We start from the raw sequence: 50,507 nt of genomic DNA on the forward strand, positions 1-50,507 counted from the left end.
CCGCGGCCTGCCACCAATAGCCTTTCGGCTTCGCCAGCAGCTCATCGCTCAGCTCGCGGCCCATCAGCCGGAGAATGATGGTCTGCAGCACATCCTCGGCATCATCCGCGTTACCCGTGATCCTGAAGGCTGCGTTGTAAAAGGCTCCGTTCCGTCCTCCAGGCCGAGTACTTCCTCGCTAATGCCCTCGGCAAGAAGTGAACAATCGTCTCCCGCGCCCTGTAGGCGCCGGCTCTGGGGTCAGCTCCGAATCGCCAGAGGAATGGAGGATCCGTCTGCGCGGCGCCACGTCGTTCGGAATTCCGAATCGTAGGTCCATAATTTCAGTTTCCGATTCCGTGTGGACAGCGCCGCCAGATATCCATCGGTCCAGTCCGGCTCGTGTTCGCTGTACTTGACAAGCCAGCCAAAGACCTCGCTCCAAAACGAATGCGGGTCCTCCACAACTGCAGGCTGCATGTTCAACCGCCCGATCGCCTGCTGCAGCCGCATCCGTTGAGACGGCCCCGGCAAATGGAAGGCTGCCTCGGTCAGGACCGGCTCGCAAATAATCAGAGGAAATCTGGCGAGGCTTTTCAGGTGCCTAATCGCCGTTGGATTTAGCGCATCACGAGGATCGCAAAGCGCCACTAGTGGGCCGGTATCGATCAGAATCATTTCCGCTTACGGTGAAGATTGCGCAGGATCCCTCGTCTGGCCTCATTCCGGTTGTGGACATTGTAGTCTCTCGCAGGCAAGCCGGGCGGGTCGGGGTATTCTTTGTGGATCTCCCGTATTATCGCCTCCGCATCAGCCTGCCGCGGCGACTCGATCAACTTCTCATAGCGCTCGTCGATGGCCTCGCGGACTAAATCCGACAGGGTTATCCCCTGCGAACGAAGCCGCTGGGCTTTTTTGAGCCGTTTGTCGTCAAGACGGACATTCACGAGCCGGACATTCATCATGTAAATATACCACGTCTTTACAGGCGTCTCTATTTCTCAAGACAAAAGCAATTCCAGATTCTCGCGGCTCCGGCTGGCCGGAACACCACAAGACAGGTGTTCATTTGGCCCCGCCACTGCGCGTAACGTTCTACAATTCGAGTAATTCCGTTAAGATATAATCCGGAAACCATCAAAAACATGCTGGCACAAATTCTCATATCCATTCTCCTGGCGTCCATGCCCGTGACCGTACAGAGCGAGCAGGCAGCAGCAAATCCGCCGCTCATTCCCGCGCCTCAGACCAGACTGGAAATGTTTGCGGCCCAGAGCGGAGCCCTGCTCGCCAGTGAAAGCTATTCGCTGGCGCGTATCTCCGGCGGGGACGCGTGCAGTGTCCGTCTGCAGGTCGTCATCATGTATCAGGTCGGACGGGAAGCGGAAAAGCTCGAAGGCCTCCGTCTCGACATGTCCGGTGTGCCCCACCCGGTGACCAGCTACATCGACTTCGACGAGTTGGGAACTCTATCTCAGTCGATCAATGCGATGCTGGACATCAACCAGAAAGGCACTTCGTTTACGAATCCATCGTCGAAGGAACTATTTTTCTCTTCGCGGGGCGGGCTCAAGATTTCGATGGTTCAGACAGACACGGAAAAAGAAATGACCATCACACACACTTATTCCGGAAGCTCCTGCACGATCAAACGCGATACATCGGTCGTCGAATTGAAAGGCGCGCTCGACAAGGTTCTGCAGGATCTGCGATAACGTTAGTGCAGAGGAAAACATGAGGACCACCACGAAATTTCGCATTGTTATGTGGGCAAGCGCCGGCTTTCTCGTCGCCGCCGGATGGGGAGTGTATTTCGCAGCCGCAGACAAGGCCCTGCCCATCGACCCGAACTTGTACACGCTCGCGAGCGTCACGCAGCCGATTGTCTGGCTCTTTCATCGGCCGCTCGGTCTCTCAGCGGTCACGGTTGCAAATGCCGCTACCTACGCCTTGGCCGGCCTGATTGTGGAAGCGGTTCGCAAACAACTGCATCACAGAAGCTGATTCTTATGCAGTGGACGAGTTGCCCGGCTAGCGTAGCAACTCGAAGTCGATAAACCCGCGCTCGGGATTCACCGACTCCAGACGCACACGAACCCGGTGGCCGATGTCCAGGTGTTTTGCTTCGCCGATCAGCTTGCCTTCGACGGGAGGATGCAAAAGGCGGACCCACATTCCGCTGGCATTGATACCCGAAACGAGGGCGTCGAACTCCTGACCCAGTCGTGGACGCAGCATGGCCGCGGCGGCGCATTTTTTAACCTGGCGTTCGACCTTGTTGGCATCGTTTTCTTTTTCGGTGCAGCGCGTAGCCAGATCGCGCAGTTCGTCTCCCGAATAAGGCGAATTTTTGCCGGCGAAGGCGGCTTTGAGCAGACGCTGGGTCAGAAGATCGGAGTAGCGGCGGTTGGGAGCCGTCGAGTGCGAATAGTTCTCGACGGCCAGCCCGAAATGGCCGGGCGCATCGCCGCCGGGCATCTTCACCATGTATTCGCCGCGGCCTAGCAGCTTAATGACCGAAAGCGAGAGCTCCGGAAAATGCGCCGGATTCGAGTGTTGCTGTTGCTTAAGGAATTCCTCGAGGCTTCGGGCCTCCGGTTCGGGCGAAAGATTGCCGCCCAAGGCTGCGGCGAGCGCGCGGATGCGGTCCCATCGCTCAGGAATTTTGACCACCCGCCGGATGCTCGGCAGACCGCGCTGCTCGAGGAAGGCCGCGGTCGTCTGGTTGGCCGCGATCATGAAATCTTCGATCAGCAGCGTCGCCCGGTTGTGCTGTTTCGACGCCAGGTCCACTACCGTGCCTTCCGGCGACATGACCGGCTGCAGTTCTATCGTCTGGAACGTCAGCGCGCCGGCTTCGTGACGCCGCTGGCGCAGGCATGCGGCTGCCCGGTCCTGCAACCTCAGCTGGTTCTGCAGATCGCGGTTGCGCTCCACCTTCTCGGGGGTCTTTCCATCGGCCTGCTGATCCAGCCATGCCGCAACGGAGTTGTACGCCAACTGCGCCTTGTTCTCTACCACGGCAGCATAGAGCGAAGGCTCCGTGATCTGCCCGTCGCGGGACACCAGCATCTCGGCCACGATTGCCAGCCGCTTCTCTCCCTCGTTGAGAGAGCTGAGATCGGTCGAAAGCTGCTCGGGCAGCATCGGGAACGTGCGGACACCTGTATAGATGGATGTCGTGTTATGAGCGGCCGCCAAGTCGATCGGAGAATGCGCGGGAACAAACCAGTCCACCTCCGCGATGCCGACATAGATACGGATGCCGCCGGATTCTTCCACGGCGTATTCGATCTGATCGAGGTCTCGCGAATCATCGTTGTCGATGGAGGACCATAACCATGAGGTAAGATCGCGCGCCTTGACGGTTCGGAAGTCCGGCTCGGCTTCCTTTTTCAGTTCAGCCTGGGCTTCCGGAGGAAAATCGACGAGAAAACCGCGGTCAAGCATGGCCCTGCGGGCGATCGCACGGAGATCGGGATGACGGACAGACATCGTAAGGATATTAACATCATTGCCAAAACCGTGCTGTTGTGCGACGGTAAGCATTATGTTTCGACGAATTATCCTGGGTTGTCTTGTTCTGATGATGGCCGGCACTGTGTCCGGATACGCGCGGACACAGCAAACCGCGAAGGTCGTCAAACCGAAAAAGGTGAAGCCGGCAAAGATCAAGAAACCGAAGACGCCGAAAGCTGCGAAGGCGGCAAAAAAACTGACGCCAAATCAGAAGGCCATCCAGAAAGCCAACACAAAGAATATCAAGGCACAGCAAAAGGCGTTCAAGAAGCAGATTCAGCAGCAGAATAAAGCCGTCAAACAGGCGAAGAGCAAGTAGGGAAGAAACTTATTGCACGATTGCATCATCTGAAGTTTTTGCAGTTCTAAATTTGAAATGCAGAAACCTCTAATGATGCAATGGTGCAATAAATTTTTTAGTCTTTGGGATTTGTAGCAAACACCGTCAATTCCGGCGTAAACCCACGGTCGTCCATCTCCAGGGCGGCTTTGATCATGTGCGCGATGTCTTCGCCGCGGAGCTTCGTCGGGTTCTCCTTTTGAGTCAAGCCCGCTGCGGCGCCGAAGTTTGTCAGCACTTCGCTCGGATTCGCGAGAAAAACCCGGATGTTGAATTGCCGGAGTTCGCCGCGCCAGCACTCCGTCATGCCGCGAAGCGCAAACTTGCTGGCGTAATAGGCGGTGCCGTTCGGAGCGCCGCGCAGGCTGGCCGTTGAACAGATGTTCACGATATTTCCGGTATTGCGCTGGATAAAGTGTTTCGCTGCTTCGCGGCCCATCAGCATAGCGCCGGTGACGTTGGTGGCGAAGACAGCCTCGAAGCTGGATTTATCCATATCGACGAGCTTCTTGAAAACGCCGAAACCAGCATTGTTGATCAGGATATCGAGGTGATCGAACGCCTGCAGCACTTCGCGCATTGTCCGCTGGACGTCGGCTTCATTCGAGACGTCGGCGCGGATCGGAACGGCGTTCAACACTTCCGCCGCCTTGTAGAGTTTCTTTTCGTCGCGGCCGGTAATGGCGACCTGCGTCCCGGCCTCAATCAGAGTCTTCGCGATGGAAAATCCGATGCCGCTGCTTCCACCTGTCACAAGCGCCGTTGCGTTTTGTAGTTTCATGCTTCCTTCCCGATTTCCTGGTCAAGCCGTTTCAGTTTAGGACGTTCACCCATGGCGATGAGTACATCGCCTGATTGTATCTGCAGATCCGCCGCCGGATTGAATCGCATTACGCCATCTTTGTGCCGTACGGCCAGAACGATGACGCCATATTCGTTCCCGAGACGCAACTCTTCCAGTGTGCGCGACACCAGACTGCTCGACGCTCCGATCGGAAGTTGCTCGATTTCCAGATCCAGATCCGAGGGCTGCCGGAATGCCGAAGCGATATCCATAAAGCTCGTGACGTGCGGCCGGAGCAGCGACTGCGCGAGGCGGTGCCCGATAAAAGAGTACGGCGTAAATACAGTGGTTGCGCCCGCGCGGCGAAGCTTCTCTTCCGCCTGGTCGTCGCTGGCGCGCGCGGCAATCAGCAATTTAGGATTGAGAACTTTCGCGGAAAGCGCGACGTAGACGTTCTCCGCGTCGCTGGCGATGGCCGCGACGAGGCCTTTCGCCGTCTCCACGTGCGCCTGGCGCAGGACTTCGTCCTTCGTGGCGTCGCCGACAAGCGTGATCACGCCTTTGTCGGTCGCCCAGCGCGCGCGTTCAACCCGATTGTCGATCAGAACGACCGTCGATTCGCTGCGCAGCAATTCCTGAATCACGCTGCGGCCGACGCGGCCGGCGCCACAAACGATGTAATGTCCCGAAGTATCTCTAAGCATGCGGTCCCTCCGCCTGCGCCCGAAGTAGTCCGTCATTTCGAGCCGCAGCAAAGTGTCGCCAAGAATTGCGATGCAGACGAAAACGGTCGTAACGCCGATCAACATGAGAAAAGAAATAAAGACACGGCCGTGGAAGCTGAGCGGATGAACCTCGCCTCCGATGGTGGTCAGCGTGAGAAGCGTCATGTAAAAGCTGTCGAAGGCAGGCCAGCCCTCGATCAGCATGAATCCGGCGGTGCCGATCAGGATGACGCCGCCAAACAGCGCGGCAATGAGGAGAAGACGTTTCATAAAGCGCCAATCCCGCATATCACGCGGCTGGATTTCCGGAATTGGCGCTATGTGCCGTTATGCCAGATCCTCAGGCCGGATCGGCAGCTTGCGAATGCGTTTGCCTGTCGCGGCGAAGATGGCGTTCGTGACGGCGGGAGCGATGGCCGGCGTGCTGGCTTCGCCGATGCCGCCGGGCGGATTGGTGCTCGGCACGATGTAGGTCTCGATCACCGGCATTTCGTCGATCCGGAGCGGTTCGTAGTTGTTGAAGTTCGTCTGCTGAACACGGCCGCGATCAATCGTGATTTCACCGCGAAGCGCCGCGCTCAAACCATACACGATGCCGCTTTCGATCTGCTGGACGACAATCGCCGGGTTGACGACATGGCCGCAATCCACGGCGCAAACCACGCGGTGAACGCGCAGTTTTCCCTTGTCGATCGAAACCTCCGCAACCTGCGCGTTGAAGCTGCCGAGGTTATCCACGACCGAAATCCCGCGATGCCTTCCGGCCGGCAACGGCTTGCCCCAGCCTGCCTTCTCCGCCGCCAGGTTCAGCACCCCGAGCAGCCGGGGCGCCTTCGTCAACAGCTTGCGCCGGAACTCGAGAGGATCCTGTTTCGCCGCTACCGCAAGCTCGTCCATGAAGCTCTCGGTGAAGAAAGTATTATGCGAATAACCGACGGATCGCCAGTAGCTGACCGGTATTCCGACTTCCGGGGGATGGTAGTCGACGAGGATATTCGGAATGTCGTACTGGATTTCCGCGATGCCTTCGACTCCGGTTCGATCCACTCCGTTCCGCAGTCCCGCAAACGAGGGACAGACGACGCGGACGTTCCAAACCAGAGGCTTACCATTCGCGTCAAGCACGGATGCGAACTTCGTGTAAGAGGCCGGACGGTAAGTGTCATGTTGGATGTCATCCTCGCGCGTCCATTGCAGCTTCACTGGAACGCCGGCAGCCTTCGATATTTCCACTGCTTCGCCGATGAAATCCGCTCCGCCGCGCCGTCCGAATCCGCCGCCGAGATAGACCGTGTGGATCTGGACTTTCTCGGGCGCAAGACCGGAAACAGCAGCCGCAGTCTGCCGCGCCACGCTCTGGATCTGCATGCCGCTCCAGACATCGCATCCATCGGGCCGCACATGCGCGACCGCATTCAACGGCTCCATCGGCGCATGCGAAAGATACGGCACTTCATAGACGGCCTCGATCGCATGGGTGGCGCCGGACATCACCGACGACACATCGCCTTCCTGGCGCGCAACCGCGCCGCGCTTCTCACCGAGATCCGCGAAGGTTTTACGAATCGTGGCGCTGGTGCTGTTGGCCAGCGGGCCTTCATCCCACTCGATGACGAGCGCCTTGCGGCCTTCCATCGCAGACCATGTATTGTCCGCAAGCACGGCGACGCCGTTCGATATCTGCACAACCTGTTTCACGCCGGGAACGGTTTTCGCCTTAGCCGCGTCGAAACTCTTCGGCTTGCCGCCGAACACCGGACAGCGCTGAAGCGACGCGTACAACATGCCGGGCACTCTGAGATCGATCCCGAACGTGGTTTTTCCGCTGACCTTTCCGGGCGTATCCAGCCGCTTCTGGGATTTGCCGACGAGTTTGAATTGCGTCGGATCTTTCAACGCCACATTCTGCTGCGGCACCGGCAGCTTCGACGCTGCTTCGGCCAGGCTGCCGTAGCTGAGGCGAGCTTTGGTATTGAGATTCAGAACCGTGTTGTTCTCGGCGCGGCATTGCGACTTTGGAACATTCCACTTCTGGGCGGCCGCCTGTACCAGCATCTCGCACGCGGTGGCCCCGGCCTTCCGCAGCGGTTCCCAGGAGGTGCGGATGCTCATGCTTCCGAAAACACCTTGCATCGGACCGAATGCGACGGGATCGACACCGGGGAACTCGGTCCGGATCTTCTTCCAGTCGCATTCGAGTTCTTCGGCGAGCAGCATCGAAAGCGACGTCACGGTTCCCTGTCCCATCTCGGCTTTGTGGATAAAGAGTGTGACACTGTCGTCTGTTCCGATTTGAATGTATGCGTTCAACTTCCCGACGGCGCCCTGGGCTTCCAGTTTGCTTTCCGGAAGATAGAAACCGATCACCAGTCCGCCCGCCGCAGCGGCGCTTGTCTTGAGGAACGATCGCCGGTTGAGTTTCTGGATGGTCGTGCTCATTTGCCACCTCCAGTGGAGCCGGCCTTGGGCTGCGCGGCATATCGCGCAGCGAGATGAATAGCCTGGCGGATGCCGGAGTATGTGCCGCAGCGGCAGATATTGCCTCGCATGGCCTGATCGATATCGGCATCGGTGGGATTCGGTTTGCGGGCCAGCAGCGCCGAGGCGGACATGATTTGTCCGGACTGGCAATAGCCGCACTGCGGCACATCGACCTCCATCCAGGCGCGCTGGACGGGATGGCTGATGTCCGGCGAAAGCCCTTCAATCGTCGTGATGTTCTTTCCGGCAACAGTCGAAATCGCCGTGCCACACGCACGCGTCGCAATCCCGTTGATGTGCACCGTGCACGCGCCGCAAAGCTGCATGCCGCAACCGAACTTGGTCCCGGTCATTCCCAGCGTGTCTCGCAGGACCCATAAGAGAGGCATCTGCTGCGGGACGTCCACGCTCTGTCGTTTCCCATTAAGGGTAAACTCAATGGCTGGCATTGGAATCCTCCTCAATTCTGGCTGCGCGCTATCGCGCTTGCGCTTCGCGAATTCTGGCTACGCGCATGCGCTTCGCGAAGAATTCCCGAAATTATACAACCTTGTTATACTGCGCGCGCTATCCTGTTCGGCCAAATAATGAGCCGCAGATGACGCGGATGGCGCAGATTGATCTGCGTCATCCGCGTCATCTGCGGCTCAGGTTCTCAGTCCCCCTTCCCGATATTCTTCAGAAGGTCCGCTTTTGTCACGTCACGATCGCCGCCACCGGGCTGATGCACAGAAATGATCGTGTTGACGTCGAGCTTCAACTCATCGAGTTTGGCGGCAAACAACTTCTCGAAGCCATTCACTTGCGCGGGGGGCGCGGCATTCGCGGCCGGCGGATTGAAAGCATCGGCTTCAAAGACCGCTTTGATCGAGGGCAGATATGCGATGAGCAGATCCTCCGAATGGGCAGCCTTGATGTGATACAGCTCGATCGTGTTCATGCTGTCTTTCAGGACTTTCTTCTCGCCGATGTACTCAAATTTGGCCTTTTTTTCGGACTGCGAGAGTTTGTCGGGCATCAGGAGCGTCCGGGAGTTGGTGAACCACTTGTCATAAAGCGGTTTGTTCGATTCTTGCGTGATGATGATCTCGCCGTCAGCCGCCGCCGCCCGCAGGCCGCCGGAATGGTCGGAGTGCGTGTGCGTGTTGACGACATATTTGATCGGCTTGTTCGGGATCGCTTTTTTGACTTCGGCGATGATGGCCGTGGCCGTCATTTCGCTCTGCGGAGCTTCCAGAAGAACGATGTGATCCTTCATCTCGACAGCGATGCTGCGATAGCCGCCGGTGATCAGGTAAATGCCGTCGCCCAGTTTCTTCGACGTGACTGCAGCCGCAGCAGGCGCTCCGCCTCGTCCCGCGCCGGCTCCGCCGCGTCCTTCGGCAGCAGGCGCGCCACGGCTTCCGCGGCCGGCGGCCTGGCCGCGGCCGGCAGGTGCGGGACCAGAGCCACCGCCGCCTCGTCCGCCTCGTCCGCCGGCCGCGGGAGCGGCAGGAGCCGCAGCGTTGGGCTTCACGTCAGAGACGGTCAGATCCGTCCATGCCAGGCCGGCGCGAGTCTGTACAATCTTCGTGGGGAATTTAACGCCGCCGAAGTCCTTGTATCCGGAGTAGTCCTGCTCGACGAGCATATCGCCTACAACGGCGTCTTCCACCTTCGTTTCGACTTTGGCAATCATGTTCTGGGAGTCGATGTATCCGCTCACGGTGTACGGAACACCCGACGGAGCTTTCTGTTCCACTGGGAATGAGACGACGGTGTATTTCTTCCCATTCATGTTGCGCTGCGAAACCGTGGCGTTAGATGCCGTGGAAGCGAGTTTCAGGAATCCCGGCGGGGAGAGCGCCACATCGAGCTTCGCATTCCAGCCCGCATTGGCTGCAATGACCGTCGTGTTCTGGGCTTCGGGAGTCGGATTGAGTCCGCCGCCGCCGGCAAGTTGTCCATCCGGCTCTGCCGGGCGGGAGCGCAGCGCGGTCTGCTGGCCCGTGCCGGCATTCACGTCGATGTAGCGGGTGTAGGTTTTAAGCGTGAAATGCGGCCAGCCCTTGGCGGCGCTTTGCGCCTGTCCCATGGCCGTACCTTCAACTCCGGTACCGGAGTATTCGATGGACTTCAGCTGATCGTAGCCCATGGCCTTCGACGCGTTGTCGATAACGGTCTTCGCGTCCTGGACCGCCGCCCAGGACGTAACCGCTACGGCCAGAATCAAAGCAGCAACCGGCTTCTTGAACATGTTTGCCTCCTGGAATTCCCGAAACCGGGATACTTATACTTAAAAAGAAGGCTTTCCGCCAGAATGAAGGTAATCATCGACTACCTCCACGGGAATCCGCGAAACAGCCACGCAACCATTGTGGCCATTACAAACCACCCGCCTTTCACAAACCACTGCCATCGCTCCAGAGTCGAAACGGTATGTTGTTCTCCTGGTGAAATCGGGGACGGATTCGAAACGGCAAACGGGTGCCGGCGTGTCCGTCCCCAAGGTCACCTGCCAGGCGCAGATGAAGGTCACCGAGTCAAAATGCGATCGAAGCAGGGCGGCACACCGTGGATCCGATCCGCGTACTTGTCGACGAATTCCCTCATGCTTCCTCCAGCGCCAAACGATTTACTACATCGCTCAACGATAGTGGGGGCAGGGACAGGACTGGACTCTCGCGGCGTTCCCGTTTCTACTTGGTTGCGGCCTTGGCCGCGTTAGGAGATTTTTTTAAACAGGTACTCATGGCACTGCTTCGTATCGATTCCGCCTTTGATCATTTCAATGACGTCGACGCGGTCCTTGCGCCGCGGCGACTTGAGCTTCAAGTAGACAAGCGGCGCGGCTTCCATCATGCTTCCCGGCGGTGAGGCGAGCGTTGCTTCGAGGAAGTCTTCACCTGCTTCCGGAGACAGCAAGGCCACGGCGACTCCCTTGACCTGGAATGGGATCTCCGGCCGCATCGTAACGAGACCGTTGGCATGATGATTGAAGGCTTCGGCGCCGACAGCGAGCCCGCCAACGACAACATGCCGTACCTTCGCGAGAGCCAGTGCCTCGGAGGCCAGCTTCAACGCTTCGAGCACCCTGGGGGCGACCACGTCGGCCAGCAATGCCGGATCGGGTCAGGCTCAATTCTTACAACGCCTTACAGCCAAACCGAACGCGCCGCGCTGGAAATGGATTCATTTCCGAAAAAATCGGTCCATAAATCGCAAATTTGGATTCGTTTGCCGGAAAATGGATCCAGTTTTTAAAAAACGAATCCACACATGCCAAAACTGGATCCATTTTTGGAGAAATGGATCCAGTTTCCGAGAAATGAATCCACAAACGGCAAATGTGGATTCATTTTCCAGAAAATGGATCCAGTTTTTAAAAAATTGCATCCACAAATCGCAAACATGCATCCATTTTTGGAGAAACCGATTCGCTTTCAAGAAAATCGATCCATAAATGGCAAATTTGTATTCCTTTTCTGGAAAATGCGTCCACAAATGGCAGACGTGCATTCATTTTTGGAGAAATGGATGCCATTTTTGAAAAAGTGATCCATAAACCGCAATTCTCGATCCATTTTCTGGAGAAATGGATCCAACTTTTAAAAATGTGCATCCATAAATGACAAAACTGGATTCATTTTCCGCGACATGAATCCAGTTTTGAAAAAATCAATCCATGAATGGCAAATCATGATGCGCGCGTTGAAGTTATCGCTCACATTCCGTTCTTCCTGTCAGTACTGCCGCGCGGTGCTGAAGCGTCCATCCGGCCGCTTCGAGCTGACGGTCGATCTCGATGCGGGCCGTGGCTTCAGGTGTATTTGCGCTTCCTGCGGGAGCCATACGCCTTCAATGGCCGGCTGATTTCGCCTGGGTCATTCTAAGCGAGTGTTCGCCGATTGGGGTCATCCTGAAATATTGCTTGCCGGCAAGATGCGGATACTCGACAGGATCGGGAAACCAGGTAAATACGGCGTAGCGCGCCTCCAGGCTGCTGAGGGTCTCGAATACCGAAATCACAGAGATGTCGCGACCGGACAGCAACTGCGCCATCGCAGCTATGCCTTCGGCATAGCGCAGGCGCCCGAGCATGAGCTCTTCCATGGCTTCGAGTACGAGTTGTTCGAACGGACTCAACTGCAGAATCGTTTTGTCCGAGATACCTTCCTTCTGGCGCCGGAGAATTTGGGCTGCGTAATTCATGCTGCCGGAAGGGAACTCCTCTTTTTCATCGTCATCGTACGGCAGCTCCTCTTCGTCGTCCACTTCCGGCCCTCGGCTAAGGCGCTCTTCCAATTCATCTCTGAAAGATGGGTTTAAATAGGGCGTATCGAATGGAAACTGCGGCAGCCGGGAAAAGACCTCTTTCAGTGAGGCCGGGCTGGGCTTCTCGCGGTCTTGCTTGAAGAACTCGACAGCGAAGGCTCGCGCGATCAGCTCGACGGCTTCTTGGCGGGAAACGCCTTCACGAATCAGCCGCTCGAGCGTTTCTTTCATGATCGGCGGCTCGCCTGTCCGGATAGCGGCAGCCACTCCACATTCCAGAACAAGTGCGTCGATTTTCGCCTCGTGCGCCAGCACCCGCTCGGCCGTCACCACCTCGTCTATCATGGCGAGCATGGCAACCCTGTAACCGGTTTTGTACGTGAAAAGAAACGCATCCAGCTCGGTCCGGGGAGGCGCAAGCTCGGCGGACGCCTTCCTCAGATCGTGCTGAGCCGTGCGCGCCGCATTGATCGGCAGTGTGAACGGTTTCAGAGGTGCTTTTACAGTGGTCATCCACTCCTCGCCTGAAGGTTGCTGCTTGCAATCAATCGCCGGCAGATATCTGCCCTCCCACTGCCAGATGGAGGCGACCAGCGTGATGGATTCGGAATCCGATTCGCCCATGGCGCGCACTCTACCGGAATCGGTAGCCAAAATCCAGGGATGCAACAAATCATCGCTTAGGCACGCGTTGGATCGCTTTCGATCGTTATTCAAACCGACGGTCCCCCTCAAGCCGCCGGCCCTATGCCGGTATTGACGCTGATGGTTATCCATGATCGAATTTCGGACAAACAACATTCGGGAGGTCGGCATGAAAGCGTTCGGAAAGATAACTCTCAGTCTGGTTGCAGGAGCGATTCTCTTCTGCTTTCCTGGAATCGGCTTGGCGCAGACTGCGGTCACGCCGGCGAAACTTACGGGACCGGTGCCGTCCACGAAAGACAACTATGCGTTTCTTTCCGCAAATCGCGTTCAGTCCGTGGTTGACCTGCAAAAAGTGGGATATATCGAAGAGGAATACATCGTCAGCGGGAGGGCCAATGTTTACGACTGGACGGCGGATGGCTTGAAAGTCAGAACGCCGAATGCGCCGTACACCTCGCGCATCCTGATTCGACGTCCGGCCGATGCGGCGAAGTTCAGCGGTAACGTGATCATCGAGCCTGTGGATACCGCACGCGTATTCGACTGGTCCTTCATGTGGGCGGTGTCACACGAATACTTCACCGAACACGGAGACGCGTGGGTCGGCGTGACGCACACAGCCGCCTCCATCGCCGCACTCAAGAAGTTTAATGCGCAACGCTACGCAGCGCTGTCATTCGCGAATCCCACGCCAGACGAAGCGTGCGGGCCCGCGAACGCGAAGTCGCCAAACGAAGACGGATTGAAATTCGACATGCTTGGCCAGATCGCCAGCGCACTGAAAAGCGCGAACGGCCCGATCGCCGGCTTCCGCGCGCAGCGCGTGTATGCCACATCGCATGGCGGAGAGATCGTCACGTATGCGCAGGCCATTCAGCCTCAGTCGAAGGCGTTCGACGGCTTTGTCTTCGAATCGAACGCCGGCCCGGCCGCGATCAGCCGTTGCGCAGCGGCCGTGGGCGCGAACGATCTGCGCCGCATAACGCGAAACGTCGGCGTCCCGGTCATCCGCATGGTCCCGGAGGGCGATGTACCGCAGGCGTACGCGCTCCGGCGCGAGGATAGCGATGCGCCGAACGATCGTTTCCGATGGTATGAAGTGGCCGCGGCCCCGCGGATGGACATTCGTTATTACCAGCACATGCCGGCGATGGAGGATCAGACCAAGTCGGGCGAGAGCGCGCTTCCCGGTAACTGGCCGTTTGCGTACACATGCGGCAATCCCGTGATTGGTCTGGAAGACTTGCCGGTGTTTCAGGTTGCGATGAACTCCGCCTTCTACAACATCGACCAGTGGGCGCGCAACGGTACGGCGCCGCCCCGCGCCGAACGCATGGCGGTGAAAGATGCGGGCACGCCCCAGGCTACCGTCGCCGCGGACCAATACGGAAACGGCCTCGGCGGTGTGCGCAGCCCGCACGTTGAGGTACCCGTCGCGACCTATTACGCGCATTCTCCCGGACAGGCCACGTGCCGCAATATCGGATACAAGGTTCCGTTTGATTGGGCGCGCCTGGAGAGCTTGTATGGTTCATCAAAGACCTACGCATCGAAAGTGAACGCGGAAATCGATAAGTTGGTCGAGGAGAAGTGGCTCCTTCCCGCCGATGCGAAACGCCTTCGGGAAGAGCTGCTGTCACCATCGAAGCCCGGAAGCAACTAGTGTAGTGTGTCTGAAAGGAGCGAACGATCATGAGCAGAATTCGAATCCATACCTGCATAGTCTTCATCCTTGTGGGACTGGCCGTGATACCGGCGATCGCGGCCCTGCTCGATCCGAACAATCCGACAGGAACGAGCGGCCTGATCATGATCGACAAACGCGGTGGACTTGTGCGCTTCTTCGATCCGCGCACCTTGGATGAGACAGGAACTCTGAAACTCGATGCCCCGCCTCACGAACTGGCAATCGCGCCGGATCACAGAACCGCCTACGTGCCGCTCTATGGCGATGGCGTGTATGGGGCGAATCCGCACCCCGACCACAGGATCGTCGCAATTGACCTTGCCGGACGCAAGGTCACCGGCACCGTCGATGTCTCGCCGTATCAAGCGCCTCACGGGCTTCAGGTGGACAACAACGGCACGCTGTACGCGACCTGCGACCTCAGCCGCAAGATCCTGATCATCGATCCGAAATCGCTCAAAGTGCAGGCCGCGATCGATACGGAAGGAACAGGTCATTGGGCAGCCATTCTGCCCGATGGCAGCAAAGCATATGTCGCCAATAAAGACGACCGGATGTTTGTCAGCGTGATCGACTTGAAGGCGCGCAAAATGATCGGCCGCGTCCCGATGCCGAAGGGCACTCAGGGAATCACCGCGTCACCCGACGGCAAGCGGGTTCTGGCAATCGACTACGCGGATCCGAAGTTTTATGTGATCGACACTGCAACCGACAAGATCATCGACGCCGTCGCTGTGGAAAGGAACACGGTCGGCCCATTCCGGGCGCGATATTCACCGGATGGCTCTACGCTCCTCACGGTAAACCATATCGACGCGGTAGCAAATGTCTTTGACGTCCGCAATCTTCACGCGCCTCAGAAGATTGTGCGTGTCGGCCCGCAGGCATTCGGCATCGCATACTCCGCCGACGGCAAGACCGCCCTGGTGTCCAATCACGGAGACGGGACCATCACGGTTATCGATTTGACGACAAATCAGGCTGTCCGCACATTCAAAGCAGGGACCGGAATCGAGACGCTGGCGTATTACTGACAGGCAGGCGCAGGTGGCCTGCAACGGGCGCAATGTGACACCTGCAGGCATTGTTCCGCACGCACAGAAAAGGGATTTTAAAGCCCACGGGACAGCGCTAGAATGCTGGCCTCCATTGATCCAAGGAGGAGCTCGTCAATGTCCTATAGGAACGCCATTCTAATCCTGTCGGCTGCGGTGCTTATTGCCCTTCAAATCCCGGCCATGACAGCGCAGCAGGCCATCAGACCACCCAATCCCGCCACCGACTGGCCCATGTTCAGCCACGATCTGTCGGGAACGCGGTACTCCCCGCTCAAGCAGATCACCGCGGCAAATGTCTCCAGGCTCAAGCTGGCGTGGAGCATGCCGTATCGCGCCGACCGGAACAGCGCGGCGGCCGGCGGCCTTGGCGGTCTGACGGAGGTCACACCGGTTGTGATCAACGGAGTCATGTATCTGCCGGCCGAGAATCGAGTGCTGGCACTCGATGCAGCGACAGGAAAGGAAATCTGGAAGTTTGATGTGCCGCCCGGCCAGGGAGGAGCTCTTTCGAAACGCGGCGTTACCTACTGGCCGGGTGAACCCAACATTCCGGCTCGCATTTTTGTGACGGCCGGGCGAAAGCTCATCGCTCTGAATGCGACAACCGGTGAATCGGTACTCGGGTTCGGCGACAAAGGCGAAGTCGATCTGGTTGTCCCGTACAACTCTCCTCCGAGCATCTATAAAAACCTGTTGTTCGTCGGCGCCAACGTTCCGGAGCAACCCGCGACGGGACAGCCTGGAAACACCCGGGCATACGACGCGCGCACCGGCGCCAAGGTCTGGGAGTTCCATTCCGTCCCGCAACCCGGAGAAACCGGTCATGAGACATGGCCCGAGGAGGGCTGGAAAGATCGCACGGGCGTGAACAATTGGGGTTTCTATATGACGGTGGACACTGAGCGGAACATGATCTACACCGTCTTCGGAGCACCGGCGAGCGACTATTACGGATTCGACCGGAAAGGAAACGATCTCTTCGGCAACTCCGTGGTGGCTCTGGAAGCATCGACAGGAAAGCTGAAGTGGTATTTCCAGGTTGTCCACCACGATCTCTGGGATATGGATCTGCCTCCGGCGCCCATCCTGATGGACATCACGGTCAACGGAAAGAAAATCCCGGCGCTGATCCAGACGGGAAAGCTCGGTCTCGTTTTCATTCTGAACCGCGTGACCGGTGAGCCGGTCTTCGGGGTTGAGGAAAGACCTGTTCCTCAAAGCGATGCTCCGGGCGAGTTCACCTCCCTGACCCAGCCATTTCCCGTGAAGCCGCCGATGCTTGGCAAACATAACTACAAACCGGAAGACCTGGTCACAGCGGCCGACACGAACGAGGCTCATGCGAAGGCGTGTCGGGACCTGGTCGAAAAGAGCGGCGAGCTGATCAACAGAGGCCCATATACGCCGTGGGCGTATCGCGCTCCTGACGCGCCGCCCCGAACAGCCATCAATTTCCCGGGCGATATCGGTGGAACAGATTGGGGCGGAATCTCTGCCGATCCGACCAACGGATACGTCTTCGTGAATACGCTGAATTACGGGAGTCTCGGCTGGATCGAAAAGCGGCCGCCGAATGCGCGCGTTCCATACGACCGTGCCAGCGTCTATGGAAATCCTGTGGCCTCGAAGTTCTGGGACCGCAAAGTCAACGCGCAAGGCCAGTTGCTCGGCGAACAAAGCTGGCCCTGCCAGAAACCGCCCTGGGGGCAGTTCTCCGCGATCAACGCGAACACGGGCGACATCGTCTGGCAGGTGACCTTCGGTGTCACCGACGAACTGCCGGAGGGAAAGCAGAACACCGGCCGCATCAATATGGGCGGCTCGATTGTTACCGCGGGCGGCGTGGTCTTCATCGGCGCAACCAATGACAAGCGTTTTCGCGCATTCGATGAAAAGACGGGCAAAGAACTGTGGGTCACGAAGCTCTCCAACAGTGCGATAGCGGTGCCGATGACGTATGAGGCGAAGGGCAAACAGTACGTCGCGATCACGGCGTCGGGAGGAGGCGGAATCACGGATCCGGATCCTACGAAAAACGAATCGCTGTATGTGTACGCGTTGCCGTAGCATGGGCTTGCCAACGCGTTTGAGGGAGTAATCAGCCGCAGATGACGCGGATGACGCAGATTGATCTGCGTCATCCGCGTCATCTGCGGCTCAACTCCCCGCTGGTTAAATCTTTGTAAAAATCTTCTCCGGCAGGATCTTGTAAATCACGCGCACTTCGCCGGGACGACGGTTGGGGTAAACGTCTTTTCCGGTGTACTTCTTCGACAGCTTATCGATGTGGGAGTCCGCACCGTTCTCCGTAATTTCAACGACCTTTCCCTGCAGGGAGAGATGCCGGTACGGATTGTCGGGGTCCTGGATGCTGAGGGCAACAATCGCATTTCGGCGCATGTTGCGATCCTTGGTGCGGCCCTTCGCGCTGTTGATGACAACGTACTTGCCGTCGTATTCACACCAGACCGGCGTCACCTGCGGCGAACCATCGCTCATGAGAGTCGCCAGCTGAGCGAACGATTTCTTGTGAAACAAGTCAGCGAAGTTTTCGGGAATGGTGCTCATTGTTTCTCGGGCTCCTTTGTTGGCCGCAAGGCCATGTCGAAATTCACGACGGTCTCGCCGTTGGCGGTTACTGTTACATCCTGCGTGATCTCATAGGGCTCTTCGTACTCATAACGCTGGAGGGCTTTGATGTTCCGCGTCATCCGCACGCCTTCGTGCCACATCTTGATCTTGTAGGTTCCGGCAGGGACACCCTCAATCACGAACTGGCCGTCATCACCTGTGACACTGACAAAAGGATGGTCCGCGACGAATACATATCCGTTCATCCACGGATGCCCTGCCTCGCACGTCAAAAACACGATGCCGGGAGTCGTCAAAGGCGATTCGACCGTGGTTCTCTGCCCACGTACAGGCTGCGCGATGTTGAATAGGGTCTTCGATCCCTCGCCGGTGATCTGCTGGCCGTGAACGTTATGCAGAATCGGATCGCTGTTGGTGATATCGATTTTGCCGCCGACTGGAACGATCAACGAGTGCGGCGCATACTGACAGTTCTTCTGGTCGACCAGTAAAGACTCGCGCGAACGGAACTTTTCATCGCTCTTGACGCCGTCCAGGTACACGAACGCGCGTTGCACACCTTTGTCTTTACCGAGTGCGAGACGGGACAACGCCACGCGATCCCCGCACGTGCTCTGGTTTTCTGTGACCGGTTCGAACGTGGCGGGGGGTGCGTCGCCCTGGAAACGAACGACGCCGCGGATGCGTCCGACGGGACCTGCAGGGGCCTGTGTCGCCGCTTTGTCCGCAGCGTCCGAAATTCCTTTTCCCTGCTCGCTGCCGCAGCCACATAGGAACAATGTGGCGGCCAGGAGTACGACTACTTTTCTCATCTTCTTCTTACTGTGGAATCTTATCCGGAGGAAGCGGGTCAGGGATAGGATTGTTCACCGGCGGAAGCGATTGCAAATATGCGAAAATCGCCTTCAGATCGTCATCCGTCATGTTCTTGTACCAATACCACGGCATTGGGGGAAGGATCGCCCGGCCGGTCCCCTGGTGTTTTCCTGTTCGAATAGCTGCAATAAATATCTCGGGCGTCCAGCTTCCAAGCCCTGTGGCCTTGTCGGGCGTTAAATTCATGGCAAAGCTGACGCCCCATGGTCCCGCCCATGCCGTCAAGTTGCTGCTTGCTACAGTACCCCATTTAGCAAAAATGTCTTTTCCACGCATGGGCAGTGAGGCAACTTTGTCTGTCGCAGGATTACCGCTCAATTCCCGGCCCATGTCCGCTTCAGGACCATTCGGTCCTATCTTCTTTGGAGTGTGGCAGTCATTACAGCCGCCGACCAGCGTCAGGTATTTGCCCCGTTCGACGGGAGACTGAGCTGAAGCCGCAGCTGGAGCTGCCGCTGTTTTCGTTTCGGCAGGCGGCGTATTGTTGGCGCAACCGGCCACGAAAGCCACCATTGGTATAAGTCCCACAACTCCGCGCATGAACCGCATAGCCTCTCCTTTATCGTCTGATGTGCAGGGCGTTGATTATGCGTTTAGCCCTTGCGCACGGTCAAGAGCGCAACTTGAAGTACGCGCAAGGTTCTGTTGGATTTGTACGCTGCTGTACTACAATCCCATGGGTTCTAGGAGGAACGTGAATGTCTGACATTCTGCATGCCCTTGCGATTTCCGGGGGCCTTCTTTTACTGGTCGTCATTCTGACCGTTATTGTCAGTATCGTTACCGTCAATCGTGGCGCTGCAGAAATGGCCGGAGGCGGGCATGAACATGGGGCCGTGGCCGTGGCCGTGGCCCATACGGAGTCTGCGCCCGTTGCAGCGAAACCAGCCGCGAAACCGGCTGCACCGGCCCGCGATGAGATCAACGTTCTTCAGATACTCGCCCTCGGTACCGGGTTGTTTGTTCTGGCCGTACTGGGCCTCTTCGCGCTGAGCCTGATCGAACACATGTAGATCCCGAAATAGCCGGGACAGAATTAGCCACAAAAGGCACAAAAGGGAGCGAGAGATCGTTCCCTTTTGTGCCTTTTGTGGCTAATTCCTTAGCTTTTCGCATAGTTATAGATCCGAAGGTATTTACGAAGGGACGGGAAAGGATCCGGCGACGAACGCTGCGCGCTGGTGAAAAGAACCAGAAGGAAATTCTAACGAGTCGGAGTGGTGCCCGAATACGGGACGGACCGTCAAATAGAGAACGGTGAGCAGGATGTACCACGCCGGCCTCCGGAATTCAGCCTGCATTCCGCTTGCTCCCGCAATGACAGCGTCATTAAATTAACCGTGGAGGTCTTTATGGCCTTGAAGGTTCTGACAACTGCCCTAGCGCGTTTGGGAGCCATCCCCCTGCTGTTGTTGCTGCTTCTGCAACCCAGTGCGGTACGGGCGCAGGCTCCAACTCCTCCCCCTCCAGATCAGGCATTTACACCGGACCAGCTCAATAACCTTGTAGCGCCAATCGCTTTATACCCGGATCCGCTTTTGAGCCAGATCCTGGTGGCGGCGACATATCCGCTCGAGGTTGTGCAGGCGTATCAATGGCTGCAAAGAACCCCGGGGCTGACCGGCCCGGCATTGACCGAGGCGGCGCAGCAACAGAATTGGGATGCGAGTATTCAGGCGCTGGTTGTCTTTCCGGATGTCCTGAAGCGTCTGAATGATGACGTCAACTGGACGACCAACCTGGGCAATGCATTTCTGGCACAGCAGCAGGACGTCATGGACGCCGTGCAACGCATGCGGACGAGCGCGCAGCAGGCAGGCAAACTGCAATCGTCACCCCAGGAGACCGTAACCGCAACCAGTCAAAACGGACAGGCCTACGTCGAGATCGAACCGGCAGAGCCCGACGTCATTTACGTCCCCGACTATGATCCTGTTTGGATCTGGGGGCCGGCAGTCTGGTATCCCTATCCCCGATGGCATTGGCCGGCACGCACCATTGTGGCGCCGGGCCTCTTTTTCGGATTCGGCGGACCGATCCGGGTCGGTCTCTTTTTTGGCGCCGGGTGGCATGGATGGGCCGGCTGGGGCTGGCATCCCGGCTGGGGCAACCGCACCATCGTTGTGAATAACACATTCATCCACCAGCACAACTTCAACGCCACACACGTTGAAAAAGTTCACGGCACGGCAGTATGGGTTCACGATCCTTCTCACCGTGCCGGAGTCCCGTACGCGAACACAAAATTGCAGCAGCAATTCCGCGGCAACGTGCGGCAGAACGTGGCACCCCGGGCTATCCCGGAACAGGCGCGCGGGCCGCAGCCGGCGGAACGGTTCGGTAATCGCCAGATTCCGAAAAACGTTCCGCCGGCGCAGAATCGCGGCATGTTCAGCGGGATACAGAATGGAGGGGCCGCGCGTACTCACGAGGAGCATGGCTTTTCAAGCCTCGGCGCAGCAAGAAGCATGCCGCGCCAGTCCGCCCCGGCGTCAAGACCAGCTCCAGCTCCAAGAGCAGCGCCGGCTCCAAGACCAGCTCCGGCGGCTCGCGGCGGGAGGCGATAAAGACACTATGAGAAAAGAAATCAAAGCCGCAGTGGCAGCGATCGCTCTCACGGCCTTATCCGCTTTTGCTCAGACTTCAGCCCGGTCTTTTGCCACGCCTCAAGAGGCCGCGCAGGCCCTGATCGATGCCACCGAACATAACGATACAGCAGCAATGCTCAGGCTGTTCGGCCCGGAGGGGAAGGATATCGTCGAATCGGGTGATACCGCCGAAGACCAAAGCGGACGTGCGGAATTCGCGCGCCGTGGCCATCAAAAGCTGACGATCGAGATCGAACCGTCCAATTCCAACCGCGCCACGATCATTGTCGGCGCGGAGAACTGGCCCTTCCCTGTTCCATTAATCAAGAAAAACGGGCAATGGCGCTTCGACCCTTCCGAGGGACGTATAACCATCCTCGCCAGGCGCATCGGACGCAATGAATTGACGGCGATTGATGTGTGCCGTGCTTATGTCGAAGCACAACTCGAATACGCCACCCGGGACCGGCTTTCCAGCGGGGTCCTGGAATACGCGCAAAGCATCAAGAGCACTCCGGGAAAGAAAGATGGACTATATTGGGAAGGAGAGTCCGGCACGCTCGTTCCTAAAGCGTTTGCCGACGCCGCTGCAACATTCGCGGCCAGTGCCAAGCCTGTCCCTTATCACGGATATCACTTCCGGATTCTGAAAGCGCAAGGCCCGGATGCCCCCGGCGGCGCAACGGACTACGTCGTCAAAGGGAAAATGATCGGGGGATTCGCCCTGGTGGCCTTCCCGGAGGAATACGGCGTCTCAGGCGTGAAGACGTTCATCGTGAACCACGATGGGATTGTTTTCGAGAAGGATCTGGGTCCGATGACGGGTACGCTGGCGCGGCAGATGACGCGCTTCAATCCCGACAAAACCTGGAAACGGATCGAGGGCGAGTAGGGATCTCACCGCTTTTCGACAGAACCGGACCCGATGATTTGTTTCGTTATGGCCGGAGCGCCGCTGTACCGGATATCGCCCGACCCGGTGATGTTCGCGTCCAACGTCTCGCTGGCATCCAGTTCGGCGTTCCCGCTGCCCATAATGCTGATCGTCGCAGTCTTGCTTTTCAGGCTGCTGCCTCTGTAGGCTCCGGAACCGGCGATCGTGACCTCCTGTACGTCCGCCGCTCCAGCGGCCGACAGGCTGCCGGATCCGGCAACCAGCATTTTCAGCCGGCCGGTATGGATACCTTTAGCATCGGCGGAACCGCTCCCGGCAACCGTGATGTTGTTGAGATCTTTGACGGTGAGTTTGTATACGACATCTTTCGAAGGACTGATGCCGGTTTGGTCCTTTGTGCCCAGCGTCAGCTGGCTGCCGCTGACCTCGGACGTCAGGTAAGGAAGAAGATTGTCGTCGGCGGTAATTGTCAAAGATTCGGTACCGGTTTGATCGATCGTGAGCTGGCCCGTTCCGTTCAACTTCACTTCCGTAAACCCGCTGACGTCTCTGGGCTCGCTGACGACGTTCCCCGATCCGCGGATACCGGACAGACCGCAGCCGGCCGTCAACACCGCACAGAAACCTATCAGCAAAATCGGCATTCTTCGCATATTCAAGAAAAAGATTAGTCACAAAACGGACAAAAAGCACAAGAGGGTGGATCGCCTTTTGTGCTTTTTGCGCCTGACTGATCCTTCCGATCATCTTGACGCGCCGGTGGGCGCGGGGTAGCATTTCGGGTTCACGGACAGAAAAGAAACGTCATAAACAGTTACTCGCCATCGAAGGAGTACTCCAACATGCCCAGAAAGATTGTCGAGACCATTTTACCGACCACCATGGTTGGCTCTTTTCCAAGACCACAGTGGTACAAACATCAACTGCTTGGCCGCGATATTCGAGTCGCGTTCAAGGAAGTCCAACACGAAGAGGCGTATACCGACGCCGTCGCAACCGTTATCCGGGATCAGGAAGAAGCCGGCCTCGACATCGTCACCGACGGCAACATGTGGTACGACGACTACGTCGGCGTGATCGGGTCGTTCTGCTGGTACATGTATGAGCGGATCGGCGGCTTCGAACACGCGCGCGACCCGCATCCTTCGATGGTCAACTCCGGCCCCAGCCAGGGTAAGGAGATTCTCGACGATTGGGGCGGCGTCGTGAACAGCGGCCCCGTATCCCGAGGACCGATCCGTCTCGCCGACCTGTATTCCATTGCCGCCAGGCACTCCACAAAACCGATCAAGGTGTCGGTTGGAGCCGGACCCGCCAACCTTGCCTGGCACGTTTACTTCAAGCACTACAAGAACGCGAAGGAATTGAGCTTCGCGCTGGCGCCGATCTTCAACGCCGAGATGAAAGACCTTGTCAAAGCCGGCGCCAAGTACCTTCAATTCGAAGATCTCGGGGCATGGCTGCCGCTCTTCACAAACGACAAAGACGACTACAAGTGGATCCGGGAAGTCGTCGAACAGTGCTGCGATGGCGTGGACGCGAAAATCGGATGGCACTTCTGCTTCGGCAACGCCTGGGGCAACGACATTCTCAGTGCTTCGTATCCCAACGGGTATGAAACAGTCCTGCCGCACTTCTTCGAGACCAAGGGTATCGATCAGTTCGTGCTCGATTACGCGAACCGCGCAATGGCCGGCGTCGAGTTCCTGAAGAATCTCCCGAAGGACAAAGACGTGCAGGTTGGCGTGTTGGATATCCGCACGAACGCGATCGAGACGCCGCAGAAGGTTGCGGAACGTATCCGGAAAGTCATCGCCGCTGTTCCACCGGATCGCGTGACGTTGAGCACCGACTGCGGTATGAAGCCCCTCGCAAGAATGATCGCAAAAATGAAATTGAGAGCACTCGCTGAAGGCGCGGCGATCGTCCGCAAAGAAGTCATGGGCAAGTAGAAACTAGCAATTAAAGGAGAAATACGTGGCTGATAAGAAGATCATTGCAGTAATTGGTTCGACCGGTTCACAAGGCGGCGGTCTGGCTCGGGCGATTCTGAGCGATCCGAACGGCGGTTTTGCGGTACGCGCAATCACACGCGATCCCGGCAAAGATAAGGGGAAAGCACTCGCCGACAAGGGAGCGGAAGTCGTCAGCGCGAATCTCGACGACGTGGAAAGCCTGAAGAAGGCTTTCGCCGGCGCCTACGGGGTGTACGCGGTCACGAATTTCTGGGAACACTTCTCGGCGGAAAAGGAGAAAGCTCAAGCCAAGAATATCGCCGACGCCGCAAAAGCGGCTGGTGTGAAGCACATCATCTGGTCGACGCTCGAAGATACGCGGAAACTGATGCAGCCCGATGACAAGCGTATGCCGATGCTTCAGGAGAAGTATCGCGTGCCGCACTTCGACGCCAAGGCCGAAGCGAACGCCTATTTTTCAGGTCTGCCGGTCACATACCTTGTAACTTCCTTCTACTGGGACAACATGTACTTGTTCGGACTCGCACCGAAAAAAGGCGATGACGGCGTTTACAGCTGGACGTTCCCGATGGGAGAGGCGAAGCTGTCGGGAATCGCGGCAGAAGATATCGGCAAATGCGCATACGGGATCTTCAAGGGCGGCCAGCAGTACGTTGGGAAAACGGTCGGCATCACTGGAGAAAACCTGACGCTTAACGAAATCAGTGGCAAGGTAGCCAGTGGTCTCGGTATCGGGCCGGTCAAGTACAATGCCGTTGATGCGAATACTTACCGCGGGTTTGGTTTCCCGGGCGCCGATGAAATGGGCAACATGTTCCAGGTCTATCGCGATTTCGAAAAAGAGGTTGTCGCCGCGCGGAGTGCGGATGTCGCCCGTCAATTGAATCCTCAGTTACAGACATTCGATCAGTGGCTCGCGAAGAACAAACCCGCCGTCAGCACGGCTGCGGGTATCGAACCTTCTAAAGCATCGGTGTGATCCAGCTGCGAAAAGCCGAAGATCGCGGCCACGCGGATCGCGGATGGTTGAATGCGAACTTCTCGTTCTCGTTCGCCGACTACCGCGATCCGCGCCACATGGGCTTCCGCGTCCTGCGGGTGCTCAATGACGATCGCATCGCCGCGGGCAAAGGCTTCGGCCCGCACGCGCATCGCGATATGGAAATCGTTACCTATGTCCTCGAGGGCGGCTTGCTGCATCGGGACAGTACCGGCGAACAGCACATCCTCAGGCCGAACGAAGTTCAGACGATGTCCGCCGGAAGCGGCATCATCCACAGTGAGTTCAACGCTTCAGAAACGGAACCGGTGCATTCGATCCAGATCTGGATCGAAACCGCACAGGAAGATCTGCCTCCTTCTTACCAGCAAATCGCTTTCTCCCCCGCGGAACGGCGGGGACGGTTCCGGCTGCTGGCCGGACCGAAGGTGAGCGGGAGCGAACTTGCAACGACCATCAATCAAGACGCGAGTATCTATGCCGCCGAACTCGCGCCCGGCGAAAACTTGAAGCGGCCTCTGACTGCCGGCCGCTATAGCTGGATCCAGGTGCTTCGCGGTAATCTGGAAATGAACGGACATGAATTGAAGGAAGGCGACGGGGCATCGGTGAGCGCTGAACGGGAGTTATCCTTCGAAGGCGCCGGATCCACGGGCTCCGAATTTCTTTTCTTCGATTTGCCGTAACACCAAACCAAGGAGGCACATGAGCAGCGACATCCTTGCCATCCGTCCGCTGGGAATTCCGTGGGAAACGTCAGACCCGTTTCTTTTCTGCATGTATCACAACGATGCGTATCCCGCAGGCAACGAACATCTGGGCCCCGCCGCTTCGCTTTCCGGCCGCAACATCGGTCAGGATTTCGAAGGCAAGGATGGATGGCGGATGTATCACGGCGACATCGTTCCGGGTTTTCCGCAACACCCGCATCGGGGATTCGAAACAGTGACCATCATGCGCCACGGATTCATCGATCACTCCGACTCGCTCGGAGCGACGGCTCGCTTCGGTCCCGGGGACGTGCAGTGGTTGACCGCCGGTAAAGGCATCGTCCATTCGGAGATGTTTCCACTGCTGCGCTCCGACGCCCCCAACCCGCTCGAGCTGTTTCAAATCTGGCTGAATCTTCCCGCCACGGACAAGTTCGTCGAACCGCACTTCGGAATGTTGTGGGATCAGGCCGTCCCTCGGGTCACGGTCCGCGATGCGGCCGGACACGTAACCGAAGTCGTCGTCGTTGCCGGACACATCGGTGATGTCGACGCTCCTCCGCCGCCGCCGAAATCATGGGCCGCGAGGCCGGATACGGATGTCGCCATCTGGACCATCCGGATGGAACCGGGAGCCCGCTTCACGCTGCCTGCGGCACACGGCACTTCGAGCCGGGCGATCTATTTTTTTGCCGGAAGCAAAATTCATGTTGCAGAGCAGGCCGTCTCCAGGAATTCCCGAGTGGTGCTCCGTCCCGACGCTGAAGTTGCCATACAAAACGGCCAGGATGAAGGTCAGTTGTTGCTGTTGCAGGGCAGGCCGATCGCCGAACCCGTCGTGCAGTACGGGCCATTCGTCATGAATTCCCGCACGGACATTCAGCAGGCCTTCGACGATTACCGCAGGACCGGCTTCGGCGGATGGCCATGGGCAAGCGACGGTCCCGTTCTGCCGCGCAGCATGGGCCGATACGCCAAACACGCCGACGGCCGCGAAGAACGCATCGCGTAAAGAAGAAAAATGTTTTTCGAGCGCGAACTCCCCTCCTGTGTCAGGAGGAGAGTTCGCCTCACTTGAGCAGTCCGCTCTTACGTCAGGTTCAGCTGGCGCACCAGAGGATCCCGATCATCCTCATACACCAAGCCGATGAGCCGGTCCCGCGTCTGGCGGCGATAGAGCGAAATTAAGATGAGCGTGACGATCACCTCCGCAAAAAACATTCCGATACGTCCCCAGCTTTGCCCAACCCAACGCTCAAGGTCTGCCATCATGGATGTATAAATCGTAAAACCATACAGGTACGCACCGCCGAGAAACGCGAGATGAGACTTGGCAGGCAGGTACGAGCACGTGAATGGGACCTTATTGAAATTGAAAAAGAGCGCCTCCGTCAGCAGTGCCGCGACGGCCAGGCCGAACAGTAAGCGAAAGGCGGCCTCGACAGGATTCAGAAAGTAAAATTCCAGCGGCACCAGCACGAGATACATTGGAATCACACCGCGCAATAAAACCCAGCGCCGGGTTGCTGCCAGATATTCTCCCGCACCGTATCCTGATGTGATCTGAAACATCCAGTTCGCGCCAAGTTCGTAGGGAAGATTAAAGGTCGCTCGCAGTCCCGAAACGACAAAAAACGACAGAATTAATGGCGCCTCAAGCAACCCCGTTCGTGAAATTGCGAGCGTCAGGTGCGAATCTCGCCTCAGCACAAACAACGACGACAGTATCAATGCCAGCCCGATTCCGCTGTACATCGCAATAAAGAGGCGATGTTTCGCGCTTCGGCCAAATATCTTCCCGATGAAATAAAAGGAGGCTCGCTGAAACGCATGGCGCAGGAGGAGAACGTTCAGGAGTGAGGCGGCGGCACGTTCGTGCCAGGGCTGCAAGAAGGTTTCGGATTCCACCCCTTCAAGAATCTTTTTCGAATATCGCCGGTAGCTGACAAGGTACGTCAGGAGGAATACGAGACCGGCGGCGAGCATGGCCTCGACAGCCGTTCGCGCCCAGATCGTCGATGAGCCGATAAGGGTGCCCTCCGGATTCAAAACCTCATAAATGCCCTGAAACCAGAACAATGGGATGAAGTCGAGAACCCTGCTCTTGCTTTCAGCCAGCAGCTGCATATTCGCCGATATGCCGGGCGTGATCAGCAGGATGGTTACCAGAATCGTCATCGAGACCATTTGAATCCACGGCGAGATCCGGCGAAACATCGACGGGCTCATCAGGTTGATCAGCACGCCTTGCAGGCCGGCGAAAAACAGGGCCGTGAATATGGAAGCACCCAGAACTGCCGAGGCATGGGCAATCAATGCGGGAAAGAAAATGCTCCACTTGTTGTCCCGCACGACAAATGCATACGGGACCATGACGGACGAAAACACGTTGATCGCGATACCGAACAACAGCAGGAATCCGCAGAGTGAAATCACCTTGGCTGCGAAAAATTCCCGGAGTGAAATCGGCAGCGTCGTCAGGATCAGGTAGTCGCGGCGATCCGGAAACAGCGAATCCCATTTGAACGTCATCACGAAGCCCATCACGGTCATCGCATAACAAATGAAGACGTACCTATCCCCGGATCTGAGCCACTGCCGCGTCAACTCCGACCGGATCAACGGATGATCGAAAATCATGAACAACGAGAGAATCGCTCCCGGCAACGCCAGCATCGCGACCAGTTGCACGACATTCGCGCGCTCGTCGGCATCCGGCGTCAGAGAGTCTTTATCGAAGAATCGCTCGAAGAAATGAACGACCAGAGTCCTGAAGCGTTCAGGCAACTCCGCGGCGAATGGCTTCTGCAATGTCTTTCGCAACCAATTCCATATCTTCATGCTGCACCAACTGGGTAAAAATCTCCTCGAGCGACGGCAGATGCATGAGATCGCGAAGATGCCCGACGGTGTCTTCCGCCTTGATCTGACCGCCATAGATGATGATCACCTTCGAGCAGATGCGTTCAACGACTTCGAGGACGTGCGAAATGTAGAGAACAATCTTTCCACGAGACGCGAGTTCCGCCACCAGGTGCTTGAAAAGGAGCGCCGATGAAACATCCAGGCCGGATAACGGTTCGTCGAAGATGAGGATGTCCGGATCGTGCAGCAGCGCAGCGGAAATGAGCACGCGTTGCTTCATGCCCTTCGAATAGGAAGCCAGGGGCGCATGGCGATGCAAATGAAGGGAGAAGAGTTTCAACAGGTCTGTTGCCTTTTCATTGACGACGCGCTCAGGAAGTTCGCGAAGCCTGCCCATCAGCTGCAGGTATTCCATACCGCTCAATGACGGATAAACGTGGGCCTCTTCAGGAACATATCCGAGAATGCGTTTGAAGCCGATAAGGTCCCGGCGGATATCGGCTCCGTCGAGCAAGATCTCGCCTTGAGACGGCTCGACAAGGCCGGCGAGCATCTTCACTGTGGTCGATTTGCCGGAGCCGTTCGGGCCGAGATAGCCGGTGATCTCCCCGGACTTGACACTGAAATTGACGTCATTAACGACGGCAACCCTGCGATAACGCTTGGTCAGTTTGCGCACTTCGAGCGTCGGCATCCGATAATCCTTTCTTGAGGCTGCTCCCTATCGGGCTTGCGCTTCGTCTCTTGAGGCTGCTCCCTATCGGGCTTGCGCTTCGCCTCTTGAGGCTGCTCCCTATCGGGCTTGCGCTTCGCGACTTATGCGGACAATTTCACCCACAAACGGACGGTTGGACGCAGTTTCGTGATCACCAGTGAGGCAACAACTGCCAGGCTGCCCAGTGCAATGGAAAAGAAGCCGGACGTCATGACGAATTGATCCATGGGAATCGAGACTCCGCCTCGCACGAGAAGAGTCAGCACAGGCCCCAGCACGAGAAGGTTTATGGAAACAATAATGGGAATGAGCGTCAGATCGATGATTCCGACCAGCGGATGATCCACATCGAGCGGCCCCATGACTTCCCGCCGCCGCTCGCGCAAAACGGAACATAGCAGGTCGCGTCCTGCGGAGACCCAGAACGTCACGAGGAAGGCAACTTCGCCTTTTTCCAGCGCGTCGTGGCAGCAATCGCGGAAAAGCTGCTTCATCTCCGGAGCGAACCGCACCCGGAATCGGAAGGGATACAAGGACAACAGCGCGCTATAAACACGTTCGGCATACTGGACGCTCAAATTCATATCTACTCCCCGTTAGGCGTGCTTCAACTTTCGGATGACTTTTGTCGATCGAGCTGCGCGCACAAGACCCGCGAGCCGTTCGGTTTCCGCCGCAAGAACGCGGCCGCCGAAATTCGTTAAACGGTAGTAACGCCGGCGCGTATCATCCATCTCCGGATCCGGCCGGTCAGCGGATTCCTCAATCAGTCCCTCTTCGAGCAGCCGGCTGATCGCTCCGTATAGTGTGCCCGGCCCGAGTCGAACGCTTCCGCCGCTCCTGCGCGACACTTCCTGCATTATGGCGTAGCCATGGGTTTCTCCGTCCGCAAGCGCAATCAAGATATGAAACACAGCCGGCGTCAACGGCAACAAACTGTCCGCCGGCGGTTCTGTGACTTTTCCACGTACAGTCATGTTCTGTCCTTTAGCGATATAACGTATGCCGACATAGTCATACCTTACGCGCCCGGTTGTCAAGAGGTTTTGAAAAAAGCCAGCGGGCTACCTGTGTGTGACCTTCCATTCTCTGCACTGAATCATGCTTCCTCGCCGGCCTCCCGTAGATTTTCGGACTCAAAACCCGCCACGTCGAGATGCAAGTGATTGACACGACGAACACTTGCTCTGGATTTGCCGCGTGGCAGCCGGTGTGCAAGAACGGCGGGGAGGAAAGTGGTAATGAGAACATCAGGAGCGGCAGCGCTGATCATCATCCTGGCCGGAATGCTTGCCGGGCAGGAGCCCGGTTTCCAGCAACGGCACCCCCGATATCGGATCGAAATCGGGGATGTGGTGGCTTTCACATTCACGTTCACTCCGGACTACAATCAGACAGTCACGGTCCAGCCCGACGGCTACATTACTCTCCGCGAGGCCGGCGACATTCAGGTTCTCGATAAAACAACGCAGGAAGTCGTCGACATCGTCCGCTCGGCCTACGGCAAAGTACTCCACGAACCCGAGATCACTATAGAGCTTAAGGATTTCGAGAAGCCCTACTTTGTAGTCGGCGGTGAAGTGCAGCATCCCGGCAAATTCGACCTGCGCGGCGACACCACTGTCGTTCAGGCCGTGACCCTGGCCGGCGGACTTAACGACCGCGCGCTGAACTCGCAGATCTTACTGTTCAGACGCGTATCCAAGGATCTGGTCGAAGTAAAAAAAGTCGATATGAAGCATATGGTCAACAGCGGAAACCTGTCCGAAGACATGCATCTGCAGCCGGGCGACATGATTCTGGTCCCCCGCAACAAGATGTCGAAAATCAGCCGCTTCATACCCTTCCCCAGTCTCGGGATGTACTTCAGCCCTTCGATTCCTTGAGCAAAAAGGAGAATACGTATGAAGCAGCTACCAGTCTCATCATTATCGACAGTAAAACCTCCAACCGCGCGCGACTGTGCGGCAGTCGGTTTCCGGCATGTGCACCTCATGGCGTGGTCTTTCATCTTCATCTTCGGTGGCGTCGTGCTCGCCACGATGCTAATGCCGCGGCAATACGAAGCTGAATTCAAGATATTGGTAAAAAACGAACGCGCCGACCCCCTCGTCACTACGGATAAAGACCATTCGGCGGCGGCCCCCGAGGTGACGGAACAGGATCTGAACTCCGAAGCCGAACTGCTCAAGAGCCGGGATCTTCTCGAGAAAGTTGCTGTGGCGGCGGGCACGTCTTCAGCCGAGGAAGCGGCATTGTACCGGGCCACGCTGGACCTGGAGAAAAAGGTAATCGTTGAACCGATCAAGAAAACAAAACTGATCCGGGTAACGTACCGCTCGACCAGTCCCGACCGGGCCCGCAGTACCCTTCAGATTCTAAGCCGGCTGTATTTCGAGAAGCATCTCGAGGTCCATCGTGTGGCCGGCGCGGCCGGCTTCTTCCAGGCACAGACCGAGCAATACAACAGGCAACTCCACGACACCCAGGCGGCAATGTCGCAGTTTGCGGCGGACACCGGCGTTGTTGAGGCGCCGCTCGCCAAAGAAATTACCGTACGGAAGCTGAATGAGTCTGAAGCGGACGTGAAGCAGACCCGCGCCGCCATAGCAGAGACGGAACAACGCATCGCAGCTCTCGAAAACGAGGAGGCGGCCACCGGTCCGCGCCTGACAACTCAGGTTCGCACGGCAACCAATCCTTACTTGATGCAGCAGCTCAAAACGACCCTTCTGAGCCTGGAGCTGAAACGCACGGAGCTGTTGACCAGGTTTTCACCCGGCTATCGGACAGTCCAGGAGGTGGAAACCCAGATCTCGCAGGCTCGCGAAGCTCTGTCAAATGCCGAAAACAATCCGGTTCGTGAGGAAACTACCGACCGTGACGCCACTCACGAGTGGCTGAAATCGGAATTGGCAAAATCTCACGCGGATCTCCAGGGCTTGCAGGCCAAGGTCGCGGCCACCACGCAGATTGTCGAATCCTACCGCGAGCAGGCCCGCAAGCTGAACGACGCAGACATCGCCGAGCAGGAGCTTGCTCGTAAACAAAAGACCGCCGAAGAAAACTACCTTTTGTATTCACACAAGCAGGAGGAGGCACGCATTTCAGATGCGCTGGACCGTCAACGCATCGTAAACGTCTCGATCGCAGAACCTCCAATGCCGCCGCAATCGCCCGCCGGTCCCTCGAGGCTTTTGAATCTGGGATTGGGCCTTTTGCTGTCCATCCTGGCGAGCCTGACGATTGCGATTGCCGCCGACTGTCTGGATCGTTCGTTCCGGACTCCACGTGAAGTCGAAATCTTATTGAACGTTCCCGTTCTGGCGGCATTACCGGCCGAATGCGGAGCAGGAGAATACATATGAGCAACGAAATCGATGTTTTCCCAACCTATAAACAGGCGTTTTTACTCAAGGTAAAGCATGCCGGATCTGCGCTGCCTGCGGCAAAGGTGCGCGACCGCCTCAGGCAGCAGAGGGCTCACCGGGAGCTGGTCCATCTCGTGCAGCGCCTGTTTCTCAACGGCCCCCAGAGCCCGCAGGCCGTGGTCTTTTCCGCCGCCGAGTCCGGAAGCGGCTGCACGTTTGTGTGCACCCGGACGGCGGCCATCCTTGCCAGTCAGCTGGAAGAGCCGGTGTGCGTGGTGGATGCGAACTTCTGGTCGTCCGGCATCGGGCAACAATTTGCATTCGAGGACGGCGCCAACACCACCCAGTACGCGGAATGGACGCTGATGCCGGTCGGAATGAATTACTCCGATGCAAAGACGTCCAACTTGTGGCTGGCTTCCTGCAAATCTGCGATGACGGACCGTCGCCGCCTGGTGAACCTGGAGCACTTTCAAACACTCATCGAGGATCTGCGAAAAGATTTCAATTACATCCTCGTCGATGCCCCGCCCCTGGCCGAGAGCTCCGAGGCTGCAGGGTTCGCCCGAGCAACGGATGGTCTCGTGCTGGTGTTGCAAGCCCACGACACACGCCGTGAGGTCGCACAGCGGGCAAAAGAACTGCTCGACGCCGGAAGCATTCCCGTTCTCGGCGCCGTTCTGAACAAGCGCACATACCCGATTCCAGAATTCATCTACCGGAGGTTGTAACAATGAAAGTCTCTTTCATGGATTTGAAAAAAGAACACGATGCGATACGAGGCGCGCTGCTCGACAGGTGGGCAACAATCCTGGACAGCTCCGCGTTCATCGGCGGAGCCCCCGTCGAACGATTCGAACAGGCGTTTGCGGATTTCTGCGGCGTTCGCCACGGCGCCGCGGTCGGCAACGGCACCGACGCATTGACCCTGGCGCTGACTGCATCGGGTATAGGTTCAGGCGATGAGGTTATCCTGCCGGCAAACAGCTTCGTAGCCACGGCCGAAGCCGTGGTGCACGCCGGTGCAATTCCCGTATTCGCCGATATCAATCGGCTCACCTATACGATCGACGTCGACCGGATTGAAAACCTCATCACTTCCCGAACGCGGGCGCTTATCCCCGTTCACTTGTACGGCCAACCGGCGGATATGGACCCGATTGTCGAGATCGCACGCCGCCGCGGGCTTCGCATCATCGAAGACTGCGCCCAGGCTCATGGCGCCCGTTATCACGGCCACAGAGTCGGATCCTTTGGAGACGCCGCATGCTTCAGCTTTTATCCGGCCAAAAATCTGGGTGCCTGTGGCGACGGCGGCGCTGTCGTGACGAACGATCCGGAGATAGCGGAAAGCCTTCGCAAACTGCGGGATCACGGCGGTCTTCGTAAATACGAGCATGACGTCATCGGTTACAACAGCCGTCTGGATGCCATGCAGGCGGCTGCCCTTGAACTCAAATTGAAGGGCCTGGATGCGAGAAACGCACTGAGGCGCAAACACGCCGCGGCTTATCGCGAGCTTCTTTCCGGCATCGATGGCGTAGTGACGCCGTTCGAGCCTGAAGGCTTCGAAGGTGTCTATCACCTCTATGTAATGCGCATAGAACGCGGAAGCCGGGACATGCTGCAGAAATTCCTCACCAAAAGCGACGTGCAAACCGGGATTCACTACCCGCAGCCGATTCACCGCACTCCGGCATTCGCGTCGTTCAGCGGTGCAACCTGCCCTGTCGCAGAAAAGTATTCGACGGAGATTTTGTCACTCCCGATGTACCCCGGCCTCGAGCGGCAACAACTGGAGCATGTCGCTTCTCTGGTCGGGAAATACGTCGAGTCTGAAACCCGAGAAGTGGCCGGAAGGAGTCAGCGATGATCAATATAGGTCTGATTGGCTGCGGATATTGGGGGCCGAACCTCATCCGGAATTTCACAAAACTCCGCGAATGCCGGATCGAGGCAATCGCGGATCAAAGGCAGGACCGGCTCGAAGCCGTGCTGCACCTCAATCCCGCGATGCGGGCGACAACCTCGGCCAGCGAACTCATCGAATCCAAATCCATCGATGCAGTTGTGATTGCCACTCCGATTTCAACTCACTTCGACCTTGCAAAAGCGTGCCTGCTCAACGGCAAGCACGTGTTCATCGAAAAGCCCCTGGCCCGGACAAGCAAGCAGGCGCATGAACTGGTCCGGCTTGCCGAGGCCGCGAAGCGGGTCCTGATGGTGGATCACACTTTCATCTATTCAGGAGCCGTGCAGAAGCTTCGCAGCCTGATCGATTCGGGGGAACTTGGCGAGATCTTTTATTACGACTCCGTGCGGCTCAACCTGGGTTTGTTTCAGCCGGACGTCAACGTGTTGTGGGACCTCGCACCTCACGATTTCTCCCTGCTTGCATATCTGATCAAGAAAAGGCCTGTGCGCGTCACCGCATCCGGAAGCTCTCCGGTCCGGTGGCATGACTGGCGGCGCGAAAGTATCGCGTACGTCACCGTCGAGCTGGAGGCCAACGCGATCGCGAACTTTCACCTGAACTGGCTCTCTCCAGTGAAACTCCGCCGGACGCTGATCGGAGGCAGCCGGAAGATGGTGGTCTATGACCATCTCGATGTCGAGAACCAGGTCAAGATCTTCGATAAGGGCGTCGATCTTCTCGATAACGACGAAGAACGATACAAAGTTCTCGTGCAATACCGTACAGGCGACCTCCTCGTCCCCAAAGTGGATCAGACCGAGCCGCTGGAAATCGCGTGCCGTCATTTCATCGAGTGCATTCAAACCGGAGCAACACCCCTTACAGATGGCGTCGCCGGAACAGAGGTCGTCGAACTGTTGGAAGCAGCTGAAGACTCCATGAAGAAAGAAAGGATCGGAACACAGATATGGCAACCGGAAGCAATAAGAATACCTGTGCCTGCCGGCGCATAGCGCCTGACGTCCGGGTCGGATCCGGCGTCAAGATCTACGACTTCGTGAATCTGTATGGCTGCACGATCGGCGATCGAACAAAGATTGGAACATTTGTCGAAATTCAGAAGGGCGCGACTGTCGGGCCTGACTGCAAGATCTCCAGCCACACCTTCATCTGTGAGGGCGTGACCATCGAGGACCGCGTATTCGTTGGACACAACGTTGTCTTTATCAATGACCGGTATCCACGCGCGACAACTCCGGACGGGGCGATGCAAACCGACTCGGACTGGAAAGTTCAAAACACGCTCGTCCGAAGCGGAGCTTCCATTGGAAGCGGCAGCGTCATCCTGTGCAACGTGACGATCGGACAGAATGCAATCGTAGGCGCCGGAAGCGTCGTCACCAAAGACGTGCCTGCAAACGCCATCGTTGCGGGTGTTCCCGCTCGACTGGTGCGATATGTCAACGAATCCTGCCTGAAAAACCCAGAGAAACTGAAAGAAGCCGCATAAGGAAAACACAACATGAGGAGTGGAGGTTCTGCATTTCCCGCGTGGAAGCGTGGGATGGACATTCTGCTGTCTTCGCTTGGACTCGTTTTGCTCTCTCCGGTTTTGCTGGCCGTCACAGTGATCATAAGAATCGTTTCACCGGGGCCGGCGTTTTTGAAACAAGAACGGATCGGGCTCTACAAAAAGCCGTTCCGGCTGTGGAAATTCCGAACAATGCGGGTCGGGGCGGACTCCGCTGCCCATCAGAATCACCTGCGGGACCTGATTGCATCGAATACGCCGATGGTCAAACTCGACGCCGCCAGCGACCCGCGCGTCTTTCCTTTCGGAAAACTTTTGCGGCGCACGTGCCTGGATGAACTGCCCCAGTTGATCAACGTTTTCCGCGGCGAGATGAGCCTGGTGGGACCGCGCCCCTGCATGCCGTATGAAGTGCAGCACTACCAGGAATGGCAGAAAAAGCGCTTTCAGGCGATGCCCGGTATGACCGGCCTGTGGCAGGTCAGCGGAAAAAACAAAACGACGTTCACGGAAATGGTCCGGCTCGACATTGCTTACCTGGAAAGCGTGTCCTTCCCGCTGGATCTGAAAATAATCTGCAGAACCATCCCGGCCATCGCTTCCGATCCCTTGTGGGCAGCTGCCGTGAGGAGGAAAGCGAATGCCCAATAATCGCTATCTCCTCATTACCGCTGCCAGGAACGAGGAAGCCTACATCCGCAAGACGCTCGAGTCCGTCGTCAGCCAGACGCAATGGCCGGTCCGCTGGTTGATCGTCAGTGATGGTTCCACGGATCGCACGGATGAATTGGTTCTGGAGTTCGCCCTGCGTTACGACTTCATCCAGTTGCTCCACCTTGAAAACGGCAGCACGCGTTCATTCTCGAGCAAAGCATTTGCGCTGAATGCCGGCTACGATGCAATCAAGCACCTTGCATTTGATTGGCTGGGCTTTCTCGACGCCGACATTTCCCTCCCCGCCAACTACTACGAAGTATTGATGACGATGTTCAATACGCAGCCCGACCTGGGTTTGGCCGGAGGTACGATCGTCGAAAACCGCAATGGACAGTGGGAGGTTCGTGCGAGTCATTCGCTGACCGACGTTGGCGGACAGATGCAGCTATTCAGGCGCAAGTGCTACGACGACGTAGGGCAGTTTGTTCCCCTGCAGTGGGGCGGAGAGGATACCGTCGCGAATTTCCTGGCGCGCAGGCGGGGCTGGCAGGTGCATGTGTTCCACGACCTTCGCGTCTGCCATCACCGCCAAACAGGGACGGAGGGCGCCACTGTCTGCCGCGCAAGGTTCCGCAACGGCCTGTGTGATTACTACCTCGGGTATCACCCCATATTTGAACTTGCGAAATGCTTTCGCAGGCTGTTCGAACCCCCTTGGGGAATCGGAAGCCTGCTTCGCTTTTGCGGCTATACCTGGCCGGTCCTTCTCCAGCAGAAACCGTCGATGTCTGCCGATTTCGTGCGCTATATCAGGCGCCGCCAGATCCAGAAACTGCTGCTGCGCGCCGGAGGAGATGCATGAACGTCACCCGCATCAATCCCCTGGAAGATCGGCGATGGAGCCTGTTGGTTCAGACGCATCCCCAAGCCTCGGTCTTTCACACACCGGCCTGGCTGGAATCGCTGCGGCGGACATACCGGTACGAACCTGTGGCTTATGTCCTGGAAGACAGCGGACATCTTTTCGCTGGAATCCCCTTCTGCTCGGTGAGCAGCGTGTTCACGGGCAGCCGTCTCGTGTCGCTGCCGTTTTCCGATCATTGCCAGCCCCTGGTTGCCGATGCCGCTCAATTCGAAATGCTGTTGGCTGCCGCGGAACGTGACGCCACGCGCCAAAGCCTGAAGTATTTGGAAGTCCGGCCACTGCCGGCCGGCTTGAACATGGAAACCATAGGAGCGCTGGGTCCAAACAATGCCGTGGTTGTTCACAAGCTGGACATCAGCCGGACCGAAGAGCAGTTGCTCGCGAGTTTTCATTCCGATTGCATCCGCCGCAAAATCGGAAAAGCCGATCGGGAGCATCTGCATTACGAAGAAGGCAGGTCTGAAAAGCTGCTCCTGCAGTTCTACTCCATGCTTCTCATGACCCGCCGCCGGCATGGACTCCCGCCTCAGCCGATGAAATGGTTCCGGAATCTGATGGAGTGCTTCGGCGAGAACTTGAAGATCTGCCTGGCATCGAAGGACGGAACGGCCATTGCCAGCATTCTCACACTCTCGTTCAACAAAACGCTCGTATACAAGTACGGCTGTTCCGATCCCCGTTACAACTCCGCCGCCGGCTCTGTCTTTCTGCTTTGGCAGGCTATCCGGCGCGCCAAAGCAGCCGGACTGACTGAAATGGACATGGGACGCAGCGACTACAGCACTCCAGGTCTCATTACTTTCAAGGATCGCTGGGGGGCGGCGCAGATACCGGTCAACTACTTCAGATCCGGCCCCAGGCGCAGGACGGCGACCGCCCCGAAATCCAAAATGAATGCGGCGGCGAAACGGCTGCTGACGATTGTTCCGGATTCGATGTTCAGCGCGTTGGGAGGATTACTTTACCGCCATGTCGGCTAATGTTCTCAGAGATCACTACCTGTGTCCGCAGAGTTACATTCTCGACATACCGTTCGATGCGGATCAGGTCATCGACAATTTGCGTATGGAACGGTACGCCAGTACAAAGCCAGGCTCCAGCCTTTGCCATCAGATAGCACGAAAGATTTACTACGGCCTTCGTCCGCTGATGGGTGTCGGCATTCGCAAGCATATTCAAAGAGCCTATTTGAACGGATGGAAGGATCTGACCTTTCCACATTGGCCTGTCGACCGGACCGTGGAGTCCATCCTTGAAAGCCTGGTGATGCTCTCCATCGAAACCGGAAGCCTGAAGGCAATGCCTTTTGCCTGGTTCTGGCCTTGGGGCTCTTCGGGCTGCCTCATCATGACGCACGACATCGAGACAGCCACCGGCCGCGACTTTGCCCCGAAACTTGCCGATATCGATGCGTCGTTTGGATTCACGCCTTCTTTCCAGGTCGTTCCCGAAGAGCGTTACGAGGTCACTGAAGACTTTCTGGATTCTCTAAGGGCAAGACGGTGTGAGATCAACCTGCACGGACTCAACCATGACGACCGCTTGTTCGAAAACAGACAAGCCTTCCGCCATCGTGCGGCGAAGATCAACGGCTACGCCCGGCGGTATGGGGCAGCCGGTTTCCGATCGCCAGTGCTGTACAGGGTTCTCGACTGGTTCGATGAATTCGATTTCTCCTATGACATGTCCGTCCCCAACTGCGGGCATCTCGATCCGCAACGCGGCGGGTGCTGTACGGTGATGCCATATTTCATCGGCAACATACTCGAACTACCGCTGACCATGTCTCAGGACTATTCCATCTTTCATTTCCTCCGGCAGCATTCGATCGATCTATGGAAGCGGCAGATCGACCTTGTTCTTGAAAAACACGGCCTCATCAGCTTCAACGTGCATCCTGATTACATCATCGAGGAGCCCTACCTCAGTCTCTATCACAAGCTGCTGGAGCATTTGGCCAGGGTGCGCGAAGAGCGCAATGTCTGGAGTGCTTTTCCCAACCAGGTGAATCAGTGGTGGAGAGAGCGGCGCAACCGCCCCGAAGTCAATGCGCGCGCCCGGATCGAAAAGGGCCGCCTCGTTTATGAGATTGCCGGTTCTGCAGATTTAGGCCTAAGGAGCGCAGAATGGCAGACCTTCGCCCAGCACGCCGCTTGAACACGAAAAGCATGCACATCTGCATGATTACGCACTCGATTTACGAGGAAGACTATCGGGTGCTGCGATACGCCGAATCTCTTGTCCGTCGCGGCGACACCGTCGAGGTCTTCTCATTGCGCTGGCGGCCCCAGCTTGCACATGAAGAAGTGATCGCCGGAGTCAAGGTCCACCGCATACAGGACCGCTTCACGAAGAATGAAATCAGCAAAGCCCGGCTGGTTGGGCCGCTTCTGAAGTTCTTCATGCGTGCAGCATGGCAGGTGACCAGGCGACATTGGCGAAGGCCGTACGACATTGTTCACGTGCATAACATTCCGGATTTCCTGGTCTTTGCCGCGGCTTATCCAAAGCTTTCAGGCGCCAAGATAATCCTGGATGTACACGATATCGTACCGGAGTTCTTTGCAACGAGGTTCAACGCGCCGCTGGATTCCTTTACGGTTCAATGTCTGAAGTTGATGGAGCGAGTCAGCGGATGGTTTGCAGATCACGTCATCCTCTCCAATCATTTATGGTTGGAGAAATACGCCTCGCGCACTGCGCCGAAAGGCAAATGCTCGGTTTTCATCAATAACGTCGACCGGACGATATTCAGGCCTTCACAGCATGCCCATGGTGAGAACCCCATAGTTATCTTTCCAGGCGGCCTCCAGTATCACCAGGGGCTGGATATTGCCATTCGGGCATTTGCAAAACTGCTGCAGCGGATGCCGGGGGCGGAATTTCACATTTACGGCGACGGCCCGATGAAGGATCCGTGGATCGCCCTCGCGAAAGAACTCAGGCTTGATGGCCATGTTGTATTTCATGAACCGCTGAAGCTGAAAGAAATCGCGAAAGTCATGTCCCAGGCGGACCTCGGCGTCGTACCGAAGCGTGCCGACAGCTTCGGAAACGAGGCGTACAGCACAAAGATCATGGAATTCATGGCCGCCGGCATACCCGTCGTCGCCGCCAGCACCAGGATCGATCGTTATTATTTCGACGATTCCCTCCTCCGGTTCTTTCCACCGGGAAATGCCGATGCGATGGCGGAAGCCATGCACGCGGTGCTCAGTGATCGTGAGCTACAGCACCGGCTGGTGTCCAATGGGTCCGAGTACGCCGCCCGAAACGACTGGGAGTCCCGAAAGGCCGAATACCTCGATCTTGTCGATTCGCTGCGCGCGGCGTGATGGGCGATGAATATTACACTCGATCGCCAACTCACATTGTCCGTTTTCCGCTGGTTCCAACCCGCCGCCTCACAGCGCTGCGTCCCTCTGCTCATGTATCACAGCATCGCAGAGGAAGAGGAACACATTTCACCCTACTACCGGCTCGCAACAGCGCCTCAACGCTTCGCCGAACAGATGCAATGGCTGAAGGAGGCGGGCTACGCCGGAGTGTCCCTCGACGAAGCCCTGCAAACTCTTGATGTTCTAACGCCGAAACCCCGCCAGACCGTGGGAATCACCTTCGATGACGGTTATCGAAATTTCTATACCTCGGCCTGGCCGATCCTTCGCCAATCTGGTTTCACCGCGACCATGTATCTGCCGACCGGTTTCATCGGCTCGAAAGGCAAATCATTGCTGGAACGGGCATCCCTGACCTGGCCTGAAATCCGCGAATTGCACTACCAGGGCATTCGCTTCGGCTCGCACACCGTCAGCCATCCCATGTTGCACGATGTATCGACCCGTAAACTCGAAACGGAGCTGAGCGCCTCCAAGCAGTCGATCGAGGACGAATTGGGATACGAGGTAACGGGCTTCGCATATCCATACGCATTTCCCCAGGAAGATCGGGCATTCGCGAATCTCCTGACGGATCATCTGCGCCAATCCGGATATGAAACTTGCGTCACCACCATGGTCGGACGGGTACACGCCGGCGACGACCGTTTGCTTCTCAAACGGCTGCCGGTGAATTCCTGTGATGACCGCGAGCTGTTTCTGGCGAAGCTGCGAGGGTGCTATGACTGGGTTGGTTGTGCCCAGGGCATGATCCGTCGCGTAAAACGCTTTGTAAGGACGGGCAAAATATAAGAATTCTTTCGACGAAATCGCGGTCAATCCAACGATTCCACGGGGTAGCCGAGTTCGCGCCAGGTTGAAAGACCGCCCTCAAGCGGTCTAACTGAAATTAAGCCCCTTTTTCTGAGCTCCGCGGCGACTTTGGCGCTCGTGGCTTCATTGGGGCAGGAACAGTAGAGAACGATGTCTCCGGTGCGTTTCATGTGTTCAAAGTCGATCTCGGCAAAATCCGGCAACATGTGAAATGCCCCGGGAATACGGACGCGATCGATGCCGCGATCGAGTTGGTTCCGGAGATCAACGATGGTGACGGGCCCCCCTTCATCCAATTTCGTCTTCAGCTCATCCGCCGTGATACGCGCGCCACGCAGCGCCCCCAGGAACTGACGCCGCTGAACGTACTTCACGCCGACGTACAGCGCCAAGCCTGCCACAATGACGGCTAAGAGCGAACCTCCAAGCCCGGAAAGACGGACGGCCAGTTCGATCTGCCTGCTGAAAACCCATCCTAACGAAACATAGAATGCCACCCAGGCCAGCAAGCCGAGGCCGTCGAATAGAAAAAATCGTACCGGTGGAATACGAATCATGCCCGAAAGAGGGACTGCTGCCGCATTGAGCCCCGGAACAAACTTCACGAAAAGAAGACTCCAGACTCCATTTTGTGCAAACGTATCCTCCGCCCGCCGGACGCAGTGATCCGGCTCAAGTGAAATACGGCACATCAGATTGAGTACCGATCGGCCATAGCGGCGGCCGAGCTGATACCAGATCACATCCGCTAAAATCGATCCGGCGAACGACGCCACGACTGCGCCTGTAATCGAAAACTGACCGGAGCGCGACAGCGCCCCTACTCCAATCAAGACCGGCACAGCGGGAAGAGGCAAACCCAGATGCTCAATGAAAGTGGCGCCGAAGATCAATGCATAGCCGTACCGTGCCACAAGATTCAACAGATCCTGCATGACGGCATAGTAGCAGGCCACAACCAAATCAAGCTTTGGAACGAATCATTTCACTGGACGGGGCGAACGTGTATGTTGTCCCCATGGGCGAAGATTCGGCCAGCGATCTTACAGGCCACACCGTTTCGAATTACCGCATTACCGGGAAACTGGGCGGCGGCGGGATGGGTTTGGTTTATAAAGCCGAGGACATCCGGCTTCAGCGTTACGTCGCGCTGAAGTTCGTGTCGGCGGAACTTGCTGCCGACCCCGAAGCCTTGAACCGTTTCCGCCGTGAAGCGCGCGCGGCGTCTGCGCTGAATCATCCGAATATCTGCAATTTACGACATCGAGGAACAGAAGCCGCCGCCGAATTCACCAGGCTGCTGGCGCATCCCGGCCCGGCCGCGGGAGATCCGGTCGATGCCGCAGCCCGACGGCAGCTGGCGCACGCGCCCGTCTCCAGTAACCGATCCGCAACCCAACTGATCGACTGGGGGCTCATCCTTGCGTAAAACGCTTTATAAGTACCGGTAGATCCAATCCCCCGCTACGGCCGTTGCTTTAATCGGTACCTTTCGCCAGATCCGCTTCATCAGCTTTGCTGTGAGACTCGCGGACTGTTTTCCAGTCTCGAACTCCGGTGGCTTTGGGTAGTAATAGCGATATAGCCAGGTTTGCCGTGAGCTCCATTTACGCTTGAAATCGGCCAGTCCCTGGCAGCCGTCCGGCACTTCGCCCAGATCGAAGTAACGATACCCCTCCTTGCACGCATCGTGAACCGCGCGCCACTGAATCACATCGTTCGGACTCAAGGTGGTGTATTTCCGGCTTGCTCCGTTGAATGCGTAAAAGAATGTCGATCCGAAAGGCAGGAATATCGAGCCAGCCAGTAGTCTGGCCGGCTCGTGACCGGTAAGTTCTGCCAGCAATAACCGCAAAAATCCGCGCGGCCGCATCAGATCCCAGGCAGCCTGAAAGAAACGATAGGGTCTGGGAGGGACAACGTGCCACCGCATGGTCTCCAGATAGAGTTCGTACCACGCCCGCAGGTCACTCTCCGATTCTGACTCTCGAACTCTCAAGTTGAGCGTTGAAGCCTTGTTCACGGTAGACCGGATGCGTGCATGGCTTCGGGAACTGCCGAGACGAAGGTCTTCGACGCGATCGGGCAGCTCCAGAACATAATGTTGTCTCCAGCGGCCTCCCATGACGTCATCCACAATCCCATCGAGGTCATTCGACTTCACCTTGATCTGCAGCCGAGTGCCGCGTATCGGTACGTAGTTTTTCGCAGCACGAATCAACGCAGCGGCTGCCTGCGCATCGCAAGCCAGCGGTCCGGCGACCGGAGTACGTGGCAGAGAAGAGACGCGGCGGCCGGCCAGTTGTCCACCGAAAGGCAGCCCTCGCGTCGGAAGCAGAGGCAGTATGCCGTACAGGCGGCCTGCGTCATCCTGGGATGCAAGGCAGATGGGTTTCCCGGGATTTTCACGGGTCAAAACCTCGAGCCACACGGGGTGATGGTAAATCAAAGCACTGGGATGGCTGTTTACGAACGCTTCGTAGCGCGAATCGCGAAGATCGATTTCCACAATGCGGCGCTCTCCATGGAAGTGTGGTCTCGGTGGAAAAAGAATTTCGTCCTGGGCTGTATTCCTCATCACGTGTCCTGAAAACGAGTGCAAGAGCAGGACCGCATCCGCACGGCAGGCAACTTGCTTTGGATACGCCCATGACTTCGCTCACGCAAATGCGGTCTGGAGCGCACATTCTCTTGAAGCCGGGCGCGGCCTTTCTGGATCAGGCGATACTTTCGGGCACGAATTTCGTAGCTGCATTCATCCTCATAAAAACGGTGGCAAAGGAAGAATACGGCTACTACTCTATCGCGCTCGCCGCTTCCCTCTTCCTCGTCTCTATCCAGAATGCCGTTGTAACAACGCCACTGGCCGTGTTGCTCGCCGGCAAACATGACGAAGAGAAGGACAGTTACGCGGGCTCTTTGTACTGGGGCCAGATGATGGCCCTTGTTCCTGCCGCGGCCGCGGGCCTGCTTTCCTCCGTCGCCCTTTATCTTTACGGATTCCACGGCATGAAAGTTGTCATGGCCGGATGCCTGTCTTTCGCGGCGGCCGGCCTGTTGTTGCGGGAGTTTGCGCGGGCGTATTACTTTGCCGAGCAATCGCCTTATACGGTACTGCTCCTGGATTCGTACTACGCGGCGGCTTTTCTCGTGCTGATCGGTGTTGTCTACCGGTCATTTCGAATGACGGCGGCAACGGCATTTGTCGTGATGGGAATCAGCGCCCTGGTTGCCACCGCCCTCATCAAGAACCGCAACTGGATATTCTCCTGGCCGGCGATTCGCGAAAGTTACCGTGAACATTGGCCGCTCGCGAAATGGTCCCTTGCCGGTGTGCTGGTTACGCATCTCCAGTCTTACTGCACTTTGTATCTCACCGGCACAATGCTCGGCAGTTCTGCGGCCGGAAGTGTGGCGGCTTCGAGATTGCCTTTGACACCGATGACATTGCTCCAGACGGGATGGAATAAAGTCGCGATACCGCGGGGAGCTCATTTACGTGAAGCAGGACGGTTGCGGCGGTTTCTAAGGGAGCAGGCACTCGTCGCGGGAGTCGTTGCAGCGGGTGTCGCCGCATATGCCGCGTTGTTATGGATGTCTGCGGGCTTCCTCAAAACATTCCTGTTCAACCGGGACTATGAGGGCGCCCTGGATTTCATTGGATTCTGGGCCGCGATCAACGTCGCAGTTTTCGCAGGACTTACCGCAAGCGCGGGCCTTCAAGTCATGAAGGAGTTTGGCGCGATCACCAAAATCAATTGCGCAACGATGGCGGTCACACTCGTGTTCAATGTGATTTTCATCGGCCGGTACGGCATTAAAGGCGGGCTCGCGTCCTCACTGCTCGGAGAAAGTCTGCTGGCAGTGAGTCTGTGGTCATGCCTCGTGCGGCGGTTTCTTCAAGAGTCCCGTCTGGACGCCAACCAAACCGGCAAACCGCGCGCCTTGCGATTGTCTGTCGCCGGGAAGGAGGCCTCGCTGTGATCTGTTCGGTGTGTATTGCCACATATAAGCGGCCCGCACTGTTGCAGCAGTTACTGAGAAGCCTCGAAACGCAGTCACTTCCGGACGGCGTTTGCCTGCAGATCATAGTTGTCGACAACGATTGCGACGGCAGCGCCGCCCACGTGGCCGCCGGCCGGTACAATACGAAAGAAATGACGTTTCAGTATCACATCCAACCTTTGAAAAACATCAGCCTGACCAGAAACATGGCGATGGCGAACGCCCGCGGCCGGTATCTGCTCTTTATCGACGATGATGAGATCGCTTCGCCGGATTGGGTGGCAACGCTGCTCGCAGCCGCGCTCAAGTATCGTGCAGATGCAGTCTTCGGGCCTGTATTCCCCGTTTTCGATAACGAAGCGCCGGAGTGGATAAAGCATGGGAGGCGCCTTCTGGATGACACGATTCCGTCTACGCCGACGGGAACCGAGGCCGCTTCGACCTGGACCGGCAACTGTCTGCTCAAAGCGAGCGCGCTGGCGCACATGCCGGTGCCTTTCGATCCGGAATATGGAAACACGGGCGGCGAAGACGAGGATCTATTCAACAGGCTGAAGCGGAATGGAGCCCGGCTTATCTACTGCAATGAAGCCCACGTTTACGAGTACTGGCCGCCGTCGCGAACGCGGCTGCCTTACCTCTTGCGTAGAGGCTTGAAGGGCGGAAATTCCCATACCCGCAGAGCGATTGATTTTTCCACTCGAAAGGGGCCGTTACGCCTTTTCATGTTGATAAAGGCGGTCGGTTTCGGGTCGCTGAGTCTTCTGCTATCCATCATTACACTTCCGAGCAAGGTCTGGAGAACCTACTGGCAAGTGAAGCTTGCCGCAAACGTAGGACGTTTTATGGCCGCTACCGGCCATCTCTATAAAAGTTACAAATAGGTGTTGTCATGACTAATCCCGCCAATCTCATCCAGGAACGACCGCTGGTCTCGAAAATCTGCCGGGTGGCCTTCTGCCTCTATGTCGTCTTCATGCTTGCCGGATCCGCCATGCCTTTTCAGGACGATGACGCCGTCAGTGCGATGACCGTTTCCAACCCGATCAATCAGGTTGTGGACTCCGTCATTCCGCTGGTGTGCCTGGTATGTCTCTGGCCCAAAAGAAGGCAGGCGCTCGAAATTCTGAGTCAGAAAAAGTATTTCGTCCTGTTTTTGCTGTGGTGTGCGATCAGCGTGACCTGGTCGGAATCTCCATTAATGTCGGTTAAGGCGTCCATTCGAATCATTGGATCCACGATCGTTGCACTGAGCTTCTTCGTTCATTCGGAGTTTTCTGAAGATGCGCTGAAATACCTCAAAGCAGTCCTGGCGATATACGTCCCACTGACGATCCTCGCCATTGCGCTTGTTCCGGGCGCGACTCAGGAAGGGTCGGCGTGGCGCGGCCTGGCTTCGCATAAGAACACGCTGGGCGAGATCGCGCTTGTAAGCACCATCGTATGGGCGGCGGGAATATCGCATACCGGATCGAAGCGGAAGCTCTGGTGCGCGCTGTTTGCCGCAGCCTCGCTGGTTCTGGTGGCCGGTTCCAGGAGCACGACGTCATTCGTGACGCTGGCATTCATTGCCTTCCTCGGCTTATCTGTGTTCCTTGTCAGGCGGCTGGGAACCATGTTCACGGCTGTGGCGTTCAGCTTGTGTCTTGCGTGTGGAACATTGATCTTCGTCAATGTCGCGAGCGTCGACACGATTTTCGCAGGCCTCGGTAAAGACGATACCTTCACGGGGCGGACGGATATATGGGATTCGATAATCCGGGAGGCGAAGCTCCATCCGCTCCAGGGCGCCGGATTCGGAGGATTCTGGACGCCTGAAAGAGATCTCGGCCTGTACACTCCGCAGGAATCGGTATGGCAGCCGAACGAAGGCCATGAAGGTTATCTCGACCTGCTGAACGAAACCGGCATGGTCGGCGTCTGCCTTCTTGCGTTGATGGTCATTTCCTGCTTCGTCCGGACCGTGAAGCTGAAAACCTGGAATCTATGGATGCTGCTCTTCATCGCCGTACTGATGGTCAACACGATGGAATCGACACTATTCCGGGCAGGCAGCTTCACCGGCTGGATCTTCCTCCTGGCGTATCTCGGCGTTCAAACACCTCAATTCAGACCGGACTCGAACGCGCCCAGGTCGGGAGCGCTGCCGGCATAAGGCAAATTGACACTGGCTCCCTTATCGATCACTGGCGAGCCCGTCTGGAGGTGGAAGTCGTGCCCGGCTGCATTGACATATTGCGGATTGACGTTCAGATCATGCGGCCCGATCTTGCTGCTTTGAACGTTATCGTTATAGTCCCATTGAGCGTAGGTTCCGCCGTCTCTCGGCGAAGGAGTGTCGAAGATGTTGTTCAGAACATAGATCTGAACCTGGCTGACACTGCCCGAAGTCGAGCCGCCGAATACCCCGGTTGAATGGGCGTAGACGGTGTTGTTGTATACCCTGCAGGTTACGGGGCCGCCTTCAAACTCGCACTGAAATGCCGACGAGATGTTGATGCCATAGACGATGTTTCGAATCCAGGTGACGTCGCCCGTATAGGCAGCCGTGTCGTTCTCGATATAAAACGCGTTTTCGTACTGTTGAATGCCAAGGCCGTCATGCACGACATTGCTGTCCACCAAGGCGCCCTGCGAATACTTCACATCGATGCAGTTGTGGGCGAAGCCATAACATTCGTTGCCCCGGATCAGCGGCCCGCCGGTGTCGCCGTGTATCTGGATGCAGTTGTGCCCATAACAGTTGCCGACTTTGTTGTTCAGAAATTTAGTGCCGTATGGATGACCGTAGTTGTACTCGGCGAACATGAGCTGGTTGTGGTAACCCGTATCGCCGTTTCCGGTATCGTGAATGTACGAATTTTGAACGACGATTCCCGCAGAACCGCTGGAAACATCGACGAAAACAATGCCGTAGGCACTGGTGTAGCGGCATTCAAAACCATCAATGGTGAGATACGACATCTTCGTACCACTGCCGCCGATACACCATTGCCGGCCTCCGTTGATTGTGGTCCCGGCCGGCGTACCGCCGCCATCGATCACCGGCAGATTGCCGGATCCATAGTTGCCGAAAGTGATCTGCAGACCGGAAGCTCCGTTGACGTTGTTGACATCCAGTTCTTCGTACCAGATGCCGCCTCGCTGGAACAGGACGCTGTCGCCTGGCTTCAGGTTGCGAAGGAAGCTCTCCACCTTGGCGATCGTCTTCCACGGACTGCTCTGCGACGTACCCGGATTGGAGTCATTCCCGGAGGTCGAAACGTAGTACGCCGCGCCTGCCGCCGGCGGCGTGGGTGGGGATGGCGGTGATGGTGGTTGAGTTGGAGGCGCCGGCGCGGCCGCAGCGGCCACCGTGATGACGACGTTATCGCTTGAGGAAAGCGCTCCGTCGGAGGCACTCATCTTGATGGTGTATGTTCCGCCGGCAGAGAACGAAACCTTCGTTGCCGTTGAACCGGCGTTGCTGAAGGTCACCGCAGCCGGACCGCTGACCTCGGACCACTTTACGGTAAGCGTGCCGTTCAGCGGCAGGCCGTCATCGGGGGCGGCGCCGCTCAAGTTCGCCTGAGCAGGCAATGTAATGCTTTGATCCGGACCCGCATTCACTACCGGCGGTTGATTCGCGGGGTATGCGCCTTTGGCCAGCAGGATCTTGACAACGTTGGAGGCGCCGTTGGAATTAGAAACCTGAATGAGGTGGACGCCTGAAACGAGATGTGAACCCGATAACGTGATCGCGAGGAGCGTAGAACGAATGAAGCTCGTGTTCATTGCTACTCCATCGTAGTTTACGACCGAGCCGCGTGAAAAACCACTGCCGGAGATTCTGAGGTTCAACGATTTCAAACCACCGATCAGTGCCTGTGATGGCGAGACCGACGCGATGGCAGGCGCGCGGTTCGTTGAAGCCAGCGCAGCGGCGCTGCCAGACGTCCCTGGATCCGCGGGAACATTGGCGAGGAAACCTGGCGGGTTTGCCGAACCAAGAATTTCCTGCGCAAATACCGGCTGGTCCGCGCTGACCCGGACGTACCCGCCGAGTTGATCGATGGGTTCCTGAAAAAGCTGATCGATGAGAACAGCCATGCGCTGATTTGGCGCCAGATCCAAAGATGTGGACGCCTGTATCGTGCCGGATTTATCGAACAAGTCCACCATCAACGTGGATGTATCGGGGTTCGGATTCAGAAGCGCCAC

Annotated in this window: 52 protein-coding genes; 30 read left to right on the top strand and 22 right to left on the bottom strand. The window is 57.2% G+C overall.

Annotated features, from left to right (window positions below):
- Window positions 1–240 precede the first annotated feature (240 nt).
- Window positions 241–657, bottom strand: coding sequence for a hypothetical protein (locus VGK48_24955; GenBank protein HEY2384440.1), 417 nt, complete (start codon window positions 655–657; stop codon window positions 241–243).
- Window positions 654–944, bottom strand: a complete 291-nt coding sequence (locus tag VGK48_24960) for a hypothetical protein (GenBank protein ID HEY2384441.1) — start codon at window positions 942–944, stop codon at window positions 654–656. The genes VGK48_24955 and VGK48_24960 overlap by 4 nt, the downstream gene beginning before the upstream one ends.
- Before the next feature lie 180 nt (window positions 945–1,124).
- On the opposite strand from VGK48_24960, the gene VGK48_24965 reads away from it, so the two are divergent.
- Window positions 1,125–1,694: a hypothetical protein gene (locus VGK48_24965; protein ID HEY2384442.1), complete on the top strand. Its 570-nt coding sequence runs from the start codon at window positions 1,125–1,127 to the stop codon at window positions 1,692–1,694.
- A 19-nt stretch (window positions 1,695–1,713) separates the two neighbouring features.
- The gene (locus VGK48_24970) at window positions 1,714–1,983 is read left to right on the top strand and encodes a hypothetical protein (protein HEY2384443.1); all 270 of its coding nucleotides are present in this window, start codon (window positions 1,714–1,716) and stop codon (window positions 1,981–1,983) included.
- A 27-nt stretch (window positions 1,984–2,010) separates the two neighbouring features.
- Here VGK48_24970 and VGK48_24975 read toward each other — a convergent pair whose 3' ends face one another.
- Window positions 2,011–3,528, bottom strand: coding sequence for an RNB domain-containing ribonuclease (locus VGK48_24975; protein HEY2384444.1), 1,518 nt, complete (start codon window positions 3,526–3,528; stop codon window positions 2,011–2,013).
- 1 nt (window position 3,529) lies between these two features.
- On the opposite strand from VGK48_24975, the gene VGK48_24980 reads away from it, so the two are divergent.
- Entirely contained in the window at window positions 3,530–3,817 is a 288-nt protein-coding gene (locus tag VGK48_24980; GenBank protein ID HEY2384445.1) for a hypothetical protein, read from the top strand.
- Between the two features lie 97 nt (window positions 3,818–3,914).
- Here the strand turns inward: VGK48_24980 and VGK48_24985 are convergent, their stop codons facing one another.
- The 6 genes from VGK48_24985 to VGK48_25010 all read right to left on the bottom strand — a co-directional run bounded on the left by VGK48_24985 (window position 3,915) and on the right by VGK48_25010 (window position 10,927).
- The gene (locus VGK48_24985; GenBank protein ID HEY2384446.1) at window positions 3,915–4,619 is read right to left on the bottom strand and encodes an SDR family oxidoreductase; all 705 of its coding nucleotides are present in this window, start codon (window positions 4,617–4,619) and stop codon (window positions 3,915–3,917) included.
- Window positions 4,616–5,617 carry a potassium channel protein gene (locus tag VGK48_24990; protein ID HEY2384447.1) on the bottom strand — a complete coding sequence of 334 codons (1,002 nt, stop codon included), beginning with the start codon at window positions 5,615–5,617 and terminating at the stop codon, window positions 4,616–4,618. The genes VGK48_24985 and VGK48_24990 overlap by 4 nt, the downstream gene beginning before the upstream one ends.
- 57 nt (window positions 5,618–5,674) lie before the next feature.
- Window positions 5,675–7,786, bottom strand: a complete 2,112-nt coding sequence (locus tag VGK48_24995; GenBank protein HEY2384448.1) for a xanthine dehydrogenase family protein molybdopterin-binding subunit — start codon at window positions 7,784–7,786, stop codon at window positions 5,675–5,677.
- Window positions 7,783–8,277 carry a (2Fe-2S)-binding protein gene (locus VGK48_25000; protein ID HEY2384449.1) on the bottom strand — a complete coding sequence of 165 codons (495 nt, stop codon included), beginning with the start codon at window positions 8,275–8,277 and terminating at the stop codon, window positions 7,783–7,785. The genes VGK48_24995 and VGK48_25000 overlap by 4 nt, the downstream gene beginning before the upstream one ends.
- Before the next feature lie 206 nt (window positions 8,278–8,483).
- Complete coding sequence (locus tag VGK48_25005) at window positions 8,484–10,064, bottom strand: MBL fold metallo-hydrolase (protein HEY2384450.1); 1,581 nt, start codon at window positions 10,062–10,064, stop codon at window positions 8,484–8,486.
- A gap of 467 nt (window positions 10,065–10,531) precedes the next feature.
- A complete protein-coding gene (locus VGK48_25010; protein ID HEY2384451.1) occupies window positions 10,532–10,927 on the bottom strand; it encodes a hypothetical protein in 396 nt (131 codons plus the stop codon).
- A 159-nt stretch (window positions 10,928–11,086) separates the two neighbouring features.
- Here VGK48_25010 and VGK48_25015 point away from each other — a divergent pair, with 159 nt between their 5' ends.
- Entirely contained in the window at window positions 11,087–11,365 is a 279-nt protein-coding gene (locus VGK48_25015; protein ID HEY2384452.1) for a hypothetical protein, read from the top strand.
- Between the two features lie 159 nt (window positions 11,366–11,524).
- Here VGK48_25015 and VGK48_25020 read toward each other — a convergent pair whose 3' ends face one another.
- Together VGK48_25020 and VGK48_25025 are read right to left on the bottom strand one after the other, a co-directional pair.
- Entirely contained in the window at window positions 11,525–11,659 is a 135-nt protein-coding gene (locus VGK48_25020; GenBank protein ID HEY2384453.1) for a hypothetical protein, read from the bottom strand.
- A 6-nt stretch (window positions 11,660–11,665) separates the two neighbouring features.
- Window positions 11,666–12,898 carry a hypothetical protein gene (locus tag VGK48_25025; GenBank protein HEY2384454.1) on the bottom strand — a complete coding sequence of 411 codons (1,233 nt, stop codon included), beginning with the start codon at window positions 12,896–12,898 and terminating at the stop codon, window positions 11,666–11,668.
- Between VGK48_25025 and VGK48_25030 the strand changes: the two genes are divergently transcribed.
- The 3 genes from VGK48_25030 to VGK48_25040 all read left to right on the top strand — a co-directional run bounded on the left by VGK48_25030 (window position 12,897) and on the right by VGK48_25040 (window position 17,542).
- Complete coding sequence (locus VGK48_25030) at window positions 12,897–14,393, top strand: alpha/beta hydrolase domain-containing protein (protein ID HEY2384455.1); 1,497 nt, start codon at window positions 12,897–12,899, stop codon at window positions 14,391–14,393. The genes VGK48_25025 and VGK48_25030 overlap by 2 nt on opposite strands.
- A 29-nt stretch (window positions 14,394–14,422) precedes the next feature.
- Complete coding sequence (locus VGK48_25035) at window positions 14,423–15,451, top strand: cytochrome D1 domain-containing protein (protein ID HEY2384456.1); 1,029 nt, start codon at window positions 14,423–14,425, stop codon at window positions 15,449–15,451.
- A gap of 138 nt (window positions 15,452–15,589) precedes the next feature.
- Window positions 15,590–17,542: a PQQ-binding-like beta-propeller repeat protein gene (locus VGK48_25040; protein HEY2384457.1), complete on the top strand. Its 1,953-nt coding sequence runs from the start codon at window positions 15,590–15,592 to the stop codon at window positions 17,540–17,542.
- Between the two features lie 105 nt (window positions 17,543–17,647).
- Here VGK48_25040 and VGK48_25045 read toward each other — a convergent pair whose 3' ends face one another.
- The 3 genes from VGK48_25045 to VGK48_25055 are packed head-to-tail and all read right to left on the bottom strand — an operon-like array spanning window position 17,648 to window position 19,492.
- Entirely contained in the window at window positions 17,648–18,043 is a 396-nt protein-coding gene (locus VGK48_25045; GenBank protein ID HEY2384458.1) for a PPOX class F420-dependent oxidoreductase, read from the bottom strand.
- Window positions 18,040–18,879 (bottom strand): carboxypeptidase regulatory-like domain-containing protein, encoded by an 840-nt coding sequence (locus VGK48_25050; GenBank protein HEY2384459.1) that lies wholly within the window; start codon window positions 18,877–18,879, stop codon window positions 18,040–18,042. Before VGK48_25050 ends, VGK48_25045 begins: the two co-directional genes overlap by 4 nt.
- 7 nt (window positions 18,880–18,886) lie before the next feature.
- The gene (locus VGK48_25055; protein ID HEY2384460.1) at window positions 18,887–19,492 is read right to left on the bottom strand and encodes a c-type cytochrome; all 606 of its coding nucleotides are present in this window, start codon (window positions 19,490–19,492) and stop codon (window positions 18,887–18,889) included.
- Window positions 19,493–19,641: 149 nt separating this feature from the next.
- Here VGK48_25055 and VGK48_25060 point away from each other — a divergent pair, with 149 nt between their 5' ends.
- The 3 genes from VGK48_25060 to VGK48_25070 all read left to right on the top strand — a co-directional run bounded on the left by VGK48_25060 (window position 19,642) and on the right by VGK48_25070 (window position 22,423).
- The gene (locus VGK48_25060; GenBank protein HEY2384461.1) at window positions 19,642–19,956 is read left to right on the top strand and encodes a hypothetical protein; all 315 of its coding nucleotides are present in this window, start codon (window positions 19,642–19,644) and stop codon (window positions 19,954–19,956) included.
- A gap of 339 nt (window positions 19,957–20,295) precedes the next feature.
- Entirely contained in the window at window positions 20,296–21,510 is a 1,215-nt protein-coding gene (locus VGK48_25065; protein ID HEY2384462.1) for a DUF3300 domain-containing protein, read from the top strand.
- A 7-nt stretch (window positions 21,511–21,517) separates the two neighbouring features.
- Window positions 21,518–22,423, top strand: coding sequence for a DUF2950 domain-containing protein (locus VGK48_25070; protein HEY2384463.1), 906 nt, complete (start codon window positions 21,518–21,520; stop codon window positions 22,421–22,423).
- Between the two features lie 5 nt (window positions 22,424–22,428).
- On the opposite strand, the gene VGK48_25075 is transcribed toward VGK48_25070, so the two are convergent.
- Window positions 22,429–23,070 carry a head GIN domain-containing protein gene (locus tag VGK48_25075; GenBank protein ID HEY2384464.1) on the bottom strand — a complete coding sequence of 214 codons (642 nt, stop codon included), beginning with the start codon at window positions 23,068–23,070 and terminating at the stop codon, window positions 22,429–22,431.
- A gap of 198 nt (window positions 23,071–23,268) precedes the next feature.
- On the opposite strand from VGK48_25075, the gene VGK48_25080 reads away from it, so the two are divergent.
- The 4 genes from VGK48_25080 to VGK48_25095 are packed head-to-tail and all read left to right on the top strand — an operon-like array spanning window position 23,269 to window position 27,124.
- A complete protein-coding gene (locus VGK48_25080; GenBank protein HEY2384465.1) occupies window positions 23,269–24,378 on the top strand; it encodes a hypothetical protein in 1,110 nt (369 codons plus the stop codon).
- 25 nt (window positions 24,379–24,403) lie between these two features.
- Window positions 24,404–25,381 (top strand): NmrA/HSCARG family protein, encoded by a 978-nt coding sequence (locus VGK48_25085; GenBank protein ID HEY2384466.1) that lies wholly within the window; start codon window positions 24,404–24,406, stop codon window positions 25,379–25,381.
- Window positions 25,378–26,088: a pirin family protein gene (locus VGK48_25090; protein HEY2384467.1), complete on the top strand. Its 711-nt coding sequence runs from the start codon at window positions 25,378–25,380 to the stop codon at window positions 26,086–26,088. Before VGK48_25085 ends, VGK48_25090 begins: the two co-directional genes overlap by 4 nt.
- A gap of 19 nt (window positions 26,089–26,107) precedes the next feature.
- Complete coding sequence (locus tag VGK48_25095) at window positions 26,108–27,124, top strand: pirin family protein (GenBank protein HEY2384468.1); 1,017 nt, start codon at window positions 26,108–26,110, stop codon at window positions 27,122–27,124.
- A 77-nt stretch (window positions 27,125–27,201) separates the two neighbouring features.
- Here the strand turns inward: VGK48_25095 and VGK48_25100 are convergent, their stop codons facing one another.
- From VGK48_25100 to VGK48_25115, 4 genes are all read right to left on the bottom strand, one after another.
- The gene (locus VGK48_25100; protein ID HEY2384469.1) at window positions 27,202–28,953 is read right to left on the bottom strand and encodes a hypothetical protein; all 1,752 of its coding nucleotides are present in this window, start codon (window positions 28,951–28,953) and stop codon (window positions 27,202–27,204) included.
- Entirely contained in the window at window positions 28,892–29,671 is a 780-nt protein-coding gene (locus VGK48_25105; GenBank protein HEY2384470.1) for an ABC transporter ATP-binding protein, read from the bottom strand. The genes VGK48_25100 and VGK48_25105 overlap by 62 nt, the downstream gene beginning before the upstream one ends.
- 122 nt (window positions 29,672–29,793) lie before the next feature.
- Window positions 29,794–30,276 carry a hypothetical protein gene (locus VGK48_25110; protein HEY2384471.1) on the bottom strand — a complete coding sequence of 161 codons (483 nt, stop codon included), beginning with the start codon at window positions 30,274–30,276 and terminating at the stop codon, window positions 29,794–29,796.
- A gap of 12 nt (window positions 30,277–30,288) precedes the next feature.
- Window positions 30,289–30,669: a PadR family transcriptional regulator gene (locus tag VGK48_25115; protein HEY2384472.1), complete on the bottom strand. Its 381-nt coding sequence runs from the start codon at window positions 30,667–30,669 to the stop codon at window positions 30,289–30,291.
- A 264-nt stretch (window positions 30,670–30,933) separates the two neighbouring features.
- Between VGK48_25115 and VGK48_25120 the strand changes: the two genes are divergently transcribed.
- From VGK48_25120 to VGK48_25175, 12 genes are read left to right on the top strand one after another with little or no spacing between them, the layout of a single operon-like run.
- Window positions 30,934–31,578, top strand: coding sequence for a polysaccharide biosynthesis/export family protein (locus VGK48_25120; protein HEY2384473.1), 645 nt, complete (start codon window positions 30,934–30,936; stop codon window positions 31,576–31,578).
- An 18-nt stretch (window positions 31,579–31,596) separates the two neighbouring features.
- Window positions 31,597–33,060, top strand: a complete 1,464-nt coding sequence (locus tag VGK48_25125) for a Wzz/FepE/Etk N-terminal domain-containing protein (GenBank protein ID HEY2384474.1) — start codon at window positions 31,597–31,599, stop codon at window positions 33,058–33,060.
- The gene (locus tag VGK48_25130; protein HEY2384475.1) at window positions 33,057–33,794 is read left to right on the top strand and encodes a P-loop NTPase; all 738 of its coding nucleotides are present in this window, start codon (window positions 33,057–33,059) and stop codon (window positions 33,792–33,794) included. Before VGK48_25125 ends, VGK48_25130 begins: the two co-directional genes overlap by 4 nt.
- A 2-nt stretch (window positions 33,795–33,796) precedes the next feature.
- Window positions 33,797–34,936, top strand: a complete 1,140-nt coding sequence (locus VGK48_25135) for a DegT/DnrJ/EryC1/StrS family aminotransferase (GenBank protein ID HEY2384476.1) — start codon at window positions 33,797–33,799, stop codon at window positions 34,934–34,936.
- On the top strand, window positions 34,933–35,991 hold the full coding sequence (locus VGK48_25140; GenBank protein ID HEY2384477.1) for a Gfo/Idh/MocA family oxidoreductase: 1,059 nt from the start codon (window positions 34,933–34,935) through the stop codon (window positions 35,989–35,991). The genes VGK48_25135 and VGK48_25140 overlap by 4 nt, the downstream gene beginning before the upstream one ends.
- On the top strand, window positions 35,946–36,488 hold the full coding sequence (locus VGK48_25145; protein ID HEY2384478.1) for an acyltransferase: 543 nt from the start codon (window positions 35,946–35,948) through the stop codon (window positions 36,486–36,488). The genes VGK48_25140 and VGK48_25145 overlap by 46 nt, the downstream gene beginning before the upstream one ends.
- Window positions 36,489–36,542: 54 nt before the next feature.
- Window positions 36,543–37,160, top strand: coding sequence for a sugar transferase (locus tag VGK48_25150; GenBank protein ID HEY2384479.1), 618 nt, complete (start codon window positions 36,543–36,545; stop codon window positions 37,158–37,160).
- Window positions 37,150–38,028: a glycosyltransferase family A protein gene (locus tag VGK48_25155; protein HEY2384480.1), complete on the top strand. Its 879-nt coding sequence runs from the start codon at window positions 37,150–37,152 to the stop codon at window positions 38,026–38,028. The genes VGK48_25150 and VGK48_25155 overlap by 11 nt, the downstream gene beginning before the upstream one ends.
- The gene (locus VGK48_25160; GenBank protein ID HEY2384481.1) at window positions 38,025–39,071 is read left to right on the top strand and encodes a GNAT family N-acetyltransferase; all 1,047 of its coding nucleotides are present in this window, start codon (window positions 38,025–38,027) and stop codon (window positions 39,069–39,071) included. Before VGK48_25155 ends, VGK48_25160 begins: the two co-directional genes overlap by 4 nt.
- Entirely contained in the window at window positions 39,061–40,248 is a 1,188-nt protein-coding gene (locus tag VGK48_25165; GenBank protein ID HEY2384482.1) for a hypothetical protein, read from the top strand. Before VGK48_25160 ends, VGK48_25165 begins: the two co-directional genes overlap by 11 nt.
- Complete coding sequence (locus VGK48_25170) at window positions 40,218–41,426, top strand: glycosyltransferase family 4 protein (GenBank protein HEY2384483.1); 1,209 nt, start codon at window positions 40,218–40,220, stop codon at window positions 41,424–41,426. Before VGK48_25165 ends, VGK48_25170 begins: the two co-directional genes overlap by 31 nt.
- Window positions 41,427–41,432: 6 nt before the next feature.
- On the top strand, window positions 41,433–42,281 hold the full coding sequence (locus VGK48_25175) for a polysaccharide deacetylase family protein (protein HEY2384484.1): 849 nt from the start codon (window positions 41,433–41,435) through the stop codon (window positions 42,279–42,281).
- A gap of 23 nt (window positions 42,282–42,304) precedes the next feature.
- On the opposite strand, the gene VGK48_25180 is transcribed toward VGK48_25175, so the two are convergent.
- Window positions 42,305–43,237, bottom strand: a complete 933-nt coding sequence (locus VGK48_25180) for a VTT domain-containing protein (protein ID HEY2384485.1) — start codon at window positions 43,235–43,237, stop codon at window positions 42,305–42,307.
- Between the two features lie 35 nt (window positions 43,238–43,272).
- On the opposite strand from VGK48_25180, the gene VGK48_25185 reads away from it, so the two are divergent.
- Window positions 43,273–43,731 carry a hypothetical protein gene (locus VGK48_25185; protein ID HEY2384486.1) on the top strand — a complete coding sequence of 153 codons (459 nt, stop codon included), beginning with the start codon at window positions 43,273–43,275 and terminating at the stop codon, window positions 43,729–43,731.
- Between the two features lie 6 nt (window positions 43,732–43,737).
- On the opposite strand, the gene VGK48_25190 is transcribed toward VGK48_25185, so the two are convergent.
- Window positions 43,738–44,880 carry a GNAT family N-acetyltransferase gene (locus tag VGK48_25190; protein ID HEY2384487.1) on the bottom strand — a complete coding sequence of 381 codons (1,143 nt, stop codon included), beginning with the start codon at window positions 44,878–44,880 and terminating at the stop codon, window positions 43,738–43,740.
- Window positions 44,881–44,951: 71 nt separating this feature from the next.
- Here VGK48_25190 and VGK48_25195 point away from each other — a divergent pair, with 71 nt between their 5' ends.
- Genes VGK48_25195 through VGK48_25205 form a run of 3 tightly spaced genes read left to right on the top strand, consistent with a single transcriptional unit; the run spans window position 44,952 to window position 48,462 of the window.
- The gene (locus VGK48_25195; protein ID HEY2384488.1) at window positions 44,952–46,286 is read left to right on the top strand and encodes a polysaccharide biosynthesis C-terminal domain-containing protein; all 1,335 of its coding nucleotides are present in this window, start codon (window positions 44,952–44,954) and stop codon (window positions 46,284–46,286) included.
- A complete protein-coding gene (locus tag VGK48_25200; protein ID HEY2384489.1) occupies window positions 46,283–47,191 on the top strand; it encodes a glycosyltransferase family 2 protein in 909 nt (302 codons plus the stop codon). Before VGK48_25195 ends, VGK48_25200 begins: the two co-directional genes overlap by 4 nt.
- A gap of 8 nt (window positions 47,192–47,199) precedes the next feature.
- On the top strand, window positions 47,200–48,462 hold the full coding sequence (locus VGK48_25205) for an O-antigen ligase family protein (protein HEY2384490.1): 1,263 nt from the start codon (window positions 47,200–47,202) through the stop codon (window positions 48,460–48,462).
- Here the strand turns inward: VGK48_25205 and VGK48_25210 are convergent.
- The coding region (locus tag VGK48_25210; GenBank protein HEY2384491.1) for a hypothetical protein at window positions 48,411–50,507 on the bottom strand (2,097 nt) is incomplete at its 5' end. The genes VGK48_25205 and VGK48_25210 overlap by 52 nt on opposite strands.

The sequence above is a fragment of the Terriglobia bacterium genome, assembly GCA_036496425.1.
Classification (GTDB): Bacteria; Acidobacteriota; Terriglobia; order 20CM-2-55-15; family 20CM-2-55-15; genus 20CM-2-55-15.

Excerpts from the sequence above, each read along its gene's own strand:
- VGK48_24955 (HEY2384440.1), bottom strand. The coding sequence starts at position 657 with ATGATTCTGATCGATACCGGCCCACTAGTGGCGCTTTGCGATCCTCGT.
- VGK48_24960 (HEY2384441.1), bottom strand. The coding sequence starts at position 944 with ATGATGAATGTCCGGCTCGTGAATGTCCGTCTTGACGACAAACGGCTC.
- VGK48_24965 (HEY2384442.1), top strand. The coding sequence starts at position 1,125 with ATGCTGGCACAAATTCTCATATCCATTCTCCTGGCGTCCATGCCCGTG.
- VGK48_24970 (HEY2384443.1), top strand. The coding sequence starts at position 1,714 with ATGAGGACCACCACGAAATTTCGCATTGTTATGTGGGCAAGCGCCGGC.
- VGK48_24975 (HEY2384444.1), bottom strand. The coding sequence starts at position 3,528 with ATGCTTACCGTCGCACAACAGCACGGTTTTGGCAATGATGTTAATATC.
- VGK48_24980 (HEY2384445.1), top strand. The coding sequence starts at position 3,530 with ATGTTTCGACGAATTATCCTGGGTTGTCTTGTTCTGATGATGGCCGGC.
- VGK48_24985 (HEY2384446.1), bottom strand. The coding sequence starts at position 4,619 with ATGAAACTACAAAACGCAACGGCGCTTGTGACAGGTGGAAGCAGCGGC.
- VGK48_24990 (HEY2384447.1), bottom strand. The coding sequence starts at position 5,617 with ATGAAACGTCTTCTCCTCATTGCCGCGCTGTTTGGCGGCGTCATCCTG.
- VGK48_24995 (HEY2384448.1), bottom strand. The coding sequence starts at position 7,786 with ATGAGCACGACCATCCAGAAACTCAACCGGCGATCGTTCCTCAAGACA.
- VGK48_25000 (HEY2384449.1), bottom strand. The coding sequence starts at position 8,277 with ATGCCAGCCATTGAGTTTACCCTTAATGGGAAACGACAGAGCGTGGAC.
- VGK48_25005 (HEY2384450.1), bottom strand. The coding sequence starts at position 10,064 with ATGTTCAAGAAGCCGGTTGCTGCTTTGATTCTGGCCGTAGCGGTTACG.
- VGK48_25015 (HEY2384452.1), top strand. The coding sequence starts at position 11,087 with ATGCCAAAACTGGATCCATTTTTGGAGAAATGGATCCAGTTTCCGAGA.
- VGK48_25020 (HEY2384453.1), bottom strand. The coding sequence starts at position 11,659 with ATGGCTCCCGCAGGAAGCGCAAATACACCTGAAGCCACGGCCCGCATC.
- VGK48_25030 (HEY2384455.1), top strand. The coding sequence starts at position 12,897 with ATGAAAGCGTTCGGAAAGATAACTCTCAGTCTGGTTGCAGGAGCGATT.
- VGK48_25025 (HEY2384454.1), bottom strand. The coding sequence starts at position 12,898 with ATGCCGACCTCCCGAATGTTGTTTGTCCGAAATTCGATCATGGATAAC.
- VGK48_25035 (HEY2384456.1), top strand. The coding sequence starts at position 14,423 with ATGAGCAGAATTCGAATCCATACCTGCATAGTCTTCATCCTTGTGGGA.
- VGK48_25040 (HEY2384457.1), top strand. The coding sequence starts at position 15,590 with ATGTCCTATAGGAACGCCATTCTAATCCTGTCGGCTGCGGTGCTTATT.
- VGK48_25045 (HEY2384458.1), bottom strand. The coding sequence starts at position 18,043 with ATGAGCACCATTCCCGAAAACTTCGCTGACTTGTTTCACAAGAAATCG.
- VGK48_25050 (HEY2384459.1), bottom strand. The coding sequence starts at position 18,879 with ATGAGAAAAGTAGTCGTACTCCTGGCCGCCACATTGTTCCTATGTGGC.
- VGK48_25055 (HEY2384460.1), bottom strand. The coding sequence starts at position 19,492 with ATGCGGTTCATGCGCGGAGTTGTGGGACTTATACCAATGGTGGCTTTC.
- VGK48_25060 (HEY2384461.1), top strand. The coding sequence starts at position 19,642 with ATGTCTGACATTCTGCATGCCCTTGCGATTTCCGGGGGCCTTCTTTTA.
- VGK48_25065 (HEY2384462.1), top strand. The coding sequence starts at position 20,296 with ATGGCCTTGAAGGTTCTGACAACTGCCCTAGCGCGTTTGGGAGCCATC.
- VGK48_25070 (HEY2384463.1), top strand. The coding sequence starts at position 21,518 with ATGAGAAAAGAAATCAAAGCCGCAGTGGCAGCGATCGCTCTCACGGCC.
- VGK48_25075 (HEY2384464.1), bottom strand. The coding sequence starts at position 23,070 with ATGCCGATTTTGCTGATAGGTTTCTGTGCGGTGTTGACGGCCGGCTGC.
- VGK48_25080 (HEY2384465.1), top strand. The coding sequence starts at position 23,269 with ATGCCCAGAAAGATTGTCGAGACCATTTTACCGACCACCATGGTTGGC.
- VGK48_25095 (HEY2384468.1), top strand. The coding sequence starts at position 26,108 with ATGAGCAGCGACATCCTTGCCATCCGTCCGCTGGGAATTCCGTGGGAA.
- VGK48_25100 (HEY2384469.1), bottom strand. The coding sequence starts at position 28,953 with ATGAAGATATGGAATTGGTTGCGAAAGACATTGCAGAAGCCATTCGCC.
- VGK48_25105 (HEY2384470.1), bottom strand. The coding sequence starts at position 29,671 with ATGCCGACGCTCGAAGTGCGCAAACTGACCAAGCGTTATCGCAGGGTT.
- VGK48_25110 (HEY2384471.1), bottom strand. The coding sequence starts at position 30,276 with ATGAATTTGAGCGTCCAGTATGCCGAACGTGTTTATAGCGCGCTGTTG.
- VGK48_25115 (HEY2384472.1), bottom strand. The coding sequence starts at position 30,669 with ATGACTGTACGTGGAAAAGTCACAGAACCGCCGGCGGACAGTTTGTTG.
- VGK48_25120 (HEY2384473.1), top strand. The coding sequence starts at position 30,934 with ATGAGAACATCAGGAGCGGCAGCGCTGATCATCATCCTGGCCGGAATG.
- VGK48_25125 (HEY2384474.1), top strand. The coding sequence starts at position 31,597 with ATGAAGCAGCTACCAGTCTCATCATTATCGACAGTAAAACCTCCAACC.
- VGK48_25130 (HEY2384475.1), top strand. The coding sequence starts at position 33,057 with ATGAGCAACGAAATCGATGTTTTCCCAACCTATAAACAGGCGTTTTTA.
- VGK48_25135 (HEY2384476.1), top strand. The coding sequence starts at position 33,797 with ATGAAAGTCTCTTTCATGGATTTGAAAAAAGAACACGATGCGATACGA.
- VGK48_25140 (HEY2384477.1), top strand. The coding sequence starts at position 34,933 with ATGATCAATATAGGTCTGATTGGCTGCGGATATTGGGGGCCGAACCTC.
- VGK48_25145 (HEY2384478.1), top strand. The coding sequence starts at position 35,946 with ATGGCAACCGGAAGCAATAAGAATACCTGTGCCTGCCGGCGCATAGCG.
- VGK48_25150 (HEY2384479.1), top strand. The coding sequence starts at position 36,543 with ATGGACATTCTGCTGTCTTCGCTTGGACTCGTTTTGCTCTCTCCGGTT.
- VGK48_25155 (HEY2384480.1), top strand. The coding sequence starts at position 37,150 with ATGCCCAATAATCGCTATCTCCTCATTACCGCTGCCAGGAACGAGGAA.
- VGK48_25160 (HEY2384481.1), top strand. The coding sequence starts at position 38,025 with ATGAACGTCACCCGCATCAATCCCCTGGAAGATCGGCGATGGAGCCTG.
- VGK48_25165 (HEY2384482.1), top strand. The coding sequence starts at position 39,061 with ATGTCGGCTAATGTTCTCAGAGATCACTACCTGTGTCCGCAGAGTTAC.
- VGK48_25170 (HEY2384483.1), top strand. The coding sequence starts at position 40,218 with ATGGCAGACCTTCGCCCAGCACGCCGCTTGAACACGAAAAGCATGCAC.
- VGK48_25175 (HEY2384484.1), top strand. The coding sequence starts at position 41,433 with ATGAATATTACACTCGATCGCCAACTCACATTGTCCGTTTTCCGCTGG.
- VGK48_25180 (HEY2384485.1), bottom strand. The coding sequence starts at position 43,237 with ATGCAGGATCTGTTGAATCTTGTGGCACGGTACGGCTATGCATTGATC.
- VGK48_25190 (HEY2384487.1), bottom strand. The coding sequence starts at position 44,880 with ATGAGGAATACAGCCCAGGACGAAATTCTTTTTCCACCGAGACCACAC.
- VGK48_25195 (HEY2384488.1), top strand. The coding sequence starts at position 44,952 with ATGACTTCGCTCACGCAAATGCGGTCTGGAGCGCACATTCTCTTGAAG.
- VGK48_25205 (HEY2384490.1), top strand. The coding sequence starts at position 47,200 with ATGACTAATCCCGCCAATCTCATCCAGGAACGACCGCTGGTCTCGAAA.